The sequence below is a fragment of the Antarcticimicrobium sediminis genome (assembly GCF_004348975.1).
Taxonomy (GTDB): Bacteria; Pseudomonadota; Alphaproteobacteria; order Rhodobacterales; family Rhodobacteraceae; genus Antarcticimicrobium; species Antarcticimicrobium sediminis.
Genome location: NZ_SMFP01000006.1, coordinates 1 through 54443 on the forward strand (window position 1 = coordinate 1; position 54443 = coordinate 54443).

The 54443-nt window shown below is 62.9% G+C and carries 62 protein-coding genes (1 of these 62 running past the window's edge); 53 read left to right on the forward strand and 9 right to left on the reverse strand.

Annotated features, from left to right (window positions below):
- The 23 genes from E1B25_RS10310 to rpmD form a co-directional block, all read left to right on the forward strand.
- The coding region (locus E1B25_RS10310; RefSeq protein WP_245510679.1) for an EF-Tu C-terminal domain-related protein at window positions 1–689 on the forward strand (689 nt) is incomplete at its 5' end.
- A gap of 81 nt (window positions 690–770) precedes the next feature.
- Window positions 771–1085 carry a 30S ribosomal protein S10 gene (gene rpsJ / locus E1B25_RS10315; RefSeq protein ID WP_108838874.1) on the forward strand — a complete coding sequence of 105 codons (315 nt, stop codon included), beginning with the start codon at window positions 771–773 and terminating at the stop codon, window positions 1083–1085.
- Window positions 1086–1102: 17 nt separating this feature from the next.
- A complete protein-coding gene (gene rplC, locus E1B25_RS10320) occupies window positions 1103–1828 on the forward strand; it encodes a 50S ribosomal protein L3 (protein WP_132829013.1) in 726 nt (241 codons plus the stop codon).
- Window positions 1825–2442, forward strand: coding sequence for a 50S ribosomal protein L4 (gene rplD, locus E1B25_RS10325; RefSeq protein WP_132829015.1), 618 nt, complete (start codon window positions 1825–1827; stop codon window positions 2440–2442). The genes rplC and rplD overlap by 4 nt, the downstream gene beginning before the upstream one ends.
- Complete coding sequence (locus tag E1B25_RS10330) at window positions 2439–2735, forward strand: 50S ribosomal protein L23 (protein ID WP_132829017.1); 297 nt, start codon at window positions 2439–2441, stop codon at window positions 2733–2735. Before rplD ends, E1B25_RS10330 begins: the two co-directional genes overlap by 4 nt.
- A gap of 165 nt (window positions 2736–2900) precedes the next feature.
- Entirely contained in the window at window positions 2901–3743 is an 843-nt protein-coding gene (gene rplB / locus E1B25_RS10335) for a 50S ribosomal protein L2 (RefSeq protein ID WP_132829019.1), read from the forward strand.
- Window positions 3744–3746: 3 nt separating this feature from the next.
- A complete protein-coding gene (rpsS, locus tag E1B25_RS10340) occupies window positions 3747–4025 on the forward strand; it encodes a 30S ribosomal protein S19 (RefSeq protein WP_132829020.1) in 279 nt (92 codons plus the stop codon).
- Window positions 4026–4028: 3 nt separating this feature from the next.
- Window positions 4029–4409, forward strand: a complete 381-nt coding sequence (gene rplV / locus E1B25_RS10345) for a 50S ribosomal protein L22 (protein ID WP_132829021.1) — start codon at window positions 4029–4031, stop codon at window positions 4407–4409.
- Window positions 4409–5116 carry a 30S ribosomal protein S3 gene (gene rpsC / locus E1B25_RS10350; RefSeq protein ID WP_132829023.1) on the forward strand — a complete coding sequence of 236 codons (708 nt, stop codon included), beginning with the start codon at window positions 4409–4411 and terminating at the stop codon, window positions 5114–5116. The genes rplV and rpsC overlap by 1 nt, the downstream gene beginning before the upstream one ends.
- Window positions 5117–5128: 12 nt before the next feature.
- Window positions 5129–5542 carry a 50S ribosomal protein L16 gene (gene rplP / locus E1B25_RS10355; RefSeq protein ID WP_132829024.1) on the forward strand — a complete coding sequence of 138 codons (414 nt, stop codon included), beginning with the start codon at window positions 5129–5131 and terminating at the stop codon, window positions 5540–5542.
- 227 nt (window positions 5543–5769) lie between these two features.
- Window positions 5770–6390, forward strand: coding sequence for a 2OG-Fe(II) oxygenase family protein (locus E1B25_RS10360; RefSeq protein ID WP_132829026.1), 621 nt, complete (start codon window positions 5770–5772; stop codon window positions 6388–6390).
- Between the two features lie 270 nt (window positions 6391–6660).
- Window positions 6661–6897: a hypothetical protein gene (locus E1B25_RS10365; protein WP_132829027.1), complete on the forward strand. Its 237-nt coding sequence runs from the start codon at window positions 6661–6663 to the stop codon at window positions 6895–6897.
- A gap of 200 nt (window positions 6898–7097) precedes the next feature.
- Window positions 7098–7304: a 50S ribosomal protein L29 gene (rpmC, locus tag E1B25_RS10370; protein ID WP_132829029.1), complete on the forward strand. Its 207-nt coding sequence runs from the start codon at window positions 7098–7100 to the stop codon at window positions 7302–7304.
- 12 nt (window positions 7305–7316) lie between these two features.
- The gene (gene rpsQ, locus E1B25_RS10375) at window positions 7317–7547 is read left to right on the forward strand and encodes a 30S ribosomal protein S17 (RefSeq protein WP_132829030.1); all 231 of its coding nucleotides are present in this window, start codon (window positions 7317–7319) and stop codon (window positions 7545–7547) included.
- Window positions 7548–7624: 77 nt separating this feature from the next.
- Complete coding sequence (gene rplN / locus E1B25_RS10380) at window positions 7625–7993, forward strand: 50S ribosomal protein L14 (RefSeq protein ID WP_005621870.1); 369 nt, start codon at window positions 7625–7627, stop codon at window positions 7991–7993.
- 2 nt (window positions 7994–7995) lie between these two features.
- A complete protein-coding gene (gene rplX, locus E1B25_RS10385) occupies window positions 7996–8307 on the forward strand; it encodes a 50S ribosomal protein L24 (RefSeq protein WP_132829031.1) in 312 nt (103 codons plus the stop codon).
- Window positions 8300–8863, forward strand: coding sequence for a 50S ribosomal protein L5 (gene rplE, locus E1B25_RS10390; protein WP_132829033.1), 564 nt, complete (start codon window positions 8300–8302; stop codon window positions 8861–8863). The genes rplX and rplE overlap by 8 nt, the downstream gene beginning before the upstream one ends.
- An 18-nt stretch (window positions 8864–8881) precedes the next feature.
- Window positions 8882–9187 (forward strand): 30S ribosomal protein S14, encoded by a 306-nt coding sequence (rpsN, locus tag E1B25_RS10395; RefSeq protein WP_132829034.1) that lies wholly within the window; start codon window positions 8882–8884, stop codon window positions 9185–9187.
- A gap of 13 nt (window positions 9188–9200) precedes the next feature.
- Window positions 9201–9593, forward strand: a complete 393-nt coding sequence (rpsH, locus tag E1B25_RS10400) for a 30S ribosomal protein S8 (RefSeq protein ID WP_132829036.1) — start codon at window positions 9201–9203, stop codon at window positions 9591–9593.
- Between the two features lie 11 nt (window positions 9594–9604).
- Window positions 9605–10138, forward strand: coding sequence for a 50S ribosomal protein L6 (rplF, locus tag E1B25_RS10405; RefSeq protein ID WP_132829037.1), 534 nt, complete (start codon window positions 9605–9607; stop codon window positions 10136–10138).
- Between the two features lie 11 nt (window positions 10139–10149).
- Window positions 10150–10509, forward strand: a complete 360-nt coding sequence (gene rplR / locus E1B25_RS10410; protein WP_132829039.1) for a 50S ribosomal protein L18 — start codon at window positions 10150–10152, stop codon at window positions 10507–10509.
- Window positions 10510–10615: 106 nt separating this feature from the next.
- Window positions 10616–11182, forward strand: a complete 567-nt coding sequence (rpsE, locus tag E1B25_RS10415; protein WP_132829040.1) for a 30S ribosomal protein S5 — start codon at window positions 10616–10618, stop codon at window positions 11180–11182.
- A 3-nt stretch (window positions 11183–11185) separates the two neighbouring features.
- Window positions 11186–11374 (forward strand): 50S ribosomal protein L30, encoded by a 189-nt coding sequence (gene rpmD, locus E1B25_RS10420; RefSeq protein WP_132829042.1) that lies wholly within the window; start codon window positions 11186–11188, stop codon window positions 11372–11374.
- 106 nt (window positions 11375–11480) lie between these two features.
- On the opposite strand, the gene E1B25_RS10425 is transcribed toward rpmD, so the two are convergent.
- On the reverse strand, window positions 11481–13220 hold the full coding sequence (locus E1B25_RS10425) for a hydantoinase B/oxoprolinase family protein (RefSeq protein WP_132829043.1): 1740 nt from the start codon (window positions 13218–13220) through the stop codon (window positions 11481–11483).
- Window positions 13217–15292 carry a hydantoinase/oxoprolinase family protein gene (locus tag E1B25_RS10430; RefSeq protein WP_132829045.1) on the reverse strand — a complete coding sequence of 692 codons (2076 nt, stop codon included), beginning with the start codon at window positions 15290–15292 and terminating at the stop codon, window positions 13217–13219. Before E1B25_RS10430 ends, E1B25_RS10425 begins: the two co-directional genes overlap by 4 nt.
- 204 nt (window positions 15293–15496) lie before the next feature.
- Between E1B25_RS10430 and E1B25_RS10435 the strand changes: the two genes are divergently transcribed.
- The 6 genes from E1B25_RS10435 (at window position 15497) to E1B25_RS10460 (ending at window position 21639) form a co-directional block, all read left to right on the forward strand.
- Window positions 15497–16876, forward strand: coding sequence for a hypothetical protein (locus E1B25_RS10435; protein ID WP_132829047.1), 1380 nt, complete (start codon window positions 15497–15499; stop codon window positions 16874–16876).
- A 115-nt stretch (window positions 16877–16991) separates the two neighbouring features.
- Window positions 16992–18287 carry an ABC transporter substrate-binding protein gene (locus E1B25_RS10440; protein ID WP_132829048.1) on the forward strand — a complete coding sequence of 432 codons (1296 nt, stop codon included), beginning with the start codon at window positions 16992–16994 and terminating at the stop codon, window positions 18285–18287.
- 82 nt (window positions 18288–18369) lie between these two features.
- Window positions 18370–19296 (forward strand): branched-chain amino acid ABC transporter permease, encoded by a 927-nt coding sequence (locus tag E1B25_RS10445; protein ID WP_132829050.1) that lies wholly within the window; start codon window positions 18370–18372, stop codon window positions 19294–19296.
- Entirely contained in the window at window positions 19293–20237 is a 945-nt protein-coding gene (locus tag E1B25_RS10450; protein ID WP_132829051.1) for a branched-chain amino acid ABC transporter permease, read from the forward strand. Before E1B25_RS10445 ends, E1B25_RS10450 begins: the two co-directional genes overlap by 4 nt.
- Window positions 20234–20944 (forward strand): ABC transporter ATP-binding protein, encoded by a 711-nt coding sequence (locus E1B25_RS10455; RefSeq protein ID WP_132829053.1) that lies wholly within the window; start codon window positions 20234–20236, stop codon window positions 20942–20944. The genes E1B25_RS10450 and E1B25_RS10455 overlap by 4 nt, the downstream gene beginning before the upstream one ends.
- Window positions 20944–21639 carry an ABC transporter ATP-binding protein gene (locus E1B25_RS10460; RefSeq protein ID WP_132829055.1) on the forward strand — a complete coding sequence of 232 codons (696 nt, stop codon included), beginning with the start codon at window positions 20944–20946 and terminating at the stop codon, window positions 21637–21639. Before E1B25_RS10455 ends, E1B25_RS10460 begins: the two co-directional genes overlap by 1 nt.
- Window positions 21640–21690: 51 nt before the next feature.
- Here E1B25_RS10460 and E1B25_RS10465 read toward each other — a convergent pair whose 3' ends face one another.
- Window positions 21691–22251, reverse strand: a complete 561-nt coding sequence (locus E1B25_RS10465) for a hypothetical protein (protein ID WP_132829056.1) — start codon at window positions 22249–22251, stop codon at window positions 21691–21693.
- Between the two features lie 193 nt (window positions 22252–22444).
- On the opposite strand from E1B25_RS10465, the gene E1B25_RS10470 reads away from it, so the two are divergent.
- The 9 genes from E1B25_RS10470 (at window position 22445) to E1B25_RS10510 (ending at window position 31689) form a co-directional block, all read left to right on the forward strand.
- A complete protein-coding gene (locus E1B25_RS10470) occupies window positions 22445–23521 on the forward strand; it encodes a coiled-coil domain-containing protein (protein WP_132829058.1) in 1077 nt (358 codons plus the stop codon).
- Window positions 23522–23542: 21 nt separating this feature from the next.
- Complete coding sequence (locus E1B25_RS10475; protein ID WP_132829060.1) at window positions 23543–24667, forward strand: hypothetical protein; 1125 nt, start codon at window positions 23543–23545, stop codon at window positions 24665–24667.
- A 323-nt stretch (window positions 24668–24990) separates the two neighbouring features.
- The gene (locus E1B25_RS10480) at window positions 24991–25989 is read left to right on the forward strand and encodes an AraC family transcriptional regulator (RefSeq protein ID WP_165937596.1); all 999 of its coding nucleotides are present in this window, start codon (window positions 24991–24993) and stop codon (window positions 25987–25989) included.
- 192 nt (window positions 25990–26181) lie between these two features.
- Window positions 26182–27342 carry an ABC transporter substrate-binding protein gene (locus tag E1B25_RS10485; protein ID WP_132829063.1) on the forward strand — a complete coding sequence of 387 codons (1161 nt, stop codon included), beginning with the start codon at window positions 26182–26184 and terminating at the stop codon, window positions 27340–27342.
- Window positions 27343–27396: 54 nt separating this feature from the next.
- Window positions 27397–28317, forward strand: a complete 921-nt coding sequence (locus tag E1B25_RS10490) for a branched-chain amino acid ABC transporter permease (protein ID WP_206338542.1) — start codon at window positions 27397–27399, stop codon at window positions 28315–28317.
- Window positions 28318–28321: 4 nt separating this feature from the next.
- Entirely contained in the window at window positions 28322–29344 is a 1023-nt protein-coding gene (locus E1B25_RS10495; protein ID WP_245510680.1) for a branched-chain amino acid ABC transporter permease, read from the forward strand.
- The gene (locus E1B25_RS10500; RefSeq protein ID WP_132829067.1) at window positions 29341–30093 is read left to right on the forward strand and encodes an ABC transporter ATP-binding protein; all 753 of its coding nucleotides are present in this window, start codon (window positions 29341–29343) and stop codon (window positions 30091–30093) included. Before E1B25_RS10495 ends, E1B25_RS10500 begins: the two co-directional genes overlap by 4 nt.
- Entirely contained in the window at window positions 30093–30794 is a 702-nt protein-coding gene (locus E1B25_RS10505) for an ABC transporter ATP-binding protein (protein WP_132829068.1), read from the forward strand. The genes E1B25_RS10500 and E1B25_RS10505 overlap by 1 nt, the downstream gene beginning before the upstream one ends.
- Entirely contained in the window at window positions 30781–31689 is a 909-nt protein-coding gene (locus E1B25_RS10510) for an alpha/beta hydrolase (protein WP_206338532.1), read from the forward strand. Before E1B25_RS10505 ends, E1B25_RS10510 begins: the two co-directional genes overlap by 14 nt.
- Here E1B25_RS10510 and E1B25_RS10515 read toward each other — a convergent pair.
- A complete protein-coding gene (locus E1B25_RS10515) occupies window positions 31665–32366 on the reverse strand; it encodes a PIG-L deacetylase family protein (protein WP_132829072.1) in 702 nt (233 codons plus the stop codon). The genes E1B25_RS10510 and E1B25_RS10515 overlap by 25 nt on opposite strands.
- Window positions 32367–32616: 250 nt before the next feature.
- On the opposite strand from E1B25_RS10515, the gene andAc reads away from it, so the two are divergent.
- From andAc to E1B25_RS10555, 8 genes are all read left to right on the forward strand, one after another.
- On the forward strand, window positions 32617–33915 hold the full coding sequence (gene andAc / locus E1B25_RS10520; RefSeq protein ID WP_132829074.1) for an anthranilate 1,2-dioxygenase large subunit AndAc: 1299 nt from the start codon (window positions 32617–32619) through the stop codon (window positions 33913–33915).
- An 8-nt stretch (window positions 33916–33923) separates the two neighbouring features.
- Window positions 33924–34397, forward strand: a complete 474-nt coding sequence (gene andAd / locus E1B25_RS10525) for an anthranilate 1,2-dioxygenase small subunit AndAd (protein ID WP_132829076.1) — start codon at window positions 33924–33926, stop codon at window positions 34395–34397.
- 19 nt (window positions 34398–34416) lie between these two features.
- Complete coding sequence (andAb, locus tag E1B25_RS10530) at window positions 34417–34725, forward strand: anthranilate 1,2-dioxygenase ferredoxin subunit AndAb (protein ID WP_132829077.1); 309 nt, start codon at window positions 34417–34419, stop codon at window positions 34723–34725.
- The gene (locus E1B25_RS10535) at window positions 34722–35915 is read left to right on the forward strand and encodes an NAD(P)/FAD-dependent oxidoreductase (RefSeq protein ID WP_165937597.1); all 1194 of its coding nucleotides are present in this window, start codon (window positions 34722–34724) and stop codon (window positions 35913–35915) included. Before andAb ends, E1B25_RS10535 begins: the two co-directional genes overlap by 4 nt.
- A 736-nt stretch (window positions 35916–36651) precedes the next feature.
- Window positions 36652–38592 carry an AAA family ATPase gene (locus E1B25_RS10540; protein WP_132829081.1) on the forward strand — a complete coding sequence of 647 codons (1941 nt, stop codon included), beginning with the start codon at window positions 36652–36654 and terminating at the stop codon, window positions 38590–38592.
- Window positions 38593–38740: 148 nt separating this feature from the next.
- A complete protein-coding gene (locus E1B25_RS10545; RefSeq protein WP_132829083.1) occupies window positions 38741–40090 on the forward strand; it encodes a DUF6638 family protein in 1350 nt (449 codons plus the stop codon).
- Between the two features lies 1 nt (window position 40091).
- Window positions 40092–40361 (forward strand): hypothetical protein, encoded by a 270-nt coding sequence (locus E1B25_RS10550; protein WP_132829085.1) that lies wholly within the window; start codon window positions 40092–40094, stop codon window positions 40359–40361.
- A 10-nt stretch (window positions 40362–40371) separates the two neighbouring features.
- Window positions 40372–41016, forward strand: coding sequence for a DUF1523 family protein (locus E1B25_RS10555; protein WP_132829087.1), 645 nt, complete (start codon window positions 40372–40374; stop codon window positions 41014–41016).
- A 12-nt stretch (window positions 41017–41028) separates the two neighbouring features.
- On the opposite strand, the gene E1B25_RS10560 is transcribed toward E1B25_RS10555, so the two are convergent.
- Window positions 41029–42606 (reverse strand): DUF5928 domain-containing protein, encoded by a 1578-nt coding sequence (locus E1B25_RS10560; protein WP_132829088.1) that lies wholly within the window; start codon window positions 42604–42606, stop codon window positions 41029–41031.
- Window positions 42607–42756: 150 nt separating this feature from the next.
- Between E1B25_RS10560 and E1B25_RS10565 the strand changes: the two genes are divergently transcribed.
- From E1B25_RS10565 to hemE, 5 genes are all read left to right on the forward strand, one after another.
- Window positions 42757–43575 carry a sulfotransferase family protein gene (locus E1B25_RS10565; RefSeq protein ID WP_132829090.1) on the forward strand — a complete coding sequence of 273 codons (819 nt, stop codon included), beginning with the start codon at window positions 42757–42759 and terminating at the stop codon, window positions 43573–43575.
- Between the two features lie 132 nt (window positions 43576–43707).
- The gene (gene smpB / locus E1B25_RS10570; RefSeq protein ID WP_132829092.1) at window positions 43708–44184 is read left to right on the forward strand and encodes an SsrA-binding protein SmpB; all 477 of its coding nucleotides are present in this window, start codon (window positions 43708–43710) and stop codon (window positions 44182–44184) included.
- Window positions 44185–44385: 201 nt separating this feature from the next.
- The gene (gene sseA / locus E1B25_RS10575) at window positions 44386–45240 is read left to right on the forward strand and encodes a 3-mercaptopyruvate sulfurtransferase (RefSeq protein WP_132829094.1); all 855 of its coding nucleotides are present in this window, start codon (window positions 44386–44388) and stop codon (window positions 45238–45240) included.
- Window positions 45240–46424, forward strand: a complete 1185-nt coding sequence (locus E1B25_RS10580; protein WP_132829096.1) for an amino acid aminotransferase — start codon at window positions 45240–45242, stop codon at window positions 46422–46424. Before sseA ends, E1B25_RS10580 begins: the two co-directional genes overlap by 1 nt.
- An 81-nt stretch (window positions 46425–46505) precedes the next feature.
- Window positions 46506–47549 carry a uroporphyrinogen decarboxylase gene (gene hemE, locus E1B25_RS10585; RefSeq protein WP_132829097.1) on the forward strand — a complete coding sequence of 348 codons (1044 nt, stop codon included), beginning with the start codon at window positions 46506–46508 and terminating at the stop codon, window positions 47547–47549.
- 117 nt (window positions 47550–47666) lie between these two features.
- Here the strand turns inward: hemE and E1B25_RS10590 are convergent, their stop codons facing one another.
- The gene (locus E1B25_RS10590; protein WP_245510681.1) at window positions 47667–48536 is read right to left on the reverse strand and encodes a helix-turn-helix domain-containing protein; all 870 of its coding nucleotides are present in this window, start codon (window positions 48534–48536) and stop codon (window positions 47667–47669) included.
- A gap of 88 nt (window positions 48537–48624) precedes the next feature.
- On the opposite strand from E1B25_RS10590, the gene pobA reads away from it, so the two are divergent.
- Entirely contained in the window at window positions 48625–49809 is a 1185-nt protein-coding gene (gene pobA, locus E1B25_RS10595; protein ID WP_245510682.1) for a 4-hydroxybenzoate 3-monooxygenase, read from the forward strand.
- A gap of 239 nt (window positions 49810–50048) precedes the next feature.
- Here pobA and E1B25_RS10600 read toward each other — a convergent pair whose 3' ends face one another.
- Window positions 50049–51251: a methionine gamma-lyase gene (locus tag E1B25_RS10600; RefSeq protein WP_132829101.1), complete on the reverse strand. Its 1203-nt coding sequence runs from the start codon at window positions 51249–51251 to the stop codon at window positions 50049–50051.
- A 118-nt stretch (window positions 51252–51369) separates the two neighbouring features.
- Between E1B25_RS10600 and E1B25_RS10605 the strand changes: the two genes are divergently transcribed.
- On the forward strand, window positions 51370–51825 hold the full coding sequence (locus E1B25_RS10605) for an Lrp/AsnC family transcriptional regulator (protein WP_132829103.1): 456 nt from the start codon (window positions 51370–51372) through the stop codon (window positions 51823–51825).
- Between the two features lie 7 nt (window positions 51826–51832).
- Here E1B25_RS10605 and betA read toward each other — a convergent pair whose 3' ends face one another.
- Together betA and betB are read right to left on the reverse strand one after the other, a co-directional pair.
- Window positions 51833–53491: a choline dehydrogenase gene (betA, locus tag E1B25_RS10610; protein WP_132829104.1), complete on the reverse strand. Its 1659-nt coding sequence runs from the start codon at window positions 53489–53491 to the stop codon at window positions 51833–51835.
- Between the two features lie 11 nt (window positions 53492–53502).
- Window positions 53503–54443: the 3' portion of a betaine-aldehyde dehydrogenase gene (gene betB / locus E1B25_RS10615; RefSeq protein WP_132829106.1), read on the reverse strand. Its footprint extends 517 nt past the window's final position; the window shows 941 of its 1458 coding nt (coding positions 518–1458); its start codon lies off the right edge, out of view — the gene reads right to left on this strand; its stop codon occupies window positions 53503–53505.

The window sequence follows — 54443 nt, forward strand, 5'->3', positions numbered from 1 at the left end:
TCCCGATCATCGCAGGCTCGGCTCTGGCCGCAATGGAAGGCCGCGATCCCGAGATCGGCGAAAACAAGATCCGCGAACTGATGGCGGCCGTGGACGAGTATATCCCGACCCCGGCCCGTGCCGTGGACCAACCGTTCCTGATGCCGATCGAAGACGTTTTCTCGATTTCCGGCCGTGGCACCGTTGTGACCGGTCGTGTCGAGCGTGGCGTGATCAACGTCGGCGACACCATCGAAATCGTCGGTCTCAAAGACACCCAGACCACCACCTGTACCGGTGTTGAAATGTTCCGCAAGCTGCTCGATCGTGGGGAAGCTGGCGACAACATCGGCGCCCTGCTGCGCGGCATCGACCGTGAAGCTGTCGAGCGTGGCCAGGTTCTGTGTAAGCCGGGCTCGGTCAACCCGCACACCAAGTTCGAAGCCGAAGCCTATATCCTGACCAAGGATGAAGGCGGTCGTCACACCCCGTTCTTCGCCAACTATCGCCCGCAGTTCTACTTCCGGACGACAGACGTGACTGGCACCGTGACGCTGCCCGAAGGCACCGAGATGGTGATGCCGGGCGACAACCTGAAGTTCGAGGTCGAGCTGATCGCCCCGATCGCAATGGAAGACGGCCTGCGCTTCGCCATCCGTGAAGGCGGCCGTACCGTCGGCGCTGGCGTCGTATCCAAGATCATCGAGTAAGTTTCTACTCGGGTTCGACGAGGGCCGCCGGGTGAGCCGGCGGTCCTCCTATCAACTCCAAAGCCTAAAAGGGCGACAATAATGCAAAGCCAAAATATCCGTATTCGGCTGAAGGCGTTTGACTACCGTGTGCTGGATGCCAGCACGCAGGAAATCGTCAACACCGCCAAGCGGACCGGTGCCAGTGTACGCGGCCCGATCCCGCTGCCGAACAAAATCGAAAAGTTCACCGTTCTGCGTGGCCCCCACGTCGACAAGAAATCCCGTGACCAGTTCGAGATCCGCACCCACAAGCGGCTTCTGGACATCGTTGATCCGACCCCCCAGACCGTGGACGCGCTGATGAAGCTCGACCTCGCCGCTGGTGTGGACGTCGAAATCAAGCTGCAGTCGTAAGGACGGAGGGTTAACAGATGCGCTCTGGAATTATCGCAAAGAAGGTCGGCATGACCCGGCTGTTCATGGATGACGGACGTCAAATCCCCGTCACCGTCCTGCGGCTGGACAACCTTCAGGTTGTCGCGCAGCGGACCAACGACAAAGACGGCTATACCGCTGTTCAGCTTGGCGCAGGTACGCCCAAGGTGAAACGGGTAAGCCAAGCCATGCGCGGCCATTTCGCGGCCGCCAAGGTTGAACCCAAGCGGAAGCTGGCCGAGTTTCGGGTCTCCGCCGACAACCTGATCGAAGTTGGGGCCGAAATCGCGGCAACCCACTTCCTTGAAGGTCAGAAAGTGGATGTGTCGGGCACCTCGATCGGTAAAGGTTTTGCCGGTGCGATGAAGCGGCACAACTTCAGCGGTCTTCGCGCGACGCACGGTGTGTCTATCTCGCACCGTTCGCACGGGTCGACGGGTCAGTGTCAAGATCCCGGCAAGGTGTTCAAAGGCAAGAAAATGGCCGGCCATATGGGCGCTGCCCGTGTGACCACCCAGAACCTCGAAGTGGTTCGCACCGATTCTGATCGCGGTCTGGTCTTTATCAAAGGCGCCGTCCCTGGCTCCAAAGGTGGCTGGGTTACGGTCAAGGATTCGGTCAAGAAGAAACTGCCCGAAGGCGTGCCGTTTCCGGCAGGTCTGAAGGTGGCAGCAGCCGCGGCCGAAGCAGCGCAAGCCCCCGCGGAAGGTGGTGAAGCATGAAACTTGATGTGATCAAACTGGACGGCGGCAAAGCCGGCGACATCGAACTGTCGGAAGAGCTGTTCGGTCTGGAGCCGCGTGCGGACATCCTGCACCGTGTGGTGCGCTGGCAGCGCGCCTCGGCGCAGGCCGGGACCCACAAGGTCAAGACCCGCTCCGAGACCAGCTACTCGACCAAGAAGATCTATCGCCAGAAGGGCACCGGCGGCGCACGCCACGGTGACCGCAACGCGCCGATCTTCCGCAAGGGTGGTATCTACAAGGGTCCGACCCCGCGCAGCCACGGCCATGACTTGCCGAAGAAATTCCGCAAGTTGGGTCTGCGCCATGCGCTGAGTGCCAAGGCGAAAGCCGGTGAGCTGGTGGTGATTGACTTCGCTGAGTCCGAAGGCAAGACCGCAGCGCTGGCCAAGCAGCTCAAGAACCTGGGCTGGAAGCGCGCGCTGGTCATCGATGGGGCGACGGTGAACGAAGGTTTCGCCAAGGCCGCCCGCAACATCGAAGGCCTGGACGTGCTGCCGACCATGGGCGCAAACGTGTATGATATCCTGAAGCGTGACACCCTGGTGCTCACGAAAGCGGGTGTCGAAGCTCTGGAGGCTCGACTGAAATGAGCGCAAAAGCTGAACACTACGACGTGATCCGCAAGCCGGTTATCACTGAAAAAGCCACCATGGCATCCGAGAATGGCGCCGTGGTCTTTGAAGTGGCGATCGACAGCAACAAGCCGCAGATCAAGCAAGCGGTCGAAGCGCTGTTCGGGGTCAAGGTGAAGGCGGTCAACACCACCATCACCAAGGGTAAGGCCAAGCGATTCCGCGGCCAGCTCGGCCGTCGTAAAGATGTGAAAAAAGCCTACGTCACCCTCGAAGAGGGAAATACTATCGACGTGAGCACCGGTCTCTGATAGGAAACCGCGAATCTGGTCGGGCCCCGGTTTTTTCCGGGGCCCGCACCATTTTGAACCGGGGACCTTCGGGGCCCTACATCCCAGGCACCTACGGGGGCCTTCAATATAGCGAACCCAAGGGCAACCCCTAAGGTTTCGCGTGCTAAACGGAAGACAGAAAGCATGGCACTCAAGTCGTATAAGCCGACGACGCCGGGCCAGCGCGGGCTGGTGCTGATCGACCGTTCGGAGCTGTGGAAAGGACGTCCGGTCAAGGCCCTCACTGAGGGTTTGACCAAATCGGGCGGCCGCAACAACACCGGACGAATCACCTCTCGCCGACGCGGGGGCGGAGCAAAACGCCTCTACCGGATCGTAGACTTCAAACGGAATAAATTCGATGTGACGGCGACCGTCGAACGGATCGAATATGACCCGAACCGGACCGCCTTTATCGCGCTGATCAAGTACGATGACGGTGAGCAAGCCTATATGCTTGCGCCGCAGCGTCTGGCCGTTGGTGACAAGGTTGTCGCCGGCTCCAAGGTCGACATCAAGCCGGGCAACGCGATGCCGTTTTCGGGCATGCCGATCGGTACAATCGTGCACAACATCGAGATGAAGCCCGGCAAGGGTGGTCAGATCGCGCGTGCAGCTGGCACCTATGCACAGTTCGTGGGTCGCGATGGCGGCTACGCTCAGATCCGTCTGAGCTCGGGCGAATTGCGCTTGGTCCGTCAGGAATGCATGGCCACCGTTGGTGCCGTGTCGAACCCCGACAACAGCAACCAGAACTACGGTAAAGCCGGTCGCATGCGCCACAAGGGCAAGCGTCCGTCGGTTCGTGGTGTGGTCATGAACCCGGTCGATCACCCTCATGGTGGTGGCGAAGGTCGGACCTCGGGCGGTCGTCACCCGGTGACCCCATGGGGTAAACCGACCAAGGGTGCTCGTACACGCAACAAGAAAAAAGCGTCTAGCAAGCTGATTGTCCGCTCGCGGCACGCACGTAGGAAAGGGCGCTAACATATGGCACGCTCTGTTTGGAAAGGCCCCTTCGTTGACGCCTATGTCTTGAAAAAGGCAGAAGCGGCACGTGAAAGCGGGCGCAAAGAAGTGATCAAGATCTGGTCGCGTAGATCCACCATTCTGCCCCAATTCGTCGGGCTGACCTTTGGTGTCTACAACGGCAAGAAGCATATCCCAGTCAACGTCTCGGAAGACATGATCGGTCAGAAGTTCGGTGAATATTCGCCGACCCGGACCTATCTGGGTCATGCCGCAGACAAGAAAGCGAAGCGGAAGTAAGTCATGGGCAAGGAAAAGAACCCCCGCCGCGTGGCAGACAACGAAGCAATGGCGAAAACTCGCATGCTTCGGACCAGCCCGCAAAAACTGAACCTGGTGGCCGCGATGATCCGCGGCAAGAAGGTTGAAAAGGCGCTGACTGATCTGACCTTCTCGAACAAGCGTATCGCTGAGGACGTGAAGAAATGCCTTCAGTCCGCAATCGCGAACGCCGAGAACAACCATAACCTTGACGTGGACGAGCTGATCGTGGCCGAAGCCTACGTCGGTAAGAACCTGGTGCTGAAGCGCGGCCGCCCGCGCGCACGTGGTCGCTTCGGCGCCCTGCGCAAGCCGTTTTCGGAGCTCACCATCAAGGTGCGTCAAGTCGAGGAGCAAGCCTAATGGGTCATAAAGTCAATCCGGTCGGCATGCGCCTCCAGGTCAACCGTACCTGGGACAGCCGCTGGTACGCCGACACCAAGGACTACGGTGATCTTCTTCTTGAAGACCTGAAAATCCGCGATTTCATCCAGAACGAGTGCAAGCAGGCCGGCGTGGCCCGCGTGATCATCGAGCGTCCGCACAAAAAGTGCCGCGTTACGATCCACACCGCACGTCCGGGCGTGATCATCGGCAAAAAAGGCGCCGATATCGAAGTTCTGCGCAAGAAGCTGGCGAGCATGACCGACAGCGAATTGCACCTGAACATCCTTGAGGTGCGCAAGCCCGAATTGGACGCCCAACTGGTTGGCGAGAACATCGCCCAGCAGCTCGAGCGTCGGGTTTCGTTCCGTCGCGCGATGAAGCGCGCGGTTCAAAGCGCCATGCGTATGGGTGCTCTGGGGATCCGGGTGAACGTCGCCGGCCGTCTGGGTGGTGCCGAGATCGCACGGACCGAATGGTATCGTGAGGGCCGCGTGCCCCTGCATACCCTGCGGGCCGATATCGATTATGCGCTCTCCGAAGCCAAGACAGCTTACGGGATCATCGGGATCAAGGTCTGGATCTTCAAAGGCGAGATCATGGAGCACGATCCTGCAGCCCGCGATCGTCGGTCGCAGGAGATTCAGGACGGACCTGCGCCGCGTGGCGCCGGCGGCCGTCGCTAAGGAGAATGTACAATGCTACAACCTAAGCGTACAAAATTCCGCAAGATGCACAAAGGCCGGATCAAAGGCCTCGCAAAAGGCGGATCCGACCTGACCTTCGGGACCTTCGGCTTGAAGGCGCTGCAGCCTGAGCGCGTTACCGCGCGCCAGATCGAAGCTGCTCGCCGTGCCATGACGCGCCACATGAAGCGTCAGGGCCGTGTCTGGATCCGGATTTTCCCGGATACGCCTGTGTCCTCGAAACCAACCGAAGTTCGGATGGGTAAAGGTAAAGGTTCGGTCGATTACTGGGCTGCCAAGGTCAAGCCTGGCCGCGTGATGTTCGAACTCGACGGTGTTGATGAAGTCGTGGCCAAAGAGGCGCTGCGCCTGGCTGCGATGAAGCTGCCGATCAAGACCCGCATCGTTACGCGCGAAGACTGGTAAGCCTGTCGCCGTCTCTGGCGGCGAACACGGTCGCAGTTTGGCCGAACATCCCGGATGTTCCGCGGACTGCGCGCCGGTAAGAAAAAGAAACCCCTGTCGAGAAATCGGCGGGGGTTTTTCTGTTTCGGCCGCTTGCGCGTTTGCCGGGGGCTACCCTTTGGGGGGGGGGGCAGGGCTGCGGCATTCACGCCCTCGCACAACCTCACAAGCCGCGCTAAGAGGGGATCATGTCCAAAATAGAATCGCTTTTTGTCACCCGCCTCTATCGTGCCGCCCTTCGGGAGTTCGGCCCGGCCATCGACACCGCCGAGATGGAGGCCTCGTGCTATTCCATCGCGCAGGATGACGAGGCCGGCCAGACCTGGTGCGAGGAAAACGGGTACCCTGGGTATACGTCCTATGCCTCTCTGACCGATCTGCCGTGGCGGTTTCCGGTCTTTGCCGATCTGGTCAAATCGCTGGATGCCCATGTCGCAGCCTTTGCCGAGGATCTGGAATTCGACCTCGACGGCAAGGCGCTGACGCTGGAGGATCTCTGGATCAACATCCTGCCCGAGGGCGGGACGCATTCATCGCACCTGCATCCCCATAGCGTGATCAGCGGCACGACCTATGTCACCATGCCCAAAGGGGCAAGCGCGCTGAAACTTGAGGATCCCCGCTCGGCACGGATGATGGCTGCGCCTGTGCGCCGCAAGACCGCCCGACGCAAGTTGCAGCCCTTTATCTATGTGGAACCCAAAGTTGGGGAGGTGCTTCTGTGGGAAAGCTGGCTGCGCCATGAGGTGCCCATCAATATGGCGGATGACGAACGGATCAGCGTCAGCTTCAACTACAACTGGGGGTGAGAGGGCGAGACTCGCCCATGGGCTGTGATGGTTTGAGCGCCCCCTCGCGCGCTTGTTGCGGCGTGTAAGGCATCACTTTCAGCGAATGCCCGACGGCTGATCGGCTCAGGTGCCCTTTTTTGCAGCGTCGGGAGCCACGCAAGCCCGCATGCGCGTATCATCTGGTCATAACGGGCCTGGCGCGCTGCTTTTGATCATATTGGGGTTGATCTTGCGTGCCGCGACCGTTTAGGTTGAGTTCAGATTTCGTTATGTGATTGGCTCTGTGTTATGGATCCTGTACTTCTTTTCGGGCTGGTCGCTTTGGCTGGTGCAACTATTCTTTTCACTATCTTTCGTGATGAGGGCGACTTTGCCGAGGATGACCCTGACGACGCAGGGGGCGGGGCAGGTTCGCCTGACACTGTAACGACCCAAGACCGCCAGACCACTGGTGGCGCGAAGGACGCGCCGTCGGACGTGACGGGCACGGTTGGCGACATCGGATCGACGCCAGAAGGCCGCTAGTTTCAGGCCGCGCGAGACCGCTGCGACCGGCGCGGGAAACTCTGCAAACTTTCCCTTGTTCTCTCATGCCCCCTCCCTTATAGAGCAACATCTCGCGGATTCCCGTCTCGACGGGACTCGTGTGTTTGCAATTCATCCACCAGGTCTAAAGGTGACCCGTAAAAAGGGGCCTTCTGGTGTATTGAGAGAAGGAAGAGGCGATGAACGCCAACGAACTGCGTGACAAGACGCCGGACCAGCTTCGCGAGGAGCTGGCAAACCTGAAGAAAGAAAGCTTTAACCTGCGCTTTCAACAGGCAACCGGTCAGATGGAAAACACCTCGGGCATCAAAGCGGCACGCCGCAGCGCCGCCCGTGTGAAAACCATCCTGAACGAAAAAGCTGCTGCTGCAGCCGGCGACGCATAAGGAGCCTGACAGATGCCCAAACGTATCCTTTCCGGCACCGTGACAAGCGACGCCAACGAACAGACCGTAACCGTTTCCGTGGAACGCCGTTTCACGCACCCGGTTCTGAAGAAGACCATCCGTAAGTCCAAGAAATACCGGGCTCACGATGAGAACAACACCTTCAAGGTGGGCGACGCCGTGCGCATTGTTGAATGCGCGCCCAAGTCGAAGACGAAACGCTGGGAAGTTCTGCAGGCCTGAGCCTGAGACCTTTTCAGTTGGAACGAAACCCTGGGGGGTAGAATAGAAAACAACCCCCAAAGGTCGGGAGAAACCATATGATCCAGATGCAGACCAATCTGGATGTTGCTGACAACTCGGGCGCTCGCCGAGTTCAGTGCATCAAGGTTTTGGGTGGGTCCAAGCGGAAATACGCGAGTGTCGGTGACATTATCGTTGTATCCGTAAAGGAAGCCATCCCGCGCGGTCGCGTAAAGAAAGGCGATGTGCGTAAAGCAGTCGTCGTACGCACTGCCAAAGAAGTTCGCCGCGAGGACGGTACCGCGATCCGCTTTGATCGCAATGCTGCCGTGATCCTCAACAACAACAATGAGCCGGTCGGCACCCGTATTTTCGGGCCGGTGGTTCGTGAGTTGCGGGCAAAGAACTTCATGAAGATCATCTCGCTCGCTCCGGAGGTGCTGTAATCATGGCTGCTAAACTCCGCAAAGGCGACAAGGTCGTCGTGCTGACCGGCAAGGACAAGGGTAAGGAGGGGACCATTTCCTCGATCGACCCGAAGGCCGGTAAAGCCGTGGTCGAAGGCATCAATATGGCCATCCGCCACACCCGCCAAAGCCAGAACGAACAGGGCGGCCGTCTGTCGAAAGCAGTCCCGGTCGATCTGAGCAACCTGGCGATGCTGGACAAGGCCGGGAAAGCCACTCGCGTCGGTTTCCGTATGGAAGGCGACAAGAAGGTGCGTTTTGCCAAGACCACGGGGGACGTGATCGATGCTTGATACTGCAACCTATACCCCGCGTCTGAAGGCGCAGTATGTCGAAACTATCCGGGCCGCTTTGAAAGAAGAGTTCGGGTATAAGAACGTCATGCAGATTCCGCGTCTGGACAAGATCGTCCTGAACATCGGCTGTGGTGCCGAGGCGGTCCGTGACAGCAAGAAGGCGAAATCGGCTCAGGAAGATCTGACCGCTATCGCTGGCCAGCTGGCTGTTGTGACCCGCGCCAAGAAATCCATCGCCGGTTTTCGCGTTCGCGAAGACATGCCGTTGGGCACCAAGGTGACCCTGCGCGGTGACCGGATGTATGAATTCCTTGATCGTCTGATCACCGTCGCAATGCCCCGCGTCCGCGACTTTCGTGGTGTTTCGGGCAAGTCGTTCGATGGCCGTGGCAACTATGCCATGGGCATGAAGGAACACATCGTGTTCCCCGAGATCGACTTCGACAAGGTCGACGAGACCTGGGGGATGGATATCATCATCACCACCACTGCGGATACCGACGCGGAAGCAAAATCGCTGTTGAAGCATTTCAACATGCCGTTCAATAGCTGATCGCGGGAAGGAATAGACATGGCTAAAAAAGCAATGATCGAACGCGAGAAGAAGCGCGAACGGCTGGTGGCGATTTACGCCGAAAAGCGGGCCGCGCTGAAAGAAATCGCGAAAGACGACAGCCTCCCGATGGAAGAGCGTTTCAAAGCGCGTCTGAAACTGGCGAAACTGCCGCGCAACAGTTCGGCCACCCGGCTGCACAACCGCTGCCAACTCACCGGGCGTCCGCACGCCTATTACCGCAAAATGAAAGTCTCGCGGATCGCCCTGCGGGATCTGGGCTCGAATGGCCAGATTCCCGGCTTGGTGAAGTCGAGCTGGTAAGGAGGGCATAGAGATGAACGATCCTATCGGCGATATGCTCACCCGTATCCGCAACTCGCAGATGCGCGGCAAAAGCACCGTGATCACGCCCGCGTCCAAGCTTCGCGCTTGGGTGCTCGACGTGCTGGCGGACGAAGGTTATATCCGTGGCTATGAAGAGCTGACCGGCGCTAACGGTCATCCGGCCTTGGAAATCAGCCTGAAGTACTTCGAAGGCGATCCTGTCATTCGCGAGATCAAACGGGTTTCGACCCCTGGTCGTCGCGTCTACATGGGCGTCAAGGACATTCCGTCGGTCCGTCAGGGCCTGGGCGTGTCGATTGTCTCCACCCCCAAGGGTGTGATGTCGGATGCAAAAGCACGCAGCGCCAATGTTGGCGGTGAAGTGCTCTGCACCGTATTCTAAGGAGGTCAGACATGTCTCGTATCGGAAAACGGCCGGTCGAACTGCCCAGTGGCGTAACCGCCAGCGTGTCGGGCCAGACCGTCGAAGTGAAGGGGCCGAAAGGCACCCGGACCTTTAACGCGACTGACGATGTCAGCCTCAGCGTTGACGGTAACCTTGTGCTGGTCGAGCCGCGTGGCAAATCCAAGCGCGCCCGTCAGCAGTGGGGGATGTCCCGCACCCAGATCGCCAACTTGGTGACCGGGGTGACACAGGGCTTCAAGAAAGAGCTGGAAATTCAAGGTGTGGGTTACAGGGCGCAGATGCAGGGCAATGTCCTGAAGCTGAACCTGGGCCTGAGCCATGACGTGAATTTCGAGCCTCCCGAAGGGGTGACCGTCACCGCGCCCAAGCAGACCGAGATCGTTGTCGAAGGCATTGATCAGCAGCTGGTCGGTCAGGTCGCAGCGAACATTCGCCAATGGCGCCGCCCCGAACCCTATAAGGGCAAGGGCATCCGCTATAAGGGTGAATATATCTTCCGCAAGGAAGGCAAGAAGAAGTAAGGACGCACAAGATGGCAAACAGCAAAAGAACCCTGTTTCTGAAGCGCCGCCTGCGCGTTCGGAACAAACTCCGCAAGGTCAACGTCGGGCGCGCGCGCCTGTCGGTGCACCGCTCGAACAAGAACATCAGCGTTCAGCTGATCGACGACGTGCGTGGCGTGACCTTGGCCTCGGCCTCGACCCTGGAAAAAGATCTGGGCTTCGTTGGCAAGAAAAACGTCGAAGCGGCTGCCAAGGTGGGCGCGGTTATTGCCGAGCGTGCCAAGAAGGCTGGCGTCGAAGAAGCGTATTTCGACCGTGGCGGCTTCCTCTTTCATGGCAAGGTGAAGGCTCTGGCCGACGCTGCGCGTGAAGGCGGTTTGAAAATCTAAAGTGTAGGCGGCCTTTCGGGGCCGCCTCGATGATCCGGGAGCGGTTACGCTCACCTGGATTGATATCTGAACGGTGCCTTTGGTGCCGGTGATGAAGGAGGCCAACATGGCCAGAGAACCCCACCGGGGCGGGCGTCGCGATCGCGACGAGACCCCCGAATTCGCAGATCGCTTGGTTGCGATCAACCGCGTGTCCAAGACCGTCAAAGGCGGTAAGCGTTTTGGCTTTGCCGCGCTTGTCGTTGTTGGCGATCAAAAAGGCCGCGTCGGTTTTGGCAAGGGTAAAGCCAAAGAGGTGCCCGAAGCGATCCGTAAGGCCACCGAAGCTGCCAAGCGCAACATGATCCGCGTGCCGCTGCGCGAGGGCCGGACCCTGCATCACGACATGCAAGGCCGTTGGGGCGCAGGCAAGGTTGTCATGCGCACCGCACCGGAAGGGACCGGGATCATCGCCGGTGGTCCGATGCGCGCCGTGTTCGAGATGCTTGGCATCAAAGACGTGGTGTCCAAGTCGATCGGGTCGCAAAACCCCTACAACATGATCCGCGCCACCCTGAACGGCCTGACGAAAGAGCAGTCGCCGCGTCTGGTCGCGCAACGCCGCGGTAAAAAGGTCGCTGATATCCTGCCCAAGCGGGAAGAAGCCCCTGCAGCCGTCGCAGAGGAGGCCTGATCCATGGCCAAGACCATTGTCGTTAAACAGATCGGTTCGCCGATCCGCCGTCCTGCCAAACAGCGTCAGACGCTGATCGGGCTGGGCCTGAACAAGATGCACAAAACCCGCGAGCTTGAGGATACCCCCTCGATCCGCGGCATGGTTCGCAAGATCCCGCATCTGGTGGAAATCGTCGAAGAGCGCGACTAAGCCGCTTCTCGACCGTCCAAAGAGAACGCCCCGGTTTCACGACCGGGGCGTTTTTCGTTTTGGGGAGTTTGTGGCGCGAAATGTACGGTTTGCCTGCGGCGCAGTCTCAGCGCCCGCGCAACCGCGCAGTTGCCACTGCATCCACGACCGGCGGCGTGCCGGTGAGTGCGACGCCGAACAGCTCTGCCGCCTGTGCCGGGGTATAGCGCCCCATCTCGACGTCATAGCGCACGGCCTCGGGGGAACGGGTCAGCGGGTCGCCATAGCCGCCGCCGCCGGGGGTGCGCACATGCACCCGGTCCCCGGGGGCAAGCGGAATATCCTGATCCTTGGACAGGTGCGGCGGGGTATAGGCGACACCGTCACGCCAGACCGTCACCCGGTTCACCGCGCCGTCACCGCCGCCCAGCACGCCCTGTGGCCCGGTGCGGCCGTGATCCATGACAAAGCTTGCGCGCGCATCGCCCCGGCGCAACTCGACCTCGTAATCAAGGCCGAAGCCGCCGCGATGGAACCCGGCCCCGCCAGAGCCTTCGTGCAGGGCATAACGGTGATAGAGCACCGGAAAGGCCTGCTCCATGATCTCGACCGGGGGCGCCTTTGAGATGCCGATGGTGGAACAGCCGTTGGACAGCCCGTCATGGTCTGCATTGCCCCCATAGCCGCCGCCTGAGATCTGGTACATCACGAAATCCCGCCCGCGTTCCGGGTCGTGGCCGCCGAGCGCGAAATTGCCGCTGGTGCCCGCAGGCGCGGCGGTGACGCGATCGGGCAGCGGTGTGACAAGCGCGGCAAAGACCGCCTCGGCGATCCGTTGCGACACCTCGGCGGCGCAGCCCGAGACCGGGCGCGGATACTGGGCGTCAAGGAAGGTGCCCTCGATCCCCGTCACCTCCAGCGGCTCAAACGCGCCGGCGCTCATCGGCACCTCGGGGAAGATATGGCGCATGGCGAGATAGACCGCGCTGAGCGTGGTGGCGCGGACTGAATTCATCGGCCCGGCGCAGGGGGCGCTGGAGCCGGTAAAATCAAAGCTGAGGGTTTCGCCCTTGCGGGTGACGCGCAGCGCGATTTCAAGCGGTTCATTCACCACCCCGTCGCTGTCGATCCATGCTTTCGCGCAGTAGCTGCCTTCGGGAATATCCGCGATGAAGGCGCGCATCTGGATCGCGGCGCGGCGGCGCAGCTCTTCGATCGCCTCGCTCACGGTGTCGTCGCCGTAGCGGTCCATCAGCTCGTTCAGCCGGGCCTCACCCACCAACAGGGCGGCGGCCTGTGCCTTGACGTCGCCGATGCGCTGGTCGGCGACGCGGATATTTGAGCAGATGATGGCATAGATCTCGCTGTCCATTTCGCCCTGTTTGAACAGGCGCACCGGTGGCAGCCGCAGCCCCTCCTGTTCGACCGCCGTGGCCGAGGCGGAAAATCCGCCGGGCACAGAGCCGCCGGTATCGGGCCAGTGGCCGGTGTTGGACAGCCAGCAATACAGTGCGCCGTTACGATAGAACGGCATGGCAAAGCGCACGTCCATCAGATGGGTGCCGCCGAGATAGGGGTCGTTGACGATATAGATGTCGCCCGGTTGCGGTGCCGGAGTGACGCCTTGTTCGATCCGTTCCACAAGGATGCGGGTCGATTCCTGCATGGTGCCGACAAAAACTGGCAGCCCGCCCGCGCCTTGGGCGATCAGCGCCCCGTCTTTCGCCGCATAGATGCCGTCGGATCGGTCGTTGGCCTCGGCGATCACCGGAGAGAAGGCGGCGCGTGAAAACGTCAGGTCCATTTCATCGCAGACCTGTTGTAGCCCGGCTTGAATGACCGAAAGGGTGATGGGATCGAGGCTCATGCGGCACCTCCTATCTGCACGATGATATTACCGTCGGCGTCGCCGCTGGCGTGGTCGCCCGGCTCGATCAAAAGGGTGGTGTCCATCTGTTGCACGATGGCGGGGCCAGTGATGGCAAAGCCTTGCGGCAGGTGGTCGCGCCAATAGACCGGGGTATCGTGCCAACCACCGCCCACGTCGCCCTCGGCGAACCAGACCGGACGCCGGGTCATCACGGCCTCCTCCAGCGTTTGCTTGCGTTGCGCGGGGTCGATCAGCGCCGAGAGGTCAAGCTCGGCGCGTGCCCCGATGACCGAGCAGTTGGCATTGACCAGATTTGCGCGAATGTCGTCCAGCGCCACGTGGAAGCGTTTGAAATAGGCCGCCTCGAACAGCTGTTGCAGGGTCTCGGCGTCAACGTCGGGGCGATCAAGCGGCACCCGCAGCAGATGGGTCTGGCCCTGAAACTGCATATCGACGCTGTATAGGCGGCGAATCGTGCGGATCTCGATGTTTTCGCGGGCGATCAGCGCCTCGCCCTCGGTTGTTTGGTCGGCAAAGACCCGGTGCAGATCGGCGGGGTCCAGCCGGTGCAGCGGGGTGTTGAGCGTGGTTACGAAATCATGGCGCAGATCGGCCACGACGCAGCCCAATGCGTTGGTGATGCCGGGGCGGGCCGGGACCAGAACGCGGGGGATCGACAGCTCGCGTGCCAAGGCCGTGGCATGCAGCGGCCCGGCGCCGCCAAAGGCAAACAGGGCAAAGTCGCGCGGATCGGCCCCGAGCGAGACCGAGACCATGCGGATCGCGCCGGCCATCTTGGTGTTGGCGACGCGGATCACCGCCGCCGCCGCCCCGGTGGCCTCCAGCCCCAGCGGCGTGCCCAGTTCGCGGGCGAAGATATCGCGCACGTGATCGAGGGAAATCCCGCCCTCGACCGCGTTGAGCCCCGCCGGATCAAGTCGGCCCAGCAACAGGTTGGCATCCGAGATCGTCGGGCGTTCGCCGCCTCGGCCATAGCAGATCGGCCCGGGGGTGGCGCCCGCGCTTTGTGGGCCAACCTCCAGCAGCCCCGCCGGTGTCACCCGCGCGATGGAGCCGCCCCCGGCGCCAACGGTGCGCACATCGACCATCGGCACGTGGATCGGCATAGCATATTCGAGTTCGATCTCGTTCGAGACGGTCGGCTCGGCACTGCGGATCAGCGCCACGTCGGTCGAGGTGCCGCCCATGTCATAGGTGATCAGGTTCTCATGGCCCGACCGGCGCCCGGTATAGGCCGCCGCCATCACGCCCGACGCGGGGCCGGACATTACCGTCTTGGCGGCCTCCTGCGCCACGCGGGCGGCGCTGACCATGCCGCCATTGCCGTTCATCACCAGCACCTCGCCCTGATAGCCGCCCTCGGCCAGATGCTCGGTGAGGCGGCGAATATAGCGGTCGAGCAGCGGCTGGACCGAGGCATTGACGGCGGCGGTGACGCCGCGCTCGAACTCGCGGCTTTCGGACAGCAGCGCGTGTCCCATGGTGATGTGATCACTGGGCCAGATCGCGCGCAGGATCTCGGCCGCGCGTTGTTCATGCGCGGGGTTGGCATAGGCGTGCAGGAAATGGATCACCAGTGATTCGCAGCCCTCTGCGATCAACTGATGACCGGCGGCGATCAGGGTATCCTCGTCCAGCGGGATCAGCACCGCGCCAGAGGCATCCATCCGCTCAGTCACCTCAAGGCGCAGGTTGCGCGGGATCAACGGGGTGAAGTTGCCCTTCATCCCATAGGCCTGCGGGCGGGTGCGGCGGCCCAGTTCCAGCACGTCGCGAAAGCCCTGCGTGGTGATCAGCCCGGTTTTGGACAGCTTGCGTTCCAGCACCGCGTTGGTGGTGGTGGTGGTGCCATGCACGATCAGCCTCAGCTTTGGCAGGTCACAGCCCGCCTCGCGCAGGGCGTTGAGAACGCCGTGGGCCTGATTGTCGAGCGTGCTGGCGACCTTGGCCAGCCGCACCCGCCCGGTGCTTGGATCAAGCTCGACCAGATCGGTGAAGGTTCCACCGACATCAACGCCCACCACCGCGCCCGAGGTTTCGCCTGTCATGTTTGCCCCGCCAAAATTGTTCGCAGACAAATGATCATCGCAAGCGGGCGGTGCTGTCAACGCCGCGCCCGAGCGATACGGGCCGATTGAGGGGGCAAAAACCGTCAGCCAGAGGTTTTGCGGGCGCAAGCGGCTTCCCTTTGGAGGAGGCATGGGTAATATCGCGCCATGAAATCAACCGTTCAGACAGGTCATATCCGAAGGATGGCGCGTATCGCGCTTGCCGCCGGTCTGGTGGTGGCGGGGGCTGGGGCGGCGCTGGCCCATGCCACCGAAGGCGGGCTGGTGCTGTTGCTGCCGACCGATGTCTATACGGCGGCGGGGGCGGCGGCGGTGGCGCTGACCGTGGTCTTGATGGCGGTGCTGCCCGAGCGGGTCGCGTCGTGGTTGTTCACGCCGCTGACGCTGGTGCCGCTGCCGCTCACCCGGTTGCCGCAGATCACAAGCATGTTGGTGGCGCTGGTCTTCCTGTCGCTGGTCTGGACCGGCCTTTCCGGTCCGCGCGACCCGATGGAAAACCCGTTGACGCTGGGGATTTGGACCGGGTTCTGGATCATCCTTGTCACGGTTCAGGGGCTGGCCTTTGACATCTGGCGCTGGGTCAATCCCTGGCTTGGACCGGCGGCCATGTTGCGGGGGTTGGGGGTGCGCCAGATGCTGCCGCTGCCGGTGCGGCTGGGCTATGCGCCTGCGATCCTTACCTTTCTGGCCTTTGCCGCCTTTCTGATGGCGGATCCGGCCCCCGCCGATCCAGAACGGCTGGCGCGGTTCGGTGGTCTTTATTGGCTATTGAATCTGGTGGCGGTGCTGGTGTTCGGGCCGCGCTGGTTGGGCCGGGGCGAGGGGATCACGCTTTTGATGCGCAGCTATGCCCGGATGAGCATCATGACACGTCGTGCCGGGCGGTTGGCGCTGGGGCTGAGCGGCTGGCAGGTGCTGCGCACACGGGTGCCGCGCGGTGGTTGGGCCGGGTTCATGCTGGTGATTCTGGCCTGCGGCAGTTTCGACGGGGTGAACGAGACATTCTGGTGGCTTAATGTTCTGGGCCTCAACCCGTTGGAGTTTCCGGGTCGCTCGGCGGTGGTCTGGCAGAATCTGGCCGGGTTGTTGGCGGCCAATGTATTGCTGGTGGCGATCTTCGCGGCAACGATCAAGGCCGGGTTGCTGCTGAATCAGTCGCCGCTAAAGTTGCGCGAGGCGGTGCGGTTGTTCGCGCCGACCATCCTGCCGATCGCACTGGGCTATCACATTGCACATTATTACAGCGCCTTTCTGGTTGAGGGGCAGTATCTTTGGGTGATGATCGAGGGGCTGGTGGGCATCCCCCATGAGGGGCCGGGGCATGCGCATCATATCACCACCGGGTTTTTCAACACGACCGACAGCATGCGCCGAATCTGGCTGACACAGGCGGGCGCAGTGGTGCTGGGCCATGTGACGGCGGTGATTCTGGCCCATGCCGTCGCGCTCAGGGTTTTCGGCACCGCGCGCCGCGCGTTGCTGAGCCAGGCCCCGCTGGCCCTGTTCATGATCGCGTACACATTTTTCGGGCTTTGGCTGCTCGCTTCGCCGCGCGGGCTTTGAGAGCGCGCGCAAAAAACTGGACAGATGATCTGTGCCTTTGCACAGTAGCAGCAATAAAAATCGCGGAAGTGGCGGCGAGAGGGTCGCCCGGTTTCCGAGGAAAAGGGGACGTGACATGACCAGCAACAAGACCACCAAGCAGCCCGGGACGACACGGCGCGGCGCGCTGAAGACGCTGGCGGCCGGGGCTGCGGCCAGCACCCTGCCGCTTTGGGCACGCTATGCCGGGGCGCAGACCGCTGAACCGATCCGCGTCGGGTTCCAGATGCACCGCACCGGCATCGGCGCTGCCTATGGTCGCTGGTACGGGCGCACCACCGAGGCCGCCGCACGGCTGATCAACGAGGCGGGCGGCATCAATGGCCGACCGCTGGAGATCGTGGTCGAGGATGACGGAACCGACCCCAAGCGCGGTGCCGAGGTGGTCGAGAAATTCGCCACCCAGCACAAATGCGATGTCGGGTTCGGCACGCTGTTTTCCCATGTGGTGAACGGGTCAGCCCCGCGGGCCGGTGAGCTGAAGCTGCCCTATTTCATCGTGTCCGAGGGCCATCAGCTCGCCTCCGGGGGGCTCAACCGCTATACGCTTCAGCCCGGCATGACCGACGTGAAAAGCCAGGTGCAGGCGATGGCGCCCTTTGTCGCCTCGAACCTTGGCAAGAAGGTCACGATGATCTTCCCCGACTATGCCTTTGGCCACGACCATCGCGATTATTTCTCGGAGGCGATCGAGGCGCAGGGCGGCGAAGTGGTGGCAAAGCTGGCGATCCCGCCGACCGAGACCTCGTTTACCAAGTATTTCCCCAAGATCCCGCGCGAAACCGAGGTGATCTATCACGTGATGGTGGGGCCGGCGGTGCTGACCTTTGTCAAGGAAATGGGCGAATTCTTTGGCCCGTCGCGGCCCGAGCTGTTCGGCTTTATCGACAGCCTCGAAGCGGTCGATATCACCAGCCCGGGGCTGGAGTTTCTTGACGGCTCGCATTTCTGGGAAGGCATGCCGCGCTATGCCCAGCCTGATCAGTCGCCCTATGACAAGTTCTATCGCGAACAGGTCGGGGTGGATGCCAACGGCGCCTCGCTGAACGATTCAAGGGATGTGTCGACCTATGCCCATATGTTCGGCTGCTGGGAGACCCTTTATATCATCAAGGCCGGGATGGAGGCTGCGAATTACCAGGGGCCGAAAGATCGCCAGGCGCTGATCGAGGCGGTCGAGGCGATGACCGACATGCCACATTCCAACGAGCATCCGCAGGGCGCCAAGATCTTTAACGGCAAGACCCACCAGGGGTTCGGCCCGCAATACATCAGCAAGCTGGAGGGCGGGATGCTCAAGGTTCAGCACACCACCTCGATCGAGGACACGTTCTATCCCGACGAAGTGGATTACACGACACAGTCGTTCTGACCGATTGGAGGCCGCCCGTGCCGCAAAAACTTTTTGGCCCGGGCGGCTTTGCCGACCTGTGGGATCTGGACTGTATTAGCTGATGGATTTTGGACCTTATCTGATGCTCGCCTCGCTCGAGGGCGCGGTGACCGCCGCCGTTCTTGCGTTGACCGCCATCGGGCTGAGCCTTGTGTTCGGTGTGATGCGGGTGGTCAATGTTGCGCATGGCGAGTTTTTCATGCTGGGCGCGGTGCTGGCCTGGTGGGTGGCAAGCCATGTCGGCGGCCCGCCCGCGCTGGGCTTTATCGTGGCCTTGGCAATCGCGCCGCTGGCAGTGGGCGGGCTGGCGGCGCTGGCCGACATGACGGTGCTGAAACGGGTGAATTACGACCCGGAACGTACGATCGTGGCCACCATCGGCATTCTCTATATCCTGCAACAGGTCACGCTGATGACCTATGGCCCCGAGGCGCGCCCGGTCGAGCCGCCCTTTAACACCCGCCTTGCGCTGCCGTGGTTCGAATGGGGAGAAAACGGGTTTCAGATTTATTGGCCTTGGGGGCTGAGCACGACAAGCTACAAGCTGTTCGTGATCGGGGCCGCCGCTGCGGTGCTGATCGGGGTCTGGATTTTGATGGCGCGAACGCGGATTGGCCTGTTGATGCGGGCGACCCAGCTTGATCGCGAAATGGCGCTGGCCTTTGGCATCCCGGTCGAGCGGGTCTATGCCACGGTGTTCGGCCTTGGTGGCGCGTTGGCGGCGCTGGGGGCGGTGCTGATCGTGCCGACCCAGCAGGCGCATTACCTGATGGGGGGCGATCCGCTGTTGCTGTCCTTTATCGTCGTGATCATCGGCGGGCTTGGCAGCCTGCCGGGCACAGTGGCCGCCGCCATCCTGATCGGGCTGTCCGACGGGATCATCTCGGTCTTCTTCTCGCCGATGCTGGCCAAGATCCTCGCCACGATGCTGGTGGCGCTGGTGCTGGTGTTCCGGCCACAGGGTCTGTTCGGATCGGGGGAAAAATGAGCGATAGAGCCAAGACACTGTTGTTGCATGGCGGGGTGCTGGTGCTGCTGTTCGCGCTGCAATTCGTGCTGCCGGCCTATCACCACGGCAATCTGGCGCGGATCATGGTGCTGGCGAGTTTCGCCATCGGATACAACGTGATGTTCGGCTATGCCGGGCTGCTCAGCCTTGGGCATGCGCTGTTCTTTGCTGCTGGGATGTACGGCTTGGGGCTGGCGGTGGCGCATGGCGGTGCAGACCCGGTGTCGGGGCTGTTGGCCGGGATCGCGGCGGCGCTGGCGGTGTCGGTGGCGGTGGGCCTGTTGGCGCTGCGCACCAGCGGGGTCGCCTTCATGATCGTGACGCTGATGTTTGCGCAGGTGGGCTATCTCGCTGTGCTGTATTTCGGCACCTATACGCGGGGCGATGAGGGGATCGTGTTGCAACAGGCGCAGCGGGTGCTGTGGGGAATCGACCTGACGCAACCCGGCGCACGCTATTTCGCGGCGCTGCTGCTGTTTGCGGTCTGTCTTCTGGCGACGCTGGGACTGGTGCGTGCGCCCTTTGGCAAGGTGCTGATCGCGATCCGCGAAAACGAGGAACGCGCGCGCATGTTGGGCTATGACGTGTTCCGCTACAAACTGGCGGCGGTGGTGATTTCCGGCGTCCTCTCGGGATTGGCGGGGGCGGTCTATGGGTTGTTGTTCGGCTTTGTGGGGGCGACCTTCGCCTCGGTGCAGTATTCGATCTTTCCGCTGCTTTGGGTGCTGCTCGGGGGCGCGGGCACGGTTCTGGGGCCGTTCGTCGGCACGCTGTTCATGTTCTATCTGATCGACCTCTCCAGCGCGGTGACCAGCGCCTATATGCTGGTGGCGGGCGTGGCGTTGGTGCTGCTGACGCTGTTCGCGCCGCAGGGGCTGGTGGGCGAGATTCGCAATCGCATCTGGCGGTGGCTGCCATGACGCTTTTGTCGACACGCGGGCTGAGCAAGTCGTTCGCCGGATTGCAGGCGGTGCATGAGGTCGATTTCGACCTGCCCAAGGGCGAGGTGCGGGCGCTGATCGGGCCGAACGGGGCGGGCAAGACCACCTTCGTCGGGCTGCTGTGCGGGCGGATTGCGCCGAGTTCGGGGCAGGTCTTTTTCGATGGGCGCGACATTTCCCACCTGCCGGCGCACAAGCGGATCGGGCTGGGCATGGCCTATACCTTTCAGATCACATCCGTTTTTGGGCGGCTGAGCCTGTTCGAGAACGTGGCGTTGGCCGCCCGGCGTCGGGTACAGGGCACCGCAGCGGTGCGGGCCGAGGTGATGGGCGCGCTGGCCAAGGTCGGCCTTGCCGGGGCGGCGGAGCGGGCGGCGGGCGATCTGAGCTATGGCCACCAGCGGTTGCTGGAAATCGCGATGGGGCTGGCACAGGCCCCCAGACTGTTGATTTTGGACGAGCCGACACAGGGTCTGTCGGATGCCGAGATCACCGGCTTCAAGGCCCTGATCCGAGAGCTGTCCGCAACCACGACGATCCTGCTGATCGAGCACAACATGAGCGTTGTGATGGAGGTCGCCGATCAGGTGACGGTGCTGAATTTCGGAGAAATCCTCGCCGAGGGCACCCCGGAAGAGATGCACGCTAATGCGCAGGTTCAGGCCGCCTATCTGGGGACGGGCTGATGCTGGAACTTGACAAGATCAACGCGGGCTATGGCCGGGCGCAGATCCTGCGCGATCTCACGCTGCGGGTGGCACCGGGGGAAATCCTGTGTTTGCTGGGCCGCAACGGCGCCGGCAAGACCACCACGATGAAGGCGATCATGGGGCTGTTGCCGCTGATGTCGGGCGCGGTGCGTCTGGATGGGAAAGAGATCAGTGCGCTGCCGGCGCATAAGGTGGCGGGCTGCGGCGTCGGCTATATTCCGCAGGGGCGGCGGCTGTTTGGCGAGTTGAGCGTGGCGCAGAATCTGGAGCTCGGGCTGCGCGCGGGCGGCTGCGGGCCTGAGGTGTTGGAAGATTCGCTGGACCTGTTTCCGCGCCTGCGCGAACGCATGGGGCAGCGGGCGCAGACCCTGTCGGGGGGCGAACAGCAGATGCTGGCCACCGCCCGCGCGCTGTGTCTGAAACCGCGCGTCCTGTTGCTGGACGAGCCGACCGAGGGGTTGCAGCCCTCGATGATCGCGGCGATCCGCGACGTGATCGCGGTGATGCGCGACCGCGGCGTCGGCATCCTGTTGGTCGAGCAGCGGGTCGATGCGGTGCTGTCGGTGGCGGACCGGGTCGCCTTCATCGAGAATGGCCGCAACCTGGAAACGCTGGACGCCGAGGCGCTGCGCCGCGATCACAGCTTGATTACGCGGCATCTGGGCGTCTGAGGCCGCGCCGACGCAGCAAGGGGGCACCCGAGTGCCCCCTTGCCGATAGGCTCAGCGCCCGAAATCGGTCAGCGCGCGGTAATCGATGGTTTCCAGCACCGAAAGCATCATCTCAACATTGCCGCCCTTGGCTTTTACCAGAATACGGTTGTCCACCAGTCCGGTGATCTCATCGTTCTGGACCATCATCTTTTGCCGGCCCACACGCTCGATCTTGGCCCCGATTGCACTGGCATTGCCCAGCATCCCGGCCATTGCGCCGACCATCGGGTTGTCGGCCATCAGCGTGATGGAAAAACTTTCCTCGCCCGGTTTGCTGTAATCGGCCCCGGTCCCGGTGCCGCCGCCCATCATGGCCAGTCCGGCGTTCATGTCGGTGTCCATCTCACGGCTCCAGCCCTCGGGCGCGTCGGGGAGAAAGCCCGACAATGCGTCTGTCTTCATCGCGCTGAGGATCTGTTTGGCATAGTCCAGCTCTTCCAGCGCGTATTTTATATCGCCGTCCTCATAGGCCGTGATCGCCGAGTTCAGCGTATCGGTGACCTCGTCCGCGCGGGCGGCAGACGCGGCGCCCATCATCAGGGATGCGGATAGCAGTACATGTCGGATCATTCTGACCCCTCCAAATCTAAATGCATAAAGAAATATGGGGGTAGCATGCCGCCTCTCCCTCGAGGACGCAAGTCTCGCCCTTCCCAAGTCGGACGGCATTTGCCACACTCGCAGGAATTTTGGGGATAGGGTGATGTAAGCGATTTTAACATCACCTATGTCGGTTTTGAATTTGAGTGTTCAGGAGTGTTTGATGGCGGATTTTGATGCGCTTTTGCGCGAAAGCCAGGATCAGGTGGCCAAATCGCAGGCTGATATCACGGCAATGACCGCGCGGATCGAGACGGCGCGCAGCAAGATCGAGGCGGGCGAAGAGGCGGGGATCGACATCGAGACCGCCACGCTGGAAGATGTGCATCACCATACCGAGGTGATGAACGCCAATATCGCCGAGCTGATCATGGGGCTCGACGATGTCACCACCGGGTTTTCGCGCGATTTCGCCGAGCTGCGCAACAAGACCGGCTGGGAAAGCTTTGTCGGCCTCTTCTCCAAGGGGCGCTCTGAATCGCTGCGCCAAGAACGGATGCGCAGTGCCAGCATCGACGACAAGCTGCAGGATCTGATCGCCAAATCAGATGTGATCGTGACGCTTTTGCAGGGCCAGCTTGCCGTGCTGGAGGAGCAGCGGACAAAGGTCGAAACCAACCTGAGTGCGACGCTGGACGACCGCGAGGGCACGGTGGCCGCGCTGGAGGCGGCGCGGGCCGAGATCTTGGCGATGGACCCGAGCATCATCGCGCTGGAAAACAAGATCGCGGTGGAAACCGATGCCGCCGCGCGCACCCGGCTGGAAACCGAACTGGCCGCGCTGAACACCCGCTATAACGCGCTGGTGCAGGACGAGCAGGTGAAACTGGCCAAATCGCAGACGCTGGAACGCTATATCGAAAAGGGTAAGACTTGGGTCGACAGTCTGCAAAATCAGGCGGCGACGCAGATGGTGCTGATCAACAAGTTGCAGACCGACACCAATCAGCGCGTTGTGCTGTATGATGCGCTGTCGAAATCGCTGAAGACCGCGCAGCAACAAGACATCGCCCACCGCATCAACGAGATCGGGGTCAAGACCGATCAGGAGGCCCAGACGGCGATGGCGGCGATCGGCTCTGCGACCAACCAGAAGATGGCCGATATGCTGGAAAAGCACGAGGACCACATGGTGTTTGCCCGCGAGGTGCTGGAGGCCAAGGCCAAGGCCGACGAGCGTTTTGCCCGCCGCTTTGCCGCCATTGTCGAGAAGCACGACAAGAACCTCTATGGCGGGTGAGCGGATCACGGAGACCCTAAAATGAGCACCCCGGCGGATGATTTCGCACCTTTGTTCGACACCTTTGCCAGCCGCCGGTATTTCCGCAAGTTCGAGGCGATCACCGGACATCTGGTGCAGGTGGCGGGCGTGATGCAGGCCGAGGGCGCGTTGACACGGGCCGAGGCCAAGGTGGTGAGCCGCTATCTGCTGGCGCTTACCTACAGTTTTCGCGCGCTCAGCATGAAATACCTGATGGTGGGGCGCGAAACCGGGCGGTTCTTTGGCTCGTTGCAGATCGACAAGCGCGACAGCGGCTTTCCGGTTTCGACCGAGGTGCTGATCATGGCCAATGACGCGCAACAGGCCAGGGGGCATCTGGGCAATATGCCCAGCGTGGAGCAATACAAGGACGACATGATCCGCGAGATCATTGGTGAGCGTGCGCTGCCCACGCGGCTGCAATTCGCGCTGTCTCAGCGGCTGTATTACGAGGAATTGGCGCGCGGGAACCTGTTCTGGGTGCGCAACGATCCCGAATGCCAGTGGATCGGCAATACCGGCACGGATCGTCGCCGGTTCCTGCTGCATTGGGCGGTCTATGACAGTCAGGTCAATCTGCCGGTGATCTATCTGATGGATCTGGAGGACACCGGCCGCACCGCGCTGCCCAAGGACGAGGCGCGCTGGCCACGGGCGCAGGCGCATCTGATGGCGCAATCGCTGGACGCGTTGAAACTGGTGACCATCGCCAAGGGGTTCGACGAGGATTTCGATGATCTGCACCCCAAGCGGCTGCGCCGGATTCATGTGGGGCCGATGTATTCCCACACTTTCACCGAACAGACCGGTCCGCTGCGCGAGGTGCTGGAAGAGGCCCATGCGCCCGAGGGGCAGGACTGGGCATTGGCCTGGACCGAGGAAGAGCTGGAAAGCGAACGCACGCAGGAGGAACGCGCGGGTTGGTTTGGCCGGGTGGAGCGGGAGGTCTTTGCGCTTGACCCATTCGGCGCACGGGGTGCCGAAACCGGGGCCACGCGGACAGCGCGCAGCCTGATCCTGCCGCAGCGACCGTTTCAGGTGTTGTCGGAAAAGGCCCCGTCCGGTTTCGCCGATGTGCGCAAATTCGTGGTCGGCGCGCAGGGGCAGGTGTTGAGATACGGGTGATCCTGTGCGCGGGCCCCTCGGGGGCCGCCGCCTTGCTGGGGGGGACGCCGACCACGCTGTAGTCCCGCATCCGCACGATGAACGTCTCCATTGCGGATTGGAGTGGATCGGCACGGGCGGCTGAGAGGGCCGGTTCGACCTGTCGTTCCGAGAGGGCGATACACTCGGCGCGCAATTCGGGGGCGTCGCGGTGCTTTTCTGGACGTTCGCTGTCGTTAAAGGTGCGCCGCGCGGCCGAAACCGCAGGACTGCATTTGCCAACCCCGACCGCGCCCGGCTTAGCTGGAGCGGGGAGGGGATCGGCAAGACGCAGGAGAGCAGCGATGTTGCAAGACTTGTTGGTGCCCACGCCCACGCCCGCGCCCCTTCAGGCGCTTCGATCGCAGCGCTTGTTCAGCTCGGCGGACATGGACGAGACGCGCGAGCTTATCTCGCGCATCCTGCAACCGCACGAGATGACGCCGCTTGGCGGGGCGCGGCGGCAGCCCGCACATATGGATTATATCGACCTTAGCGATACCTGCATCGGCGCGCTGCATTTCGGCGCGGCGCAGATCGAGGTTGAGCAGATCGAGGATTTTCACCTCGTGATCTTCTGCATCGCCGGTTCGGCCACGGCGACCTGCGAGCGGCGCGAATACAAAATGAGCCGGACAAGCGCCTTCATTTGCAACCCGGGGCAAAGCTTCTCGGCCCGGTTCAGCCCCGATTGCGAGCAGATTGTCGTCAAGATCGACCGGGGGTTCCTGCGCAGCCACAGTCACAGTCACAGCGATGGCCGCACCGCAACGCTGCCGAACCAGCTGGACCTGCGCGCGCCGCGCCTGCGATCATGGCTGTCGTCGCTGGACACGCTTGCCAACGATCCCGCCCTGCTGGAGATGCTACGGGAATCGCCGCGCTTGGCGGCGGACTACAAGGCGGTGCTGGCCAACCTGCTGCTGACGGGGGCAGGCACAGCGAGGACGGGGGCGGCGGGCGCCAGTTCGGGGCCGGTCCCCGCGACCCTGCGCCGGGCCGAAAGCTATGTCGCCGCCCATGCCCGCGACCCGATCTGTCTGGAGGATATCGCGATGGCGGCCGGCGTCCCGGTGCGCACCCTGCTGCATGTGTTTCGCCAGTTCCGCGCGACCAGCCCGATGCAATACGTGAAGCAGCAGCGCCTTCAGATCGTGCGCGCCCGGCTGAGCGCGCCGAGCCCGGACGATACCGTTAGCCGGATCGCCTTTGAAAGCGGGTTCACCCATCTCAGCCGCTTCGCCGCCGATTATGCCGCGCATTTCGGCGAGAAGCCTTCGGAGACGTTGCAGCGAAGGGCCTGATTTTGCGTCGAACCTGCCCCAAATTTCGGCGGGCTATCCGTTTCGGGCAATGGCTGTCCACTTTGCGCCAGTAACTGCAGGGGCCAGGGCCAAGGCCGCTTGCCGGGTCAGCGGGGGCTGTGCCTGATGGCTGAAAATTCAGCGCGGCGCCCCTGCGCCAAAGCCATAATCCAACGGGAAGAAAACCAGCACATGACCATCTTGAGAACCCTTGCACTGACAACCGCCCTGACCGCCGTGACCACCACGGCCGCGCTTGCCGCCGACCCGGTGAAGGTCGGGATGATTACCACGCTCAGCGGTCCGGCCGGCTATATCGGCGAGCAGATGCGCGACGGCTTCATGTTGGCCATCGAAGACGGAATGCTGGGGGGCGTCGAGGTTGAGATCCTGGTCGAGGACGACCAACTGAACCCCGGTCACGGTCGCCAGATCGCCGATGCCATGGTCTATGACGAAGAGGTCAAGATCATGACCGGCATCATCTTCTCGAACGTTGCCGGGGCGGTGGTGCCGGACGTGGTGTCGAACGACGTGATTTACATCAGCCCGAACGCCGGCCCCTCGACGCTGGCCGGCAAGGCCTGTGACCCGAACTATTTCGTGGTCTCGTGGCAGAACGATACCCTGCACGAGGTGCCGGGGATGCTGGCCACCAAGAAGGGCTATGAAAAAGCCTTCCTGATGGCGCCGAATTACCAGGCGGGCAAGGATGCGCTGGTCGGCTTCATGCGCGGCTTTGAGGGCGAGGCGGTGGGCGAGCTGTACACCCAACTGGACCAAGTCGATTTTGCCCCCGAGATTGCGCAAATCCGTGCGGCCCAGCCTGACGTTCTTTACCAGTTCCTGCCCGGCGCGCTGGGGATCAACTTTCTGAAGCAATACGACCAGGCCGGTCTGGAGGGCATCGACATGGTGTTGCCCGAACCGGTTGACGCGGTGATGATCGGCGCAATCGGCGAGGCTGTCATCGGCCTGACCGAGGCAACCCACTGGGCTCCGAACTTTGACAACCCGGCCAGCACCGCCTTCGTGGCGGCCTGGGTCGACGCCTACGGAGACCGCCCGCTGACCGCCTATGCCGAACAGGGCTATACCGCGGCGCTTGCCATTGCCTCGGGGCTGCTGGCCACCGGCGGCGACGTGTCGGATGTGGTCGCGCTGCGCGACGCCATCGCGCAGGCTGACTTTGAAAGTCCGCGCGGCGATTTCGCCTTCGGGGTGAACCAGCACCCGATCATGGATTGGTACGAAGCCAAGATCGTGGCTGGCGACACTGGCCCGCAGATCATCGCAGGGGATCTGATCGCCGAGGATGTCGGCGACGTCTACGCCGCCGAGTGCAGCATGTAATCAGGCATATGCCTTGTGGCGCCCCGGTTCCGCCGGGGTGCCATTGGCACGGAATTGAACATGATCCTCGTATTCGAACAACTGCTGAACGGGCTGCAATACGGTGTCATGCTGTTTCTGCTGGCCGCTGGCCTGACCCTGATCTTCGGGATCATGGGCATCATCAACTTGGCGCATGGCTCGCTTTACATGGTCGGCGCCTTTGCCGGCGTGTGGGTGGCGGCGCAAACCGGGTCGTTCTGGCTGGGTCTTCCGGCGGCACTGGCGGCCGCGGCGCTGACCGGTGTGATCATCGAAGCCATGGTGATCCGCAGGCTGTATGACCGGGACCACCTGGAACAGGTTCTGGCAACCTTCGCGCTGATCCTCGTGTGCAACGAGTTGATCGTGATCGTGTTCGGTCGCCAGCCGCGCTTTGCCGGCATTCCCGACTCGCTGACCGGCTCGGTCGAGCTGCTGCCGGGCCTGTTCTACCCGCTGTACCGGCTGATCATCATCGCCGTGGGTATGCTGGTGGCAGGGGGGCTGTACCTGTTCATCAACCGTACCCGCGTGGGCATGTTGATCCGCGCCGGATCGACGGACCGAGAGATGGTGCGCGCGCTGGGGGTCGACATTCGCCGCCTGTACACCGCTGTCTTCGCGCTGGGCGCCGTGATGGCCGGGCTGGCCGGGTATCTGGCCGCTCCACTGTTCGCCGTTCAGGTCGGGATGGGAGAGCGTATCTTGCTGGCCACCTTCGTCGTGGTCGTCGTCGGCGGCGTCGGGTCGATCCGGGGGGCCTTCGTTGCGGGCATTGCCCTGGGCATCCTTGATACTGCCATGCGGGCCTTTGTGCCCGGACTGCTGAAGACAGTGATGAACAATGCCGATGCCGATGCGCTGGGCACGGGGCTGGCCTCGATGGGGATCTACCTGATCATGGCCTTGGTTCTGCTGGTAAAACCGCGCGGCTTGCTGCCGGCGAAAGGGTAGACACATGGCCGATATCTCGACCAATCGCGGCCTTGCGCCGATGAAATCCTCGTTGCTGCGGTGGCTTGCGGTGCTGGTGGTGCTGGCGCTTCTGCTGGCCCTGCCGTGGATCGCCAAGGCCGCCGGCAGCTCGGCCACGATTCTGCTGGCCACCCGCATCCTGATCTTTGCTATCGCCGCCGGCAGCCTGAACCTGGTTCTGGGCATTGGCGGCATGGTCAGTTTCGGCCACGCCGCCTTCTTTGGCATCGGCGGCTATGTCGTGGCCATCCTTGGGTTTCACCACGCTGACGGGTCGTTGTTCATGGGCCTGGTCCCGGGCACCAACCAGTTGCTGATCGCGCTGCCGGTCGCGGTGCTGGTCACGGCCATTTTCGCGGCCCTGATCGGGGCGCTGTCGCTGCGCACCGGCGGGGTGCAGTTCATCATGATCACGCTGGCCTTTGCTCAGATGGCCTTCTTCCTGTTCAGCGCGCTGACCACCTACGGCGGCGAGGACGGGCTGATGATGCGCCGCCCGAACGAGTTTCTGGGGCTGAACCTGCGGCAACGGCCCACGATGTATTTCGTGGCGCTGGGGGCGGCGGCGCTGTGCTTCTTCGGCTTCTACCGCTTCATGAACTCGTCGTTCTGCACCGTGCTGGACGGGCTGCGGCAGAACCCGCGCCGGATGGCGGCCATCGGCATCGCACCGTATCGCTATCGCCTGCTGGCTTTCGTCCTGTCGGGCGCGGGCACCGGGCTGGCCGGGGCGCTGATGGCCAATGTGCTGCGCTTTACCAGCCCCGACATGCTGTCGTGGAACCTGTCGGGGCAGTTCATGATCATGGTCATCCTGGGCGGAGTCGGCACCCTGTGGGGGCCGCTGATCGGTGCCGCCGTGCTGCTGATCCTCGAGGACAAGCTGAACGGGCTGACCGAACACTGGCCGCTGATCCTGGGGCTGCTGTTGCTGGTCGTCGTGTTGCGGACTCCGGGCGGGTTGATGGCCCTGACGTCACAGGTCACCGGAAGGATGCGCAAATGAGCCCGGTTCTGGAAGTACGCGGTCTGGTCAAGCGGTTCGACGGCCTGCTGGCCACCGATCACGTCGACCTCGACCTGCGGACGGGGGAGATCCACGCGTTGATCGGCCCGAACGGCGCGGGCAAGTCGACGCTGATCAACCAGATCTGTGGCGAGCTGACTCATGACGAGGGTTCCATCCTGCTCGAGGGGCAGCCAATCGACGCCCTGACCGCGCCGCAACGGGCGCAGCACGGCATCGGGCGGACGTTCCAGATCGTGCAGTTGATCGGCGAGGCCAGCGTGCTCGACAACGTGGCGCTGGTTGAGCAGGTGCGGCAAGGCCGGACCTGGCGGCTGTTCGACGGGCGGAAGAGCCGGGTGGGCCTCCGCGACAGCGCGATGGAGCGCCTGTCCACCGCCGGGTTGGCCGACCGTGCCGACACCCGCGTGCTCGACCTGTCCCATGGCGAGCGCAAGCAGGTCGAGCTGGTGATGGCCTGCGCCCTGCGGCCCAGGCTGCTGCTGCTGGACGAACCGATGGCGGGGCTGGGGCAAAGCGAAAGCGCGGGCATGGTCACGATGCTGGACCGCCTGCGGCACGAGGTTCCGATCCTGCTGATCGAGCATGACATGGACGCGGTCTTTGCCCTGGCCGACCGGATTTCCGTCCTGGTCTATGGCCGGATCGTCGCCACCGGCAACGCCGACACCATTCGCAACGACCCCGAGGTCCGACAGGCCTATCTTGGTGAAGAGGATGCCGCCTGATGCTGGAAATCTACAAACTTCAGGCCGGGTACGGCCCTGCTAAAGTGCTGTTCGACGTGTCCCTGCGGGTGCGCGAGGGACAGGTCGTGACCCTGATGGGGCGCAACGGTATGGGCAAGACCACCACGATCCGCACGATCATGGGCATGTTGCGCCCGACGGGCGGGGAGATCTCGTTCTGCGGACGTCAAATCGACAACGTGCCCCCCGAAACCGTGGCGCGGCTGGGCGCTGGGCTGGTGCCCGAGGGGCGCCGCATCTTTCACACGCTGACGGTGCGCGAGAACCTCGTGGCGACGGCGGCCAACCGGCGCAATGTTGCCGGGCCGTGGACGCTGGAGCGGGTGCATGACCTGTTCCCGCGCCTCTCCGAACGCTCGGGGCAGATGGCGGGCACCTTGTCGGGGGGCGAACAGCAGATGCTGGCGATCGGGCGCGCGCTGATGACCAACCCCCGGCTGCTGATCCTTGACGAGGCGACCGAGGGGCTGGCCCCCGTCATCCGCGCCGAGATCTGGGCCTGCCTGCGCCGCCTGAAGGCCGAGGGTCAGGCGATCCTGGTGGTTGACAAGAACATCAAGGAACTGAAGGCCATCGCCGACCGCCACACCATCGTCGAACGCGGACGCACGGTCTGGACCGGCAGCAATGACGATCTCGAACGGGACCGCGAGCAGGTGAATGTCTTTGTCGGGCTTTGACACAGCGCTCGACGTCCAGCTTGATCAGGCCACGGTCGACCGCGACTATTTCGCCCGCGGCTCGGTCTCGGACGACGCCTTTGCAAGCGCCACGGCGCGCTATGCCACTGGCACCGCCGCGGCGCAGGTTTTCGCCACCGCGCTGGACCAGCCCTACGACTTGGGCAGCGGCGAGCGGATCGACATTTACGGCACCGTGCCCGGGCAGCTTCGCCCGGTGATCCTGTTCATCCACGGCGGCTATTGGCGGGCGCTCGGGCGCAAGGACAGCGGCTTCATGGCCCCCGCCCTGGCCGAGGCCGGCATCGCCACGGCGGTGCCCGACTATACGCTGGCCCCGGCGGTCAACCTGACCGAGATCGTGCGCCAGATGCGTGCGGCGCTGGCTTGGCTCTGGACCAATGCCGCGCGGCAGGGGATCGACCGCAACCGCATCATCGTGTCGGGCAGCAGCGCCGGGGGGCACCTGGCGGGCACCTTGCTGTCGGGCGGATGGCAGGCGGCGATGGGCCTGCCCGAAACCCCGGTGGCGGCAGCGCTGCCGATCAGCGGCTTGTTCGATCTGGCCCCCATCGCGCGGACCTATCCCGACGCATGGATGCAGTTCACCGAGGACGAAATCGCCCTTCTCAGCCCGTTGCGTCAACTGCCCGCGCGCGGCTGCCCGATCTGCCTGGCCCTGGGCGCGAACGAGGCCGCAGGCTTTGCCCGGCAATCGGCGGCCTATGACACGGCGTGGCGCGCGGCAGGCTTTTCTTCGGAGGTCTTCGCCGTTCCGGGGCGGCATCATTTCGACGTGGTGCTGGATCTGGCCGACCCATCCACCGCGCTGTTCGGGAAACTGGTGGCGCTGGTCGAGAGCACGGCAGATCAACCCGGCAGGATCACCTCGTAGGGCAGGGCGGTCGCGGTGGTGACATCGGCCGGTGTCAGCGGGGCTGCCACGTCGGTGATCGCCCCCAGTTGCGATTCCATGGCCACAATCGCGGCTGCCTTGGCCGCGCGGTGCGCCGCGATGCCCAGCCGCCCCTCGTCCGGGGCCGACAAGGCGTTTTCGGGTGCGCCATAGCCGAGCAAGGGAAGGTCGGTGCGTCCGGCGACAGCGGCTGCCAGTGCCCGCACCTTCTGGTGCGCGGGCGAGTCCCAATCGGCCCCCGGCGCGCAGATGGCGTGGCAATCGCGCGCCCACATGATCATGTCGACCGAGGTGACCAGCGTTTCGAAACGCGGCCCGGTATCGGGGATTGACCCGTCGATGATCCCGGCCATCAGGATCTTCTCATGCGGTTGGCCCAGCAGGGCCAAGGCGGCGCGGGTCTCGCGTTCGCGCATCTGGGCCAGGCTGTCGGGCGGGCATTCGGACGATCCCGCGGGAGAGCTGCTGCCGTCGGTCATCACCAGGACGAAGGCCGAACGCCCCCGCGCGCAGGATTCCGCGATGAACCCGGCGCAGGCCAGGGCGGCGTCCTCGGGGCGGGCCAGCAACAACAGGACATGGTGGTTTCCGGTGATGTCGGCCAAAGCCCGAAGCGGGGCATTGGCGGCGGCGTCCAAGGGGGCGGCAAGCGTCATGTCAAATCACTTTCGGGTTGCGTCAGGCGGGTTGCGTCAGGGCCGAACCTGTCACCGCCACCGCCGCGACAGAAGGCCCGTCGGGGCAAAAATCAGCCCAAGACCACAGTTAGTTGCGAGAACCGGATACTGCACCCGCCCGGCCGCGCGAACCGGCTAGCCGGTGGCTTCCAGCTGACTGTAGATCGAGGGGCAGCGGCCGCCCCGGCGTCCGTTCCGACAGGTGACTTCGACGAAAGGACCAAGCCCCATGAACGATCAAACGCCAGTCAACGGCACCGCCGTCGACGGCAGTGCCGCAACGGTTACCTTTCCCCGCCGAGACGGGTCTCGGGTGCCGTACAAGGTCTTTTCCAGCCAGGAGGTTTATGACCGCGAGCAAGAGAAAATCTATCGCGGCGAAACCTGGAGCTTTCTTGGGCTCGAAGCCGAGATCAAGACCCCCGGCGACTTCAAGAGCACCTATATCGGCGACACGCCGGTCGTGATGACCCGGGCCGAGGATGGCTCGCTCGCGGCATGGGTCAACCGCTGCGCGCACCGGGGCGCGACCGTCTGCCGGCTGAAGCGCGGCAATGCGCTGTCGCACACCTGCGTTTATCACCAGTGGAGTTTCGGCACCAAGGGCAACCTGCAGGGCGTGCCCTTCCGGCGCGGTCAGAAGGACCAGACCGGGATGCCGAAGGATTTCAAACCGGCCGACCACAACCTGCGCCAGCTGCGCGTTGACAGCTACAACGGTCTGGTCTTCGCCACCTTCAGCGACACCGTGGTGTCGCTGCCCGAATACATTGGTGACCAGATGCGCCCTTTCGTCGACCGCGTGTTCAACCGCGAGGTCGAATACCTCGGCTGCACCCGCCAATTCGCCGACAGCAACTGGAAGCTGTATCTGGAAAACGTCAAAGACCCCTATCACGCCAGCCTGCTGCACCTGTTTCACACCACGTTCAACATCTACCGCGTGGGGATGGAGGCGAAGGTGATCGCCGATGAAACCCACGGGCTGCACAGCATCATCATGTCGATCAAGACCGATGACGACCCCTCCGGCGAGGCTTATAAGGATCAGAAGATCCGGTCCTACGACGAAAGCTTCGCGTTGGAGGATCCGTCGATCCTTGCGCTGGTGCCGGAATACGACGAGATCGCCACGAACCACATCCAGACGATCTTTCCGCAGCTCGTGATCCAGCAGATCCACAATACGCTGGTGGCGCGGCAGGTCCTGCCCAAGGGGCCGGGCAAGTTCGAGCTGGTATTCCACTTCTTCGGCTACACCGACGACACGCCAGAGCTGCGCGATCTGCGCATCAAGCAGGCCAACCTTGTCGGACCGGCGGGCTATATCTCGATGGAAGACACCGAGGCGACGGAACTGGTGCAGCGCGGCACGGCGCGCGACGGGGACACGAACTCGGTCATCATGATGTCGCTGGAAGCCCCCGAACGGCGCGACACGCTGATCTCCGAACAGCTGATCCGCGAGTTCTGGAAAGGTTACGAAGACATCATGGGCTATACGCCCCAAGCCCCCGCGGCAGAGTGAGACACAGCATGACCGAAGACCTGATGACCCGGCTGGAACTGATGTCGCTGCAAGACAGTTACGTCGCCGCGCTGGATGCCGCCCGGCTGGAAGACTGGCCGACCTTCTTCACCGACGATTGCCTGTACGAGATCATCCCGGCCGAGAACGAAGAGTTCGATCTGCCCGCGCCGCTGGTCCGCTGTACCAACACCGCGATGCTGCGCGATCGGGTGATCTCGCTGCGCCATGCCAACATCTATGAACAGCCGGCCTATCGGCACATGGTGTCGGGGATGATCTGGTCGCAGGACGGAGACGAAATCGAGATGACCAGCAGCTATGTGGTCATCAACACCTCGATCGAGGGCGAATCCGAGATTTACCAGGCGGGGTGTTACAAGGACCGCGTCGTGCGCACGCCCGAGGGGCTGCGGTTCAAGCAGAAGCGCTGCGTCTATGACACGCTTCGGGTGCACACCCTGCTGGCCTACCCGATCTGACATGGCCGAGGTGGAAGTCATGACCGACTGGACCGACGTCGCCGCCGTTGAGGATGTGCCCGACGAGGACGTGCTGGGCGTTGTCGCCGACGGCCTGCGCATCGCCCTGTTCCGGCTGGAGGGGGAGATCTTCGCCCTGCACGATCTGTGCAGCCACGGGCAGGCGTTTCTGTCCGACGGCTTCGTCGAAGATGGCTGTGTCGAATGCCCGCTGCATCAAGGGCTGATCGACATTCGCACCGGGGCCGCAAGGTCGGCCCCGATCACCGAGGCTGTGCGCAGCTTTCCCACCCGCGTCATCGGCGACCGGGTCGAGGTTGGCCTGTGATCCTGGCCGCCGATGGCCGGGTCGTCATCGTCGGCGCGGGGCAGGCCGGGGCCTGGGTCGCGCGGACGTTGCGGGATGAGGGCTTTACCGGCGAGGTCACCCTCATCGGGGCCGAGGCGTATCATCCTTACGAGCGTCCGCCGCTGTCGAAAGACGTGCTGAAGGGCGCGGATGCGGCCACGACCGGCGCGTTGCTGACCGCCGGGCAGGCGCAGGCGCTGGGTATCACCTGCCTGCTGTCGCAGACCGTCACGGCAATCGACCGCGCCATGCGGCAGGTGACCTGCGTCAGCGGTCAGACCCTGCCCTATGATGTGCTGTTCTTGACCACGGGCAGCCGTCCTCGGCCGTTGCCGTGGCCGGAGGGCGAGGGCGCCGAGCGGCTGCACGGCCTGCGCACCCGGGACGATGCGCTGCGCCTGCGCTCGGCGCTGGACGGTGCGCAAAGCCTTGCCGTGATCGGCGGCGGGCTGATCGGGCTCGAGGTCGCCGCCACTGCCCGCCAGTCGGGTCTGGAGGTTACGGTGATCGAGGCCGGTCCGCGTCTCTGCGCCCGTAGCCTGCCGCCCGTGGCGTCGGACTGGCTGGCCGATCTGCACCGCCAGAACGGCGTTTCCCTGCGCATGGGCGAGACCGTCGCCGGGGTGCAGTCCGATGGGTTGGGCGTGACCCTGACCCTGGGCGACGGGGCGACCTTGCGCGTCGATCAGGTGCTGGTCGGCATCGGCATCCTGCCCGAAACCGGGCTGGCACAGTCCGCAGGCCTGACGCTGAATGATGGCATTGTCGTGGATGCCGAGGGTCGCACCTCGGACCCGGCGATCTTTGCCGCCGGTGACGCCACGCGCCAGCCTTGCCCCATGGGTGCGGCCCCGCTGCGGCAAGAGACTTGGGCCAATGCCCAGGCCCAGGGGATCGGTGCCGCCCGCGCCGCGCTGGGCCTTGCCCCGACACGGGTCAAGCTGCCGTGGTTCTGGTCGGATCAATACGCGGCCAACATCCAGGTTCTGGGCCGCCCCGACCTGGCAGCCACCTGCATCGAACAGACCGCCCCGACCGCCGACACCGCCAGTTGGCGGATGCTGGATGCCGCGGGCACCCTGGTGGGCGCCGTCGCGGTCAACGCCCCCCGCGCCCTGCGTGACGTGCGCAAAGAGATGGAGAAGGCAAGGGCGGCCAAGCAAGCCTGACAGCCACTGTGCTCCGCTGCCTCACTCCGTTTGTCGGTGAACGCCGCCGATGGGGTGGGGCCACCCCCTATTTGGTGACACTGACCAATTCGCGCAGGAGGGTTTCGCCAAGGTTTCGCCAAGGCTTCAGCGCCGATGTTCTTGCGAAGAGCCTCGTCGCTCAGCGGAACGTCGAAGTTCCGAGCCTGATGCAACCAGCTCTTGATGTGTTGTTTCGGGATCGTCCAGATATCCCCCGCGATCCGTTCCGGTCGCATATGCCGAACGGCATCTGATCGAACCCCGGTGAGGATGAGCATACGCAGCGCCAATTGGACCGGGGTGCGGGCGGTCAGAGACGAATAGTAAGCCGGCACACCCTGACATGGCAGCACCTCGGCGAGCGTCACTCGCCGAACGCCTATTGCCTGGATCGGGATGCCGCCCAACAAGCTATAGGCCTTGTTTATCGCAAGCTTTTCAGCTTGAGGCGACTTAAGCCTTGCAGCTCTTCAAGAATGGAATTTCGTCATATAGTATCCTCCAGAATATCTACGTTTGAAACCGATACTGCCTGAAAAAGCGCTGCCTCGATGGCGCTATAAAGTTCTGGGTTTAAGCGGAGATTTCTTCGAAATGGGGTCGTGTCTGACAGCGTGATACGCCCCCCATACCCCTCCGGCGGGAGTATTTGGGGCCAGAAAAAGAGCTGGGCCCAATGAGACAAAGATACCGGTGAGACAGAGATGGGCGAGACATGAGCCTGACAAGTGATCTGATGGAGCTGCGCGAGGCCGATATCATCGTGCATTACCCGGCTGCCGAGGCGATGCTGGAGGGGTTCGAACATGCCCCCCGCATCGCGCGGGAGCACGCCGCGCCAACCGGAGAGGTCGAACGCTCGCCCGGGATCGGGACGCGGCGGCGGTTCCGCTCGACCACGCCGGGGCTGGTGACCCGGCGGGTTGCGCGTGCGGACGGGGTGCATCTGTTGGACCGGATCGCGGCCTGCGACGGCGGCGATCCGCTGGTTTCGCCAGCGCAGGCCACCGTGATGCGGGCGTTGCGTCGGGCGCTGTCGATCGCGCTGGCGCTGGCGGACACCTATGGTGCGCAAACCCCGCTGGCAGAGCTGAAGCGCGCCAATCTGGCCGGTGATCTGCCTGCCGCGCGCAAGGCGGAGTTTACCGAGTTGCTGGCGGGCGAGGCGCTGATTGCGCTGCATGTGTTCGGCAATGCGCTGGCCTATCTGCTGGCGCCGCATCTGGGCGAGATCGGGGGCGAGGTCGGTGAGATCGAAGAGGTGCTGAGCGATCACGGGCAGATCGCGCTGCACGGGGCGCTGTGGGAGTTGGACCGCGCGCTGGCCGCGCAGGCGGGGGATGAGGCGCGGCTGGTGGCCACGGTGAGCAGCTTTGCCGAGGCGCTGATGGACAAGGCCGCGCAGCGGGCCCAAAGCGCGCCGCATCTGGCTGGCTTTTCCGGGGCGGCCTGGCGGATCGAGGCGGATGATCTGACCCTGCGCGGCTTTGCCCCCGCGTCGCGGGCGAAATCCACCACCCTGACGATGACATTCAAGAAACCGGAAGAGGTGGTCGGCAACCATATCGCCAAATACCAGGCCTTGCGGCTTGCCAAGATGCTGATGGCTTATGATTTTGAGCGCAAGCTGAACCCCTTTGCCGAGTTGGGCGGGTTCATCTTTACCTTCATGGGCGACGGGATGCCGGGCACCGGCAAGACTACCTTGATCCAGATGATGGCGGGGTTGATCCACGGCTATTGTCAGATCGCGGGCTATCCGTTCCGCTATCAGAACCTGAGTACGGAAAGCATCGACAGCTATCAGGGCAAGTCGGCACAGAACGCCAAGGCCTTTATCAACACGATCATTGACCCCGGCGCGATCGGGTTCGGCACCATCGACGATATCGACCAGCTGGCCGGCAAGCGCGGCGACCGGCAGTCCAGCACGGGGCAGTTGGAAATCACCGCCGTGCTGATGGAAAGCTTTGCCGGGGCCAATACCGTTGTGCGCGGCAATTGCACCTTTGGCATGTTCTCGAACTACCCCGAGAACGTCGATGATGCCCTGCGCCAGCGGGCCGGGGCGCGGTTTCTGGTCGATGGGCCACAAAGCCGGGAGGATTACATCGACATCCTCGCTTTGTTGCTGGGCAAGGGACACGGCATCGCGCTGGGCGATCACGACCTTTACGCCGCGCAAGAGATCGAGCGCGCGGTGGCCGCCAGTTTCGCCGCCCACAACCGGCCGCAAGAGGCGGCACTGGGCGATGTGTTCGACCAGGTGTCGGCGCGGGTCGGGGCGCTGGATACCATTGCCAAGATGGGCGGCTATCTGAAAGCGATCCAGCAGGCCGATCCGCGTTTTACCGGGCGGGCGATCAAGAACATCACCGACGCGGTCAAGATGCGCTCGATGGATTTCGAACTGCCCGACGCGTGGATGGAGGAGCCAGAGCGGTTCCTGTTCCGCGACTACGAGACCAAGAAAGCGATGATCGAGGATCTGCGCGTACCGATCACGCCCGAGATGGTGATCCAAGAAATCAACCGTTATGCCGACAGCGAATTCCGTTATAGCGACAGCTCGGACGAGATGGCGATCGAGGCCGCCGTGCGCGATATGGAGCGGATGGAGGCGGCCAAGCGGCGGTATCTGGAGGGGAAGGGGTGATGCATAGCATTGAACTACAGCGCTTTAAGATCACCGATGAATGCCTTGGGAAACTCTCTGTAGATCAGCGTGCCATGTTCGCCGTTCCGCCCCCACCCTCGGGCCGGGCGCGCCGCTCAGGTCTTGATGCCCAACCGGAGCCCGCCCCATGAAACGCCTCATCACCCGTGGCCTGATGTTCGGCAATCTCTACCACGTCGACAGCCCGGCGCTGGTCGAGCGGTATAATCGCGCGCTGCTGCATCTGACCGGCAAGCGCACGGCGCTGGATGATTTTCATGTCGATCTTTCCGGCTATTCACCGGAGGTCGGCGATGAGCTGGGCGATCAACTTTATCTCAACCAAGGCGGGGTCAACCGGCAGTTCATCCTGCTGAGCACGGAACAGAAACGCTGTCCGCTGCTCAATGCCAAATTCTCCACCAGCCGCGATATCCTGCGCAATTTCATCACCGACAATCTGGCGCAGCTTTTCGCGCTGACGGCGACCGACGCGGTGGCGGGCGAGTTGGTGAATTCGGTGATCGACATTTCCGACCCGCGCCGCCTGCTGGATTTGCGCCGGGTGGTGATCGAGGCCGACACCACCACCGGCACCCTGCGCCATGCGGAGCATCTGACCCGGCTGGTCGAGCGGTTCAAAGCCACGGACGATGCGTGGTTTGACGATGTGCTGATCGCCGAGATGATCGGGCTGGCGCAGAAATCCGGGGATTTGACCCGCAACCCGGTGCGGCTGGACAACCGGGAATATGAGCAGCGCGATTTCTGGACCGCGCATTTCGGCGGGATTTATCTGTTTCAAAGCGTGGACAAACCGACGGTGATCGCCGCGGGCGATGTGGCGGCTCTGGACGGGCTGGCAGTGGAGCGGGTGCTGGATCTGTCCGCGCGCAACCGGATCGCGCGGTTTCTGGATGAAAATGGGCTGGTCGAGCCGATCCTGCGCGCGCGCGGTGTCGATGCCGCCGCGATCTTGCGGCAAAAGATGGATTTCATCGTGATCGACGCCGCCGCCGGGGCCGGGCTGGATCTTGAAAACCTTGATCGCGCCGATCTGCGCCGCTTGGCGCGCACCAATGCCGATGTGCTGCCCGGCGCCTATCACGGGCTGGCGCATCTGCTGAACTGGGCCTCGTCCGGGGGCGACTGGCCGCGCATCACGTCAGAGGATCCTGCCTTTTTCTATACGCTGCGGGCGGCCGATACGCCGCAGCGCGATCTGGTCAACATGCTGTTGGCCGAGCTGACGCCGTTGGATGTGCGGCAGTTGTTCATTTGCCACAAGGATCTGTTCTATCGCCTGTATGCCGGGTGGCCCGAGGCCAAGCGTGCTTATGTTGCCGATTTCCTCGCGCGCGAGTATCAGGTGGACAAGGCGGGCGCGCGGGCGGCGCTGTTTGGTCACGAACCCGACATGTCAGGCGAGGATCCGCCCCCGCCGCCAGACGATCTGATCCGCCGGGTCGGGCCATGGGGTGCAATAAGGAGATCGTGATATGCTGGTGATGTTGCGATTCCTGCTGCCGCTTCTGGTCGGGCTGACGGTGATCTATATTGTCGTGTCGATCTATTCCCGGCTGCGCCGCCGCCGCAAGCTGGCGCAACGTTGGGACAGCAAGGACGTTTTGACCGTGGACCGCGAAACCTTCATCAAGCGCGGGCTGGAGCGCTATGACCGCTCGTTCAAGCGCAAGCTGATCCTCGGGGTCTATATCGTGCCGCTGACGGTGATCGCGATCATCGTTTACGTCACCAATTTCATGTAAGGGCACACCGATGGTTTACATCAAATGGGCAATCATCCTCACCTTCTGGCTGCTGGTCGGAGGGTTCTTCCACTATACGCTGCCGCAGCACGATATCGCCCGGATCACGGACACCTATGAAAAGCGGATCGACCCGGGGGAAAACAGCTGGTTCTGGGCCTCGCATGATGTGGGCAGCGATCCGACCACGCTGAACCGCGATGTGTTCTTTATCCAGACGCGCGGGGCGAACGGCAAGATCATGGTCTATCGCAACGAGGATACGGGTTGGTCCTGGCCGCCCTATTTCAAGGTCAACAGTTCGAACCTGCAGGCCGAGGCGGTGGATATGAAATCGACTGCGGAAACCCCGAAATGGGTGTCGATCCGTCACTATGGCTGGCGCAACGAATTCCTGTCGATCTTCCCCAACGCGGTCAAGATCAAGCCGGTGAGCGGGCCGGATGTGCGCATTATCCCGTGGTTCAACATCATCATCCTGACGCTGCTGGCCGCGTTGGTCTATGCGATCTGGGTGCGCTGGCGTCGGTTCCGGCGGGCCCGGATCGACCCTTTGCTGGACGATCTCGAGGACAACATGGATATGGCCGGCGAGGCGATCTCGCAGCGGGGCGGGCGGTTGCGCCGCTGGCTGGGCGGCAAATCCGGCAAGTGATCGGGGCGCGGCTTAGTCGGCGAACAGGTCTTCGACCTGCGCCAGACTCAGGGCCTGATCATAGGGAATCGACAGGAAATCGGCGAGCGCACTGGCGTTCTCCTGTGCCGTGGAGGCCTCTCTGACCTGATAGAGGTGATCGAATCCGGTGTCGCGGATGCGGTCGGCCTCATAGACCATGTCGTTGCGGATTGTCGGCAGCAGCCGGTCAAGCGTGACCTGACCGGTCTGTTCGCCGGCCAACCCGATTCGCCGGGCGTGGCCGATCAGATAGTCGTCGGAGAACTGGCAGCTGAGTTTGAGGAACCGTGTCTTTGAGCGGTCTGAGGCGAAATCCTGCATTAGATCCAGGCTGTCGGGGTCCATGCAGACGATCATCCGGTCGGTTGCGTAATAGTCGAACAGCATACGCATCAGGGCACGGCGATGGCGGGCGCGTTTTTCCAGCGTGCTCTGGATGCCGCCCAGATCGGGCAGCGGGGTATCGACCTCGTTGAACAGATACTCGATCGCCGGCACGTCGGTGATCTGGCGGATGTGGGACAGCAGCCGTTTGGCCACGTGCCATTTCTTGCTGATCACGATCAAAAGCTCGCGCTCGCGGCCAAGGGAGCTTTCGGTTTCCCAGAACCGCATACCAAAGCGGCGCCCGATCCGCCCGCGCCCGGTCAGGAACTTGTACAGGCTCCGGCCTTCGTTCGAGACGCGGAATTCGACGTCATGGGCGGCATAGAGCGTGCCCAACCGCGCCTTGAGATCCTCGGCCTCGGGGCTGATCTTGCGCGCATAGAGGTAATCCTGACTGAGCAGCAGATCATAGTGGTCATTATAGAAGGTGACCGGCATCCCGTAGTCGGAGAACATCAGAAAGGTCAGCGAGCGGGCTTCGATTTCACGCTCGGGCACCAGATGGCGCACCAAGGTCTGGAAAAACGTCTCGTCGGGGATCCATGTGGTGCGGAAAAACCGCAGGACGTCACGCCGTTTGCGGATGAAATCCAGAATCCATTCGATGGTGCGGCGGCGCAGGCACCACCATTGGCTGCCGATCTGCACCTGAATATCGGCGGGAATCGCACGTTTCAGCCCGAACCGCCGCTGGGTCTCGACTGCGGCATAGAACAGCCGTTTATGTTTCCGCTCGTTCAGGAAGTGGCGATAGATCAGCCGGTCTTCCTTCATGCCGGTCTTGATCCAGTCGCTGTCGAAGAAATCAAAGCTTTCGATGAAATCGACATCCCGCGTGTCAAGGAACCGGTGGGTATATTCCGCTGACTTGATCGGCATGCAGTCGCCCGACAACATGTAGAAATGGGTGGCGCGGGGAAAGGCATCGACCGCCGCCTCGACCGCGTTCAGCGTCGCCTGCACCAGCGACCACTCGCCCCAACCGCAGCGCAGGCGGGGACGGGCAAAGGTGACGTTGGGATTGTCGCCAAGCGCATCGCGGATGGTGCGAAAATCCTTCAGCGGCGCGCGGGCATCGAAATGGATGGAAATATAGTCTCCAGCCGCCGTCAAACGCTCGGCCTGAAGGACAATCGCCTCGGGGTCCTTGTGGCAGAGCAGAATGTACGCGATTTTCGCCATGTGTGGAACGACATATACCTGTGAGGGCAGTTCACCTATCTAGATAAAGGTGAAGAGCGATTGAATAAACATGCATAATTTGCTTTTTTCATGCGAACCCCGCCCGTGGCTCCACATTGCGTGGCCCGGCCAGCAAGGAGACAAGGGTAAATGGGATTTCCCGGCACCTGGATGACGACAAGCGAGAGCATGGTGTATCGGGTCGTACCGAAATGCGCCTGCTCGACCATCGGACAGATCATGTATTATTCTGATCATGGCGAATTCTTCGACGGCGACATCCATGATGCGCAATCGGGGCTGCACAAATGGGGGATCGAGGAGAGTCAGGCCGCGATCACCCGCAATGTTCAGGCGCACGGGTCTTATGCCTTCACCTGCGTGCGCAACCCGTATTCGCGCATCCTCAGTTCGTTCTTCGACAAGATTTGCGGCATCCAGCGCAACGGCAAACGCTATCGCGGCAATCTGGTGCCCAAGCTGGCCTATACCTATGGGATCGAGGTGGGCGGCGACGACGGCAAGGGCGAATTTGACCAGATCGCCTCGTTCCGCCGGTTTCTGCTGTTCGCCCGCGACACCATTCGCTGGCGTCGACCGATGGACCCGGACATTCACTGGTCGGGGATGTCGGGCCATGTCTCGACCTTCATCGTCAATGGCGGGCGCTACGACAACATCTTCTGGACCGAGAAGTTCAACGCGGGGATGCAATCGGTGCTGAACGCGGTGGAGACGCCGCATGCGGTCGATCTGGCGACGATCCCGCGCTTCAACGAGAGCGAAGGCCACGGGCCGAAACGGGCACATCCGATTGAGGATTATTTCGACGATCTGTCGATGCATCTGGTCTATGAGATCTACAAGCGCGACTTCGATCTGTTCAAATACGACGCGCAGGACCCGTCCAACAAGCTGCCGGTGGGCGAGATCGATCTGGACGAGGTGCATGCCAAGCTGGGCACCTAGGCGCTGCATTGGTCGCGGCTGCGCCGCGATCCCTTCGGGGAGAGTATTTGCAGCCAGAAAAAGGCGGCCAGAAAAGACCGCAGGCGGGGGCGGATCTTGCGCAATGCCCTGCGCGCGCGTAGATCGGTGCGTATGGCCAATCAGAAATCAGACCCGAATTACAAGGTAATCGCCGAGAATCGGCGCGCGCGTTTTGATTACGCGATCGAGGATGACGTGGAATGCGGGATCATTCTGGAAGGCTCCGAGGTCAAGTCGTTGCGCGCCAATGGTGGCAATGTCGCGGAAAGCTATGCGATGGTGGAGGACGGCGAGCTGTGGCTCGTCAATTCCTATATCGCGCCCTACAAGCAGGCCAAGACCTTTGGCCATGAAGAACGGCGGCGGCGCAAGTTGTTGGTCAGCCGCAAGCAGTTGGCGGATATGTGGAATGCGACCCAGCGCAAGGGTATGACGCTGGTGCCGATCGTGATGTATTTCAATCACAAGGGCATCGCCAAGCTCAAGATCGGGATCGCCAAGGGCAAGCAGGCCCACGACAAGCGCGAGACTCAGGCCAAGCGCGATTGGTCGCGGCAGAAACAGCGGCTGTTGAAAGACAATCGCTGAGCCAGCGTTCTTTGGCGATGCGGCGGATGATGCGCGCCCCCCATGTTGCGCGGATCGCGCGCTCCCTCTGGAGACCTGTTGCGGGGAAGAGACCCGCCTGCGGTCTCTTTCCTCCACAGATGTCGCTATCTCGCTGTTGCCTTGCACCCCTGCGCAGCCAATAGTAGGCAGAACACTGATTTTGCTAGAAGGGTGGCAGGCATGCAGGATGACCCAAAGACACTGGTTTCGACCGATTGGCTGGCGGCGCATCTGAAAGACCCCGACCTGCGCATTCTTGATGCGCGGATGCCGCTTGCCGGCAAGACGGGCGATCCCCGGGCGGAGTATGAACAGGCGCATATCCCCGGTGCGCGGTTCTTTGATATCGACGAGATTTCCGATCACCGGTCGGATCTGCCGCATATGGTGCCGCCGGTCGAGAAGTTCATGTCGCGCCTGCGCGCGATGGGCGTCGGCGATGGCCATCAGGTGGTGGTCTATGATTCCCTGGGGATCTATTCCGCCGCCCGCGTCTGGTGGACCTTTCGGTTGATGGGGCAGGCCAATGTTGCCGTGCTTGACGGCGGGTTGCCGAAATGGCTGGCCGAGGGGCGCGAGATCGAGGATCTGCCCCCCATGGTGCGCGACCGGCACATGACGGTGCGGGTGCAGAATCACCTTGTGCGCGACGTGACCCAGGTGTCGGCTGCGGCCAAGCTGGGGGATTACGAGGTTATTGACGCCCGCTCTGCCGGGCGCTTTCGCGGCGAGGAGCCGGAACCGCGTGCGGGATTGCGCAGCGGCCATATCCCGGGCTCGAAGAATGTGCCTTTCCCCGACCTGCTGAACGCGGACGGCACGATGAAATCGCCCGAGGCCTGCCGCGCGATATTCGAGGCCGCTGGCGTTGACCTGTCCAAACCCGCGATCACCTCTTGCGGGTCGGGCGTGACCGCCGCCATCCTCAGCCTGGCGCTGGAGCGATTGGGCAAGACCGACCATTCCCTCTATGACGGCTCCTGGGCTGAATGGGGGGCTTTCCCGACCCTGCCCGTCGCAACCGGAGACGACTGATGTTCGAAACCCTGAAAGAACAGCCTGCGGACAAGATCCTGGCGTTGATGCAGATGTTCGCCGACGATCCGCGCGCGCAAAAGATCGACCTGGGCGTTGGTGTCTACAAGAATGCCGAGGGCGTCACCCCGGTGATGCGCGCGGTGAAGGCTGCCGAAAAGCGGATTTGGGAACAGCAGACCAGCAAAAGCTATACCGGGTTGGCCGGTGATCCGGCCTATGCCGATGCGATGATCGAGCTGATCCTGTCGGATGCGGTGGCACGCGACACCGTGGCGGCTGCGGCCACGCCGGGCGGCACCGGCGCGGTGCGTCAGGCGTTCGAGCTGATCCAGATGGCCAATCCAAAGGCCTGCGTCTGGGTTTCCGACCCGACCTGGCCCAATCATACTTCGATCCTGACGTATCTTGGTATCGAGACAAAATCCTATCGCTATTTCGACAGCGAGACGCGCGGCGTCGATTTCGACGGCATGATCGCCGATCTGAAAACTGCCAAGGCCGGCGATGTGGTGTTGCTGCATGGCTGCTGTCACAACCCGACCGGTGCCAACCTGAACCTTGTTGAATGGCAGGCGGTGGTCGAGGTGCTCAACGAACGCGGGCTGATCCCGATGATCGACATCGCCTACCAGGGCTTTGGCGACGGGTTGGACGCGGATGCGGCCGGCACCCGGCTGGTGGCCTCTTCGGTGTCCGAATGCCTGATCGCGGCCAGCTGTTCCAAGAATTTCGGGGTCTACCGCGAACGTACCGGCCTGCTGATGGCGGTCTCGGCCGATGCGGGCAAGACCAAGCTGAACCAAAGCACGCTGGCCTATCTCAACCGCCAGAACTATTCCTTTCCGCCCGATCACGGGGCGCGGGTGGTGACCACCATTCTCACCGACCCGGAGCTGCGCGCCGATTGGGCCGCCGAGTTGGAAGAGGTGCGGCTGTCGATGCTGGGCCTGCGCCAGCAACTCGCAGATGAGCTGCAGCGGCTGACCGGCTCGGACCGGTTCGGCTTCATCGCGCAGCACCGCGGCATGTTCTCGCGGCTTGGCACCACGCCCGAACTGGTGGCGAAGCTGCGCGAGGAGCACGGGATCTATATCGTGGGTGACAGCCGGATGAATATCGCCGGGCTGAACACAACCACCGTGCCGCTCTTGGCCAAGGCCATCGTCGACGTCGGCGTCTGAACCTGATGAGAATCTTTTCGCGCCCCGTTCACCCGGACGGGGCGCATCTCCCATTTCCAAATCTTGCCTGAAGGGAACGACATGGCTGGACAGAAAAAGCTGCTGCGCGCGCTGGCGGGCGAGGTGCTTGAGGTGCCGCCGATCTGGATGATGCGGCAGGCCGGGCGCTATCTGCCGGAATACCGCGCCACGCGGGGCAAGGCGGGCGATTTCCTGTCGCTGTGCTATACGCCGGATCTTGCCGCCGAGGTGTCGCTGCAGCCAATCCGTCGCTATGGCTTTGATGCGGCGATCCTGTTTGCCGACATCCTGCTGGTGCCGCAGGCGCTGGGCGCGGATCTGTGGTTCGTCACCGGCGAGGGGCCGCGGCTTTCCACCATCACCGAACAGGCAGATTTCGACGCGCTGAAACCGGCGGCTGCGATTCATGACAAGCTGGCCCCGGTCTATGAGACCGTGCGGATACTGGCGCGCGATTTGTCGGAGGAGACCACGCTGATCGGCTTTGCCGGCGCACCGTGGACCGTCGCCACATATATGATCGCCGGGCGCGGCACTCCGGCGCAAGCGCCGGCCCATGCGCTGCGCGAAGGCAATGTCGCCTTGTTCGAGGCGCTGCTCGAGCGCATCACCAAGGCCACGATCGAATATCTCTCGGCGCAGATCGACGCCGGGGCAGAGGTGGTCAAACTGTTCGACAGCTGGGCCGGATCGCTCAAGGGCGAGGCCTTTGACAAATATGCGCTGGCCCCCTGTCGGGAGATCACCCAAGCGCTCAAGGCGCGGCATCCGGGAATCCCGGTGATCGGCTTTCCGCGCGGCGCCGAAGAGAAATACGTTGGGTTCGCCAAGGCGACCGGTGTCGATTGCGTGGCGCTGGACCAGTCGGTCGATGCCGATTGGGCCGCCGCCAATGTGCAGGTCGATGGCTGCGTGCAGGGCAATCTGGCGCCCGAGCATATGGTCACCGGCGGTCAGGCGCTGGTCGACGAGACAAGGCGGATCGTCAAGGCATTCTCCAATGGTCCCCACATCTTCAATCTGGGCCACGGGATCACGCCGGATGCGGACCCGGAAAACGTACAATTGATGGTCGATACTGTACGGGGCACCGCCCGGGGCTGACACCGGAGGGGATATTTCCGGCCAGAAAAAGGAGAGCGGCACCCCCGCTTCTTCTTGTCCTAAATACTCAAATCCGACCTCTGGCCGGGCGCGCCCTTGTGAAGGGCGCGCGCCCCTTCAGCCGCCCTGTTCCATCCGCTGCCGGAAGGCGCGCGGCGGGGTGCCGATGCCTCGGGTGAACACGCGCGAGAAATGCGCCGGGTCGGTAAAGCCCAGCTCATAGCCGATCTCGGCCGCCGTCAGGTTGGTATAGATCAACATGCGCCGCGCCTCGCGCAAAACCCGGTCCGCGATCATCGCAGAGGCGGGCCGCCCGGTGGAGTGTCGCACCACGCGATTAAGGTGGGTGGGCGAGACCGCCAGCCGGTCGGCATATCCCGCGACCGGCAAACGTTGACGAAAATGTTGCTCGACCAGCGCTTCGAACCGGCGCAGGAGCGGGCTGTCGGCATGGGGGTCGGGCGGCGCCTGATCGGTGTGGATCGCGCGGGCCGCAAGCCCCAGAAGCGCACCTGCCTGCGAACGCAAGATCTGCGCCCGGGCGAAATCACGGTTGTGGTATTCGGTCAGGATACGGCGCGCCAGCGTCTCCAACTCGGGCGGCAGCGGCACGGCGCTTGGGTTGGCGAGCACGGCGCGCAGCCCCTCGCGGTCGCGCAGCGCCTCGTCCATCAGATCTGCGCTCAGCGTGATGACCCAGCCCTCGGTGCCCTGTTGAAAGCGAAAGCCGTGGACAAAGCCACGCGGCATGTTGATCAGCACCGGCGGGATCAATGGGGCGATCCGTTCTTCGATCCGGGCCTCGCCGCCGCCCGAGCGCAGCAGCAGGATTTGGTGCAGACGCGCGTGGCGGTGCGGTCGCAGCTCCCAGTTATGCAACTCGGAGCGGTCCTGTATCGTCTCGCAATGGACCACGTCGGGCGCTTCGGCGGTTTCGCCGAACAGGTTGTAATTTCGGATCGTGGCGGTGTCAGATGTCTCGGTCATGTTCGATATATACAATAAGTTGCGCAGTTGATCCATTCCAGGCACGGGCGAGACCGGGCATATTGCGGTCAAATCAGGAGGAGTGCCCATGAATACCCCTATGAAAACCAAGGTCGGAATCATCGGCGGCGGCCCGTCGGGCCTGTTGCTGTCGCAACTGCTGCATCTGAAGGGAATCGACAATATCCTGTTGGAGAAGCACAGCCGCGACTATGTGCTGGGTCGGATCCGTGCCGGCGTGTTGGAGCATGGTTTTGCCGAGCTGATGCGCGAGGCCCAATGCGGTGCGCGGATGGACGCGGAGGGCGAGATTCACGATGGGTTCTACATTGCTCATGACGGCATGCGCGATCGGGTGGATCTGAAAAAGTACACCGGCGGAAATTCGGTCGTGGTCTATGGCCAGACCGAGGTGACCCGCGATCTGTACGAGGCGCGCGACAAGATGGGCGGCGCCGTCATCCATGAGGCGCAGGACGTCACGCCGCATGATCTGAAATCGGACGCGCCCTATCTGACCTATCGGCTGGGCGATGAGCCGCACCGCATCGATTGCGATTATATCATCGGGGCCGATGGGTTCCATGGTGTCAGCCGCAAGTCGATCCCCAAGGATGTGCTGACGGAGTATGAAAAGCTCTATCCGTTCGGCTGGCTCGGGGTGTTGTCGCGCACCAAGCCGGTCTCGCCCGAACTGATCTATGCCAAGAATGAGCGGGGTTTTGCCCTGTGTTCGCTGCGCAGTCAGGTGTTGAGCCGGTATTACATTCAGGTGCCGCTGACGGATACTGTCGAGGACTGGTCGGACGAGGCGTTCTGGGACGAGCTGAAGCGGCGGTTGCCGGAGGATGTCGCCGAGGGGCTGATCACCGGGCCAAGCATCGAGAAAAGCATCGCGCCGCTGCGCAGCTTCGTGGCCGAGCCGATGCGCTATGGTAATCTGTTTCTGGCCGGCGATGCCGCCCATATCGTGCCGCCCACCGGCGCGCGCGGGCTGAATTCGGCGGCCTCGGACATCTATTACCTCTACCACGCGCTGCTGGATCATTATCAGAACGGCGATGATACCGGGCTGGAGGAGTATTCGCAGAAGGCGCTGGCACGGGTGTGGAAGGCGCAGCGGTTCTCGTGGTGGATGACCTCGTTGTTGCACACCTTCCCGGACAGTATTGCCTATGACAAGCGGCTGCAGCAGACCGATCTGGAGTATCTGTTCTCGTCCGATGCGGCGCAGACCTCGCTGGCGGAGAACTATGTCGGGCTGCCGTTCTAGATCGGCGATGTCGCGCGGGGGGCTTCTGTGGGAGCCTCCGGCGGGAGTATTTTAGACAAGAAGAACTTGGGGGCGCGCGAGGATATCGCGCGTCCCGCTTTTGTTCGGTCCCGGCGCGCCGGGCGCCGGCGATGCGGCTGTTCGAGCGGGCGGGTGGCCAGCCATAACAGCCGGTCCTGCACGGATTTCAGGTGGTCACGGTTGCCGGTCATGGCTGGCCCTCCCTTGACGTGTCGCGCCTAAGCGGCCTGAACCGTGGCGCTTGCCATCGCCTGATCCAGATCCACGATGATATCGTCGACCTCTTCCAGCCCCACCGAGAGGCGCACCAGACCTTCGGAAATGCCGTGTTCGGCGCGTTCCTCGGGGGTGTAGGTGGAATGGGTCATCGAGGCGGGGTGCTGGATCAGGCTTTCGGCGTCGCCCAGCGACACAGCGCGCAGGATCAGGGTCAGACGATTCATCATCGCCACCCCGGCGCTGAAGCCGCCCTTGAGTTCAAAGGCGATCATGCCGCCGAAATCCGCCATCTGTTGCTCGGCCAGATCGTGCTGTGGATCGGTGGTGAGGCCGGGGAAATAGACGCGCTCGATCGCCGGTTGCGCCGCCAGCCAGTCGGCCACGGTGCGGGCGCTGGCGCAGTGGCGTTCCATCCGCAGTTTCAGCGTTTTCAGCCCGCGCAGGATCAGCATGGCGTTGAAAGGCGCCATCACCGCGCCGGTCATATCTTTGAGCCCATACATGCGGATCGCAGTGATATCCTCGGCGCTGCCAGCGGCAAGCCCGGCAATCAGGTCGCCATGGCCGCCAAGGTATTTGGTGGCCGAATGCACCACGATATCCGCGCCCAGTTCGATCGGCCGGGTCAGCACCGGGGTGGCATAGGTATTGTCCACCACGGTGCGGGCGCCATGGGCGCGGGCGATGCGGGCCACCTCGGCAATGTCGACCAGCCGCATGTTCGGGTTCGCGGGGGTTTCGAAATAAACCATCTTGGTCGCCGGGGTGAGGGCGGCGGTGACATTGGCGGCGTCGGTCATGTCCACATGGGTGACGGTGATGCCGAACTTGGCCAGCCCGTGACGCAGATAGGCAAAGGTGCAGCCATAGAGCGTCTTATCGACGATCACCTCGTCGCCGGGGGCAAGAAAGGTCCACATCACCGCCGTGATCGCTCCCATCCCCGATGCGGCGGCAAGCCCGGCCTCGGCGCCCTCAAGATCGGCGATGCGGCGTTCCAGCAAATCCAGCGTCGGGTTCGAGACCCGCGAATACACATAGCCGGGGCGCTCACCGGCGAAGATTTCTCCACCGGCCTCGGCGCTCTCGAAGGCGAAGGTCGAGGTCAGGTGCAGCGGCGGTGTCAGCGCGCCCTGATGCTCCATCGGGTCGTGGAAATTATGGATGGCACGGGTGGCGAAACCGGATTTATCGCGGGACATGGGCAGGCTCCTGTTTATGGGGTCAGGGGCAGGGTGCCATGGTGCGGGGGCTATGTGTTGCCAAATATCGCCCTAAATCGATTGTATTTTGGCAGATTATGCCTCATGGAGCGGGCTTATGGATGACAAAGATTATCATATCCTGCGCGTGCTGCAGGAAAATGGCCGCCTGAGCAATCAGGAGTTGTCGGAGCGGGTGAACCTGTCGCCTTCGCCCTGTCTGCGCCGGGTACGGCAGTTGGAAAAGTCGGGGGTGATCCGGGGCTATACCGCGCTGGTCGATCAAAAGGCTTTTGGCCTGCCGCTGACCGTATTCATCCGGATCGAGATGGAGCGGCACGCGGCCGAGGCGGTGCGGGTGTTCGAGGCCCGCATTCGCGACATTCCCGAGATTCAGGATTGTTATCTGGTGACCGGCGAGGCGGATTACCTGTTGCGCGTGGTCTGCCGCGATCTGGACGCTTACGAGCGGTTCATGCGCGAGACGCTGCACGCGATTCCGGGCATCTCGTCGATCAACACCTCTTTCGCCTTTGGCCGGGTGAAGCAGAGCCAGGTTCTGCCGCACCCGTGATTTTGCCCTAGCGTTGCGAGGTGGCCCAGTTCGGGTTGATCCATGGCTCTGCATTCTCGGGCGGCAGCGGCGCGCGGCCAAGAATGTGATCGGCGGCCTTTTCTCCGACCATGATCGAGGGGGCGTTGAGGTTGCCATTGGTGATCTGCGGAAAGACCGAGCTGTCGGCAAGCCGCAGCCGCTCGACCCCGATCACCCGCGCCTCGGGATCGACCACCGCCATCGGGTCATCGGCACGCCCCATGCGGGCGGTGCCGCAGGGGTGAAAGGCGCTTTCGGCGTGCTCACGGATGAAATCGTCAAGTTCGGCATCGCTTTGCGCGGCGATGCCGGGTTGGATTTCGTGGCCGGTATAGGGTTTGAAGGCCTCTTGCGCGAAAATCTCTCGTGTCAGCCGAAGACAGGTGCGGAAATCGCGCCAGTCGTCGTCATGGCTCATGTAGTTGAAGCGGATCTTTGGTGCCGCCCCGGGATCGGACGAGGCCAGCGTCACCGCGCCGCGGCTTTTCGAGCGCATCGGGCCGACATGGGCTTGAAACCCATGCCCTTCGGCGGCGGCCTTGCCGTCATAGCGGACCGCGATGGGCAGGAAATGATATTGGATATCGGGGTATTTTACCCCCGCGCGCGACCGGATGAAGCCCGCGCTTTCGAATTGGTTCGAGGCACCGGGTCCGGTTTTCGTCAGCAGCCATTGCGCCCCGACCCGGGCCTTGCCGAACAGGTTCCAGTATTTGAACAGGCTGACCGGTTGGGTCGCGGCCATCTGAAGGTAAAGTTCCAGATGGTCCTGCAGGTTCTGGCCAACGCCGGCCCGGTCGGCGATCACCTCGATGCCATGCTCGGCCAGATGCGCGCCGGGGCCGATGCCCGACAGCATCAGCAGCTTCGGTGAATTGATCGAGGAGGCGGCGAGGATCACCTCGCGCCGGGCGGTGATCACCTGTGTGGTGCCCCCGCGCAGCACCTCGACGCCGATTGCGCGGCCATCAGAAATCACCACGCGCTGGGCATGGGCGCGGATCAACTCGCAATTGGGACGTTTGAGCGCGGGTTTCAGATAGGCCTCGGCGGCGGACCAGCGGCGGCCTTGCCAGATCGTCGCCTCCATCGGGCCAAAGCCCTCTTGCTGGGGGCCGTTATAGTCGTCGGTGACGGGATAGCCGGCCTGATGCCCGGCCTCGACAAAGGCGCGGGTCAGGGGATTGTCGCGCTTGCCGCGCGTCACATGCAGCGGGCCGTCATAGCCGCGCCAGTCAGGATCGCCGCCATGGCCGCCGTCATGCCAGCTTTCCATCCGTTTGAAATAGGGCAGGACATCGCCATAGGCCCAGCCGTCCGCCCCCATCGTGGCCCAGGTGTCAAAGTCGCAGGCGTGGCCGCGCACATAGACCATGCCGTTGATCGAGGACGACCCACCAATCACCTTGCCGCGCGGGGTGACCAGGCGGCGACCGCCCAGATGCGGCTCGGGCTCGGACTGATAGCCCCAGTCATAGGCACGCATGTTCATCGGATAAGACAGCGCGCCGGGCATGCGGATAAAGGGGCCGGCGTCGCTGCCGCCATGTTCGATGACCAGCACCGATGCACCCGCCTCGGATAGGCGATAGGCCATGGCGCAGCCAGCGGAGCCGGCGCCGACGATGACGAAATCTGCTTCCATCTCAGGGCTCCTTAAAACGGCGCTTCGGTGTCGCCGAGCGCGACATAGACCGATTTCAACTGCGAATAGTGTTCGATTGCCGCCCAGCCGTTTTCACGTCCGAAGCCCGAGGCTTTGACGCCGCCAAAGGGCATCTCGACCGGGGTCAGGTTATAGGTGTTGATCCAAGTGGTGCCGGCCTGCAATTGCCCGATCACCCGGTGGGCGCGCGACAGATCGGCGGTAAAGACGCCGGCGGCGAGCCCGAACTGGGTGCCATTGGCGCGCGCGACCACCTCGGCCTCGTCTTCGAAATCTAGCACCGCCATGACCGGGCCAAAGATTTCCTCGCGCGCGATTGTCATGTCGTCGGTGACATCGGCAAAGATGGTGGGCTCGACGAAACAGCCGTTGCGCTCGGCCCGCTGGCCGCCCGCGACCAGCCGCGCGCCCTCGTCCTTGCCCGTTTGGATATAGGACAGCACCTTGTCCATTTGCGCCGTGCTGACCAGCGGGCCGAAATTCACCGCCTCGTCCATTGGATCGCCCATCACCACGCCCTGCAACCGTTCGCTGAGGCGGGCAAGGAACCGGTCCTTGATGCCCTTTTGCACAAAGACGCGGGTGCCGTTGGAGCAGATCTGGCCAGAGGAATAGAAATTGCCCAGAATCGCGCCGGAAACGGCGTTTTCGATATCGGCGTCGTCAAAGACGATCATGGGGGATTTGCCGCCCAATTCCATCGTGACATGTTTCAGCCCTTCGGCAGCAGCGGCATAGACCCGCCGCCCGGTGGGGACCGAGCCGGTGAGCGACACCTTGGCCACGCGCGGATCGGTGGCAAGCGCGGCCCCGACTGCCCCCATTCCCTGCACCACGTTGAGCAGCCCTGCGGGCGCGCCGGCCTCGATCAGGATCTCGGCCAGTTTCAGTGCTGAAAGCGGCGTCATCTCGGAGGGTTTGAACACCATCG

Coding starts and splice junctions, on each gene's coding strand:
- rpsJ (WP_108838874.1), top strand. CDS start 771: ATGCAAAGCCAAAATATCCGTATTCGGCTGAAGGCGTTTGACTACCGT.
- rplC (WP_132829013.1), top strand. CDS start 1,103: ATGCGCTCTGGAATTATCGCAAAGAAGGTCGGCATGACCCGGCTGTTC.
- rplD (WP_132829015.1), top strand. CDS start 1,825: ATGAAACTTGATGTGATCAAACTGGACGGCGGCAAAGCCGGCGACATC.
- E1B25_RS10330 (WP_132829017.1), top strand. CDS start 2,439: ATGAGCGCAAAAGCTGAACACTACGACGTGATCCGCAAGCCGGTTATC.
- rplB (WP_132829019.1), top strand. CDS start 2,901: ATGGCACTCAAGTCGTATAAGCCGACGACGCCGGGCCAGCGCGGGCTG.
- rpsS (WP_132829020.1), top strand. CDS start 3,747: ATGGCACGCTCTGTTTGGAAAGGCCCCTTCGTTGACGCCTATGTCTTG.
- rplV (WP_132829021.1), top strand. CDS start 4,029: ATGGGCAAGGAAAAGAACCCCCGCCGCGTGGCAGACAACGAAGCAATG.
- rpsC (WP_132829023.1), top strand. CDS start 4,409: ATGGGTCATAAAGTCAATCCGGTCGGCATGCGCCTCCAGGTCAACCGT.
- rplP (WP_132829024.1), top strand. CDS start 5,129: ATGCTACAACCTAAGCGTACAAAATTCCGCAAGATGCACAAAGGCCGG.
- E1B25_RS10360 (WP_132829026.1), top strand. CDS start 5,770: ATGTCCAAAATAGAATCGCTTTTTGTCACCCGCCTCTATCGTGCCGCC.
- E1B25_RS10365 (WP_132829027.1), top strand. CDS start 6,661: ATGGATCCTGTACTTCTTTTCGGGCTGGTCGCTTTGGCTGGTGCAACT.
- rpmC (WP_132829029.1), top strand. CDS start 7,098: ATGAACGCCAACGAACTGCGTGACAAGACGCCGGACCAGCTTCGCGAG.
- rpsQ (WP_132829030.1), top strand. CDS start 7,317: ATGCCCAAACGTATCCTTTCCGGCACCGTGACAAGCGACGCCAACGAA.
- rplN (WP_005621870.1), top strand. CDS start 7,625: ATGATCCAGATGCAGACCAATCTGGATGTTGCTGACAACTCGGGCGCT.
- rplX (WP_132829031.1), top strand. CDS start 7,996: ATGGCTGCTAAACTCCGCAAAGGCGACAAGGTCGTCGTGCTGACCGGC.
- rplE (WP_132829033.1), top strand. CDS start 8,300: ATGCTTGATACTGCAACCTATACCCCGCGTCTGAAGGCGCAGTATGTC.
- rpsN (WP_132829034.1), top strand. CDS start 8,882: ATGGCTAAAAAAGCAATGATCGAACGCGAGAAGAAGCGCGAACGGCTG.
- rpsH (WP_132829036.1), top strand. CDS start 9,201: ATGAACGATCCTATCGGCGATATGCTCACCCGTATCCGCAACTCGCAG.
- rplF (WP_132829037.1), top strand. CDS start 9,605: ATGTCTCGTATCGGAAAACGGCCGGTCGAACTGCCCAGTGGCGTAACC.
- rplR (WP_132829039.1), top strand. CDS start 10,150: ATGGCAAACAGCAAAAGAACCCTGTTTCTGAAGCGCCGCCTGCGCGTT.
- rpsE (WP_132829040.1), top strand. CDS start 10,616: ATGGCCAGAGAACCCCACCGGGGCGGGCGTCGCGATCGCGACGAGACC.
- rpmD (WP_132829042.1), top strand. CDS start 11,186: ATGGCCAAGACCATTGTCGTTAAACAGATCGGTTCGCCGATCCGCCGT.
- E1B25_RS10425 (WP_132829043.1), bottom strand. CDS start 13,220: ATGAGCCTCGATCCCATCACCCTTTCGGTCATTCAAGCCGGGCTACAA.
- E1B25_RS10430 (WP_132829045.1), bottom strand. CDS start 15,292: ATGACAGGCGAAACCTCGGGCGCGGTGGTGGGCGTTGATGTCGGTGGA.
- E1B25_RS10435 (WP_132829047.1), top strand. CDS start 15,497: ATGGCGCGTATCGCGCTTGCCGCCGGTCTGGTGGTGGCGGGGGCTGGG.
- E1B25_RS10440 (WP_132829048.1), top strand. CDS start 16,992: ATGACCAGCAACAAGACCACCAAGCAGCCCGGGACGACACGGCGCGGC.
- E1B25_RS10445 (WP_132829050.1), top strand. CDS start 18,370: ATGGATTTTGGACCTTATCTGATGCTCGCCTCGCTCGAGGGCGCGGTG.
- E1B25_RS10450 (WP_132829051.1), top strand. CDS start 19,293: ATGAGCGATAGAGCCAAGACACTGTTGTTGCATGGCGGGGTGCTGGTG.
- E1B25_RS10455 (WP_132829053.1), top strand. CDS start 20,234: ATGACGCTTTTGTCGACACGCGGGCTGAGCAAGTCGTTCGCCGGATTG.
- E1B25_RS10460 (WP_132829055.1), top strand. CDS start 20,944: ATGCTGGAACTTGACAAGATCAACGCGGGCTATGGCCGGGCGCAGATC.
- E1B25_RS10465 (WP_132829056.1), bottom strand. CDS start 22,251: ATGATCCGACATGTACTGCTATCCGCATCCCTGATGATGGGCGCCGCG.
- E1B25_RS10470 (WP_132829058.1), top strand. CDS start 22,445: ATGGCGGATTTTGATGCGCTTTTGCGCGAAAGCCAGGATCAGGTGGCC.
- E1B25_RS10475 (WP_132829060.1), top strand. CDS start 23,543: ATGAGCACCCCGGCGGATGATTTCGCACCTTTGTTCGACACCTTTGCC.
- E1B25_RS10480 (WP_165937596.1), top strand. CDS start 24,991: ATGTTGCAAGACTTGTTGGTGCCCACGCCCACGCCCGCGCCCCTTCAG.
- E1B25_RS10485 (WP_132829063.1), top strand. CDS start 26,182: ATGACCATCTTGAGAACCCTTGCACTGACAACCGCCCTGACCGCCGTG.
- E1B25_RS10495 (WP_245510680.1), top strand. CDS start 28,322: ATGGCCGATATCTCGACCAATCGCGGCCTTGCGCCGATGAAATCCTCG.
- E1B25_RS10500 (WP_132829067.1), top strand. CDS start 29,341: ATGAGCCCGGTTCTGGAAGTACGCGGTCTGGTCAAGCGGTTCGACGGC.
- E1B25_RS10505 (WP_132829068.1), top strand. CDS start 30,093: ATGCTGGAAATCTACAAACTTCAGGCCGGGTACGGCCCTGCTAAAGTG.
- E1B25_RS10515 (WP_132829072.1), bottom strand. CDS start 32,366: ATGACGCTTGCCGCCCCCTTGGACGCCGCCGCCAATGCCCCGCTTCGG.
- andAc (WP_132829074.1), top strand. CDS start 32,617: ATGAACGATCAAACGCCAGTCAACGGCACCGCCGTCGACGGCAGTGCC.
- andAd (WP_132829076.1), top strand. CDS start 33,924: ATGACCGAAGACCTGATGACCCGGCTGGAACTGATGTCGCTGCAAGAC.
- andAb (WP_132829077.1), top strand. CDS start 34,417: ATGACCGACTGGACCGACGTCGCCGCCGTTGAGGATGTGCCCGACGAG.
- E1B25_RS10540 (WP_132829081.1), top strand. CDS start 36,652: ATGAGCCTGACAAGTGATCTGATGGAGCTGCGCGAGGCCGATATCATC.
- E1B25_RS10545 (WP_132829083.1), top strand. CDS start 38,741: ATGAAACGCCTCATCACCCGTGGCCTGATGTTCGGCAATCTCTACCAC.
- E1B25_RS10550 (WP_132829085.1), top strand. CDS start 40,092: ATGCTGGTGATGTTGCGATTCCTGCTGCCGCTTCTGGTCGGGCTGACG.
- E1B25_RS10555 (WP_132829087.1), top strand. CDS start 40,372: ATGGTTTACATCAAATGGGCAATCATCCTCACCTTCTGGCTGCTGGTC.
- E1B25_RS10560 (WP_132829088.1), bottom strand. CDS start 42,606: ATGGCGAAAATCGCGTACATTCTGCTCTGCCACAAGGACCCCGAGGCG.
- E1B25_RS10565 (WP_132829090.1), top strand. CDS start 42,757: ATGGGATTTCCCGGCACCTGGATGACGACAAGCGAGAGCATGGTGTAT.
- smpB (WP_132829092.1), top strand. CDS start 43,708: ATGGCCAATCAGAAATCAGACCCGAATTACAAGGTAATCGCCGAGAAT.
- sseA (WP_132829094.1), top strand. CDS start 44,386: ATGCAGGATGACCCAAAGACACTGGTTTCGACCGATTGGCTGGCGGCG.
- E1B25_RS10580 (WP_132829096.1), top strand. CDS start 45,240: ATGTTCGAAACCCTGAAAGAACAGCCTGCGGACAAGATCCTGGCGTTG.
- hemE (WP_132829097.1), top strand. CDS start 46,506: ATGGCTGGACAGAAAAAGCTGCTGCGCGCGCTGGCGGGCGAGGTGCTT.
- E1B25_RS10590 (WP_245510681.1), bottom strand. CDS start 48,536: ATGACCGAGACATCTGACACCGCCACGATCCGAAATTACAACCTGTTC.
- pobA (WP_245510682.1), top strand. CDS start 48,625: ATGAATACCCCTATGAAAACCAAGGTCGGAATCATCGGCGGCGGCCCG.
- E1B25_RS10600 (WP_132829101.1), bottom strand. CDS start 51,251: ATGTCCCGCGATAAATCCGGTTTCGCCACCCGTGCCATCCATAATTTC.
- E1B25_RS10605 (WP_132829103.1), top strand. CDS start 51,370: ATGGATGACAAAGATTATCATATCCTGCGCGTGCTGCAGGAAAATGGC.
- betA (WP_132829104.1), bottom strand. CDS start 53,491: ATGGAAGCAGATTTCGTCATCGTCGGCGCCGGCTCCGCTGGCTGCGCC.